Source organism: Dactylosporangium cerinum, from assembly GCF_042653625.1.
GTDB lineage: Bacteria > Actinomycetota > Actinomycetes > Mycobacteriales > Micromonosporaceae > Dactylosporangium > Dactylosporangium cerinum.
The window spans coordinates 230,687-288,357 of record NZ_JBHSIU010000130.1 but is presented as its reverse complement, the minus strand read 5'-3'; the positions used below and the strand labels follow the sequence as shown (position 1 = coordinate 288,357).

Genomic DNA, 57,671 nt, shown 5'->3' with positions numbered 1-57,671 from the left:
CGGCGTGCAGAACCTTTGACGCGGGCTCCCGGACAGCGGGAACCCGCCACTACCTGGTTGTTGAGTGTCCGTCGGCGACCAGTGATCAACCAGGAAACCGTGAGATCGCTGGTTGCGTGCTGGTGCTGCCCGGTCCAGTCCGACGTCTGGACCGCCGGCGGCCCGGAGCGGCCCCGGGTGTGGTCACGTCACCAGATCCAGCAGGTCACGGACCGTCTCGGAGAACATCACGGGGTCAACCACCCCGCTCCCGGCCCGGTCGCCCCCTGCTCGCGAGCCCCGGCGCACCCGGTGCAAACCGGGCGCCGCCGGCGAGCTGGGCGTGTCGGCGGCTTCCGGCTCGACGTGGACGGCGGTCACGGTCTGCTTGCCGCTGCCGTCGGGCCAACCGGCCATCACCCCGGGATCCAGTTCGAGCACGATCCGGCCGCCGCCGGGCAGTGGTCTGACGAACTCGCGGATCCGGCCGCCGTCGCCCGCGGCGGCGCGCACCCAGCCGCGCCGGTCGAGCAGGAACAGCCGCCGGCCGTCGGTCGTCCGCCCGATCACCCCGGCGCCGAGGTCGGGCACGACACCCCCGTCCGGCGCGTGGATGTGGGACGGCACATGACCGTGGGACGCCGCATGGCCGTGGGACGCCGCATGGCCGTCCGACGCCGCATGGCCGTCCGACCCCGCATCGACATGGGACGGCACATCGCCGTTCGACGGCACATCGCCGTTCGACGGCACATCGCCGTTCGACGGCACATCGACGTGGGACGGCACCTGGATGTGGACGTCGCGGGCGAGTTGTGGGAACGGTTGGAGGATCTCGTAGTCGGCGAACAGCCGGACCCACGCCGGCAGTGCGGCGCCCAGCTGGACCGGGTGCGCGACCCCGACCACGGCGTCGTCGGTGAGGGTCAGCGGCTCGTCGGCGGCGCCGGCGAGGGTGCGGTCCTCGGCGACGCGGAACCCGGCGACGACCGCCGCGCCCGGGCCCGGGCCGTCGAACGTGGCCCACACGAGCCGCCGCGCGAGCTGCCACAGCAGCGGATGCGCGACGACGCCGCGGCGGAACGCGGTGCCGGACCAGCGGCGCTGGTCCACCATCGCGGTCTCGAACCGTCGGGACTGCTCCGCGGCGATCGTGCGCACCTCCTTGCGCAGGCCGGCGAAGCGGGCGAACGCCGCCGGGGCGGCGACCGGGTCGTCGGAGGCGCCGGGTTTCGGCAGGTCGCGGCGGCGGCCGGTGGCGTCGAGGGCATAGGGGCGCAGGTGCTCGTCGAACCCGGCGGCGAACCGGCGGGTGCCGTAGTCCAGGGTGAGGGTGCCGTCGGCGGTGAGGCCGAGGTCTGGCACGAGGCGGTCGGCGTGCTCGTCGGCGCTGAGCCCGGCGGCGGCCGCGGCCTCGGCGGCGCGGCGCACCGCGTGCTCCTTCAGCCTGCCGCTGGACTGGACGGCGACGCGCTGCAGGTGGTGCAGCGCGGCGGGTGAGCCGATCGCGGCGAGCACGTCGACCGCCAGGCGGGCCTCGGCGGGCGCCGGCCAGTCGCGCACGAGCGGGGCGAGCCGCGCCGCGGTGGTGTCGTCGCCGAGGAGGCCGAGCGCGGTGAACGCCCAGCGTTGCGCGGTGGGCCGGCCGGCCGCCCGCCAGCTCTGGTGGAGTGCCCAGCCGAACTCGGCGAGGCTCGCCGGGTCGCACGCCTCCCGGACGGCGGCGAGGCCGGCGTAGGGCTCGTCGAGCGTCGACATGGCCAGGATCGTGACGAGGTGCCCGGCGGCCGCGACGGGCAGCGCCGCGCCGTCGCGGAGCCGCACGCGGGGCAGCAGTGCGGCGTCGGCCCAGCCGGGCACGGCCGGCATCCGGGCCGGCAGGAGGTGCAGCGGGTCGGTGTCGAGCAGGGCCCGGACGCCGTCGATGGCGGCCGCGCCGTAGGTCTCCGCGGCGGCGATGACGGCGCCGGTGTGTCCACATCGGACGATGAAGCGCAGGGCCCGTTCGGCGTCGCGGCGGGCCGCGCCGGGCCGGGCGAGCGCGGCCGGGACGAGGGCCCGTGCGGCGGCCGCCGGGTGCCGCCGCAGCCACTCCTGGGCGACCGGCCGCGCCTGCTCGGAGCGGGCGAGCCAGCCGGCCATCCAGCCGGCCACGTCGGGCCCGACCCGGTCGAGGAGCGCGTCGGCGCTCGCCGCCGCCCACGGGCCGCCGCCCCGGCCGGGGCGGGCGGGCGGGTCGGCGCAGACCAGTCCGGCGACGACGGGGGCGGCGGGCCGGCGGACCGTCCACGGCGGGGTCGCGAGGACCGCCGGGACCGCGCCGGGCGCCGCGACGGCGCCGTCGTCGGCGTGCAGCAGCGCCCGGACCCGGGCCGCCGCCGGCTCGCTGAGCTCCGGCAGGAGCCCCTCGGCCCTGGCCGGGTCGGTGCGGACGTGCGCGGCGAGGAGCACGTCGACCGTCTGGTGCGCGGGGCCTTCGGCAAGCCGGCGCAGCGCCCGCCGCGGGAACCGGCGGATCGCCGCGGCGAGGGCCGGCTGCACCTGCCGCCAGCCGGAGCGTTCGGTCAGCGCGTCGAACGCGGTGTCGGTCGGGAACGCGGCCAGGATCCGCGCCATCCACGTGACGGCGTCGGCGGACGGCGCGGCCGTGCGCAGCACCCGCACCAGGACCGGCTCGAGGTCCGGCCCGACGGCCGCGGCCAGGGTGAGGATCGTCGGCTCGTCCCAGAACAGCCACTGCGGATCCATCGCCCCCAGCAGGACCTCGAGCTGGTCGCGGGTGCCGGCCGCGGGCAGCAGCAGCCGGCAGAACGTCTCGTCGCCGGCGCCGGCGAACGCCGCGCAGTCCTCGTCGACCCAGGCGGTCACGGTCGGGGCGAGCAGCGACGCCGTGATCCGCCGCAGCGGGCGCGGGTCGGCCCGCAGGGCGGCCAGGTCAGCCACGACCGCGCGGTGCTCGTCGTCGCCGGCGGCCGCCAGGTGCGCCCGCAGCCGCCGGACGAGCCGGGCCCAGACGTCGCGCAGAAACGCCTGCCGGGGACGGTCCGGGCCGCTCCAGGTGACGAACGCGGTCGCGCCGGTGCGGTCGGCCCCGGCATACACCCCGGCGACCTCGGCGACGATCCGGGCCACGTGCCGCACCCCGGCGCCGGTCACCCACCCGTCGACGAGGGAGTCATACGCCGCCTGCGGGGTGCGGGCGGCGTGCCGGGGCAGCGCGGCCAGGACGGCGGCCGCGCCCAGCGGCGGCACCGCCCCGACGGCCGCAGGAAAGGCCACGAACGCCCGGCCGGCGGCGGCGATCTCGGCGGGGGTCTCGACGTGACCGAGGACCGCCGGCAGCCGCCGCGTGGCGCGGACAAGGTCCTCGGCGAGGTCGGCATCGACGGCCGCGGCCACGGACAGGTCCGGCCCGGGCGCACCGCGCCGCGGCACGACGTGCCGTGACCACACCGCCGGCACCTCGAACACGTCCTCCATCGCTGCCCCCTGTCACGAGCACGACGCCGCCCCGGGAACCGAGAAACCGAGAACGCCCCCGTCACGAGCACGACGCCGTCACGATAACCAGACCCCCCGACAAAATCCGGTCGGATGTAGCGTGGCGATCATGTTCACTGTTCCCCTTGCCGGTGGGGCGGAGCTGCGCCCCCTGGAGCCGTGGCAGGCGGCGGAGTTCCTCGAGCACATGGACCGGGCGCGGGCGACCGTCGACCCGTGGATCCCGTGGGCCGGTGTCAGCACCGACCTGGACACCGCCACGGCGACCCTGCAGCGATACGCGGACCTCGCCGCCCGCGACGCCGGCCGCCTGTTCGGCATCTGGCTCGACGGCACGCTCGTCGGCGGCACGATGTTCGTCGCGTTCAACGCGGAGGCCGGCACCTGCGAGATCGGCTGCTGGCTGGAGCCGGCCGGGCAGGGCAGGGGCCTGATCACCATGGCGGTGCGGCGGCTCATCGACTGGGCGGTGCACACCCGCGGCATCCACCGCGTCGAGTGGCGCTGCCGGCCGGACAACACGGCCAGCAGCGCCGTCGCACGCCGCCTCGGAATGCACCGGGACGGCGTGCTGCGGGAGGTCGCCCCGTACCGGGGCGTCCGTCACGACCTCGAGATCTGGTCGCTCCTGGCCGGCGAAACAGCAGACGAATCGGCAGGCGAGTCGGCAGACGAATCGGCGGGCGAGACAGCAGGGGAATCGGCAGGGGAATCGATCGCATCCTGATCGGGTGCAGGCTCCTCCTCGACCGGGCCCGCGCGCAGGCTCAGGATCACCGACGCGGCCAGGACGACCACGACGACCGACAGGCTGACCAGCGACGGGATCTCCGGCACCGCGGTGCTGATCGTCTTGTGCGCGGCCTGCAGGATCAGCTTCACGCCGATGAAGGCGAGGATGATCGCGAGGCCCTTCGACAGGTACCGGAACTTGTCCAGCATCCCCGCGAGCAGGAAGTACAGCGCCCGCAGGCCGAGGATCGCGAACGCGTTGGACGAGTACACGATGAACGTGTCGTCGCTGACCGCCAGGACGGCCGGCACGCTGTCGACGGCGAAGACCAGGTCGGCCGCCTCGATCGCGACCACCACGACGAGCATCGGCGTCGCGACCCACTTCGCGGCCTTGCGCACGAAGAACTTGGCGCCCACGTACTCGTCCTGCACCGGCACGATCTTGCGGACCAGCCGGACCGCGATGTTCGTGCCCGGGTCGTAGTCGTCCTCGTTGTCCTTGATCAGCTTGTACGCGCTCCACAGCAGGATCGCCGCGAAGACGAACAGCACGACGGTGAACTTGCTGATGATCGCGACACCGGCCGCGATGAAGATCGCCCGGAAGATCAGGGCGCCGATGACGCCGTAGAACAACGCCCGGTGCTGATACTGCTTGGGCACGGCGAAGTACCCGAAGATCAGCGCGAACACGAACAGGTTGTCGACCGACAGGCTCTTCTCCAGCAGCCACGCGGTCGTGAACTCGACGCCGGCATCAGCGCCGAGGGTCGCCCAGACCAGGCCCGCGAAGGCGAGTGACAGCGTCACCCAGACCGCGCTCCACTTGGCCGCCTCCCGGAAGCCGATGACGTGTTCCTTGCGGTGGGCGAACAGGTCGATGGCGAGCATGACGACGACACCGATGCCGAACGTCGCCCACAGCCAGATCGGTACGTCGAGCATGAAGCCTCCTCCAGATCGCAAGTCGTCTGGGTCTAGCCTCGCCGGTGACCCCGGTGGCCCGCAGCGTCCGCCACTGGACAATCCGCCGGGTGTACGTTGCCGACGACCGGCAACGAAGGACCTCAGTCGAGCGCGGTCGCGGGCCAGTCGAGCAGCCTCGCGGCCGTCACCGCCGCGTGCAGGGTGAGCCGCTCGGCGGGGTCCGCGGGATCTCTTCCGATCAACTCTGCCACGCGTGCCAGGCGGTACGTGACGGCCCGCACCGACAGGTTCAGCCGGGCCGCGGTCTCGGTCGCCACGCAGCCCGTCGCGTAGTACGCGTCGAGGGTCTCGATGAGGTGACCGGCGCCGCCGCGGGCCCGGGTGAGCGGGGTCAGGGTGCTGCGGACCAGGTCGTGGACGGCGGGCAGGTCCTGCAGCAGCACCCGGTAGATGGTGAGGTCCCGGGCGTCGACGACGGGCTGTTCCAGGGCGAGGCGGTCGGCGAGGTCGAGGGCGTACCGCGCCTCGTCGTGGCTGGTGCGCACCGCCGCCGCGCCGATCCTGGGGCTGCTGACGGCGCCGCGCCAGGAGCGGCCGTCGCGCGCCGAGCGGGTCTGCTCGTCCAGCTCACGGGTGACGACGTCGCGCACCGACTGCACCGCGGCGGCGTCAGGAGCGGCGAACACGCAGACGAGGTCACCCGACCGGATGAGGGTCAGCGGCTGGGCGTCGCCGTGGCGGCCCTGCAGTGCCCGTTCGAGCCGGCCCGGGGTCGCGGCCGTGTCGGGCCCGCCGAAGCCCGCGGGCCGGCGGACGACGAGGACGGCGACCGGCCCGGACAGCGTCAGCCCGATGTCGGCGGCGGGCCCGGTCGCCTCGATCGCCTGCTGCCCGCCGGCGAGGAGCGCCTCCATCACGTCGTGCTTGACCGACTCCTGGAGCCGGATCACGTCGGCGCGGGCCAGCTGGAACCCCTCCACCAGGGCCGCGACGCCGTCGTCGGCGGCCCGCAGCACCGCGAGGGCGGCGCCCCGGACCCGTTCGGCGTCCCCGGCGGCCACCTCGGGCACGTCCCGCCACAGCCGCCACGCCGCCGACAGGTACAGGTCGACCAGCGCGCGCAGCGCCACCCCCCGCACCGCCGCCAGCCGGCCGGACGCCGCGCACGCCTCGAGCTCCCGCCGGCGCAGCCGCCGGCCGCCGGCGGTCGCCGCGACGACCGCGGGCAGGAAGCCACCGAGCAGCGCCGGGTCGACTCCGCCGGCGTCACCGGACGCGGCGGCGGCGATGCGGTCGAGATCGAGCGGTCGCGCACCCGCCATCGCCACACCCCAAGGGTCGAAAAGGCCAGGTTACAAGGCCGTCAGCCGCGTGCGACGCCGAAGCCGAACAGGACGGCGAGGCCGAGGGCACTGCGCGGCGCGTACGGCTGCCGCCACAGCCCGCCGTGCGCCGCCCCGTGCGCCTCCTCCTGCCACGGATGGGTGTCCACCGGTCGCGGCACGTGCAGGTCGTGCACGAGCAGCGCGGCCATGAGGGTGTTGCTGGTCGCCGGCTCGAAGATCTCGATACCGAAGCGGTGCGCGCCCGCGTACGCGGCGGCCAGGAGCCGGTTCTTCAGCACGCTGCGGGTGCGGGTCGCCGGGGCGACGGTCAGCGACACCGTGGCACCGGCGGCCCGTTCGTGCGCCGCCCGCCACCGTTGCAGCCGCTTCGCAAGGGCGTAGTTGGGGCCCTGCTGCGGCACGAGGCTGTCGTTGATGCCCGGGTGCCGGCCGGCGGGGTAGTTCGGGGCGAGGAGCCGGCCGCCGCTGAGGACCCGCAGCGGGCCGCGGAGCCGGCCGACGCCCGTCGCGCCCGCGTAGCGCCGACCGGACTCCTCGACCGCGTCGTCGGGGACGGCGAACACGTCGGTCGGCGTGGCCAGGAAGGCGAGGGCCAGGTCCGGGCGGGCCTCGCGCAGCCGCACGGTGAGCGCGTCGACGGCCACCGCGACCCGCACGTTGAGGGGGCCGTCGGCGTACACGTAGTTGCCCAGCACCGGCGCGCCACCGACCTCGCCGAGCCAGTCGGCGACCCGGCGCAGGTCGTGCAGCAGGTCCGCACCCGCCTGCTTGGACAAGTCGGACTCGGACCCATCGCCGCCACCGAAGACCGGCACGTGCAACCGGCCACCGGAGCGGCGCGCGGTCTCCAGGAGCCGCTGCCAGATCGCGGGCCGCGGCAGGTCGACGGCCACGACGTCGGCGCCCCAGCGCAGCAGCGCCGTCAGCGGGCCCATCTCCGCGCCGGCGCCGAGCACCACGACCGGCCGGTCCGGCAACGCCAGCCACGACGGGTTCGCGGCGACGGTGCGCAGCGCCGCCGCGCACGAGGCCTCGATCACGCCGCCCTCCACCCACCGGTCCAGCTGGCGGTCCAGGCTCGCGCCGTGCAGCCGTTCGCCGCGGTACGGCACGACGAGCTCCCGCCGCACCTCACCCGCCCCGGCGACGGTGACCGTCCGTAGCGGCGCACCGGCGGGGGCGTCGAACGCGGCATCCAGGGGTTGCTCGCCCAGGTCGGGGCTCATCCGGTACCGCATCCGCGAACGCAACGCACCGAGCCCGTCGGCGGCGACGGTCAGCGCCGCCTCGCGGGACGGCAGTCCGGCCTCGACCAGCCGGTGGAAGTGGCGCAGGTAGTCGCGCCGCCAGTTCGTGGTGGTCCCGGCCTCGTCGGCCCACGACGGCGCCACGGACCGCAGCGCGTCGGCGACGACCGCCCGGCCCAGCGCCGACGTGCTCGGTGAACCGTCGACGGTGGGGATGACGATCCCGGTCGGGACCTGCGGCGCGTCGCTCATGCAGTCACCTCCGCTGTGCTCCGGCGCCTGCCTGAGCTAACCCTGCGCTCATGATGAGCGGCTTCTCCGCTGCGCTCCGAACCACTCATGGCCGACAGTGTGCACGGACGCCGCGAAGGCCGCCCAGGACGGGGGTCCTGGACGGCCTTCGGCACCGGGGAGTGGCTCGTTACTCGAGGGTCACGTCTTACTTGAGGGTCACGTTGAAGCGCGGGTCGGCGGCGACGCGCTGGAACGCGGTGAGCGCCTGCGGGGTGTCGTCGACGCGGATGTCGTGGCCGGACTGGTCGCGGGCGGTCTCGAAGTACACGAGGCCCTTGATGGCGGGCATGGCGGCGAGGTTCTTGAGGACCGTGTCGAACGTGTTGGCCTTGTTGACGCCGGCGACCTTGGCCGACGAGTCGTACACGCCCCACTCGGCGACCATGACGGGCTTGCCCGGGTGCTTCGTGGTGGCCCAGGTGTAGAAGCCGGGGTACTTCGAGGTCTGGTTGCCGGTCGTGCGGTTCATCAGCGAGGTGAAGTCACCGCTGTGGAAGCCGCCGGGCTGCGCGTTGAGGTACGAGTCCACGCCGATCCAGTCGATCACGTCGTCGCCCGGGTACAGGTCGGCCCACCACGGCGAGTTGTTCCACTTCTCGTAGTTCATGTACGCGATCGTCGACACGGCGTTGGTCACCCCGGCCGCGCGCAGCCGCAGGATGGTGTGCCGGTACATGGCGGCGAAGTCCTTGGCGGTCATGCCCGAACCGGCCTTGGGGTTGACGTCGTTCTCCGGCTCGTGGTGCAGGACCAGGAAGAACGGCTTGGTGAAGTTCGCCTTCAGGTAGGCGGCCTCCCGGTCGATCCGGGCGTCCTGGGCGCCGGCGGCGACCTTCGCCCAGGTGGTGCCGTAGGAGACCTTCCAGTTCAGCATCAGGGTGCGGGGCCTGGCCGGGTCCGCGGTCATCGCCACCTCGTCCTTGGTCGGGAACAGCTCGTTGCCCTTGTGGTAGGTGTGGTAGATCGCCGCGGTCCGGCCCGTCTTGCGCTCGAACGTCTTGAGCGCCTCGTCGCGGGGCACGTCGGAGAAGCCACCGGCGGCGGCGCCCCACAGGACCCCGCAGGTCGGGACGAGCTTGGCGTTCACCGTGCACTGCGAACCCGCGGCCGGGGCACCCTCGGCGGCGAACGCGGCCTGGCCGGTGCCGGCACCGGCGAGCACGCCGGCTGCGAGGACACCGAACGGCAGGAGCCTGCGGACGGCGCGACGGATACGGTCGGAGTTCAGCGCGGCGAACGTCAAGTCGAATCTCCCCGGAGTCGTGGTGCCAGGCCCCGGCGGCCTGACCTCCATAAGATTCCGGGGCTCCCGGAGCGCCCCCGGTTCGCCGCCGGTTGCCGTTGGGGTGTCCGCCCCGCGCTCCCGGCGTCCACAGTGGACAGCCATTCGGGGGGCATCCGCGGGGCCCGCCGTGCCGGTGGGTTGCCGGACGGTGGCTATCCTGGCCGCGTGCACATCCGATTCGACATTCCGGCGGACCCGGCGTACGCGGCCCGCGTCGCCACCGTGCTCAGCGACGTCTACCTGCGCAAGTACCGGTACATCGGCTTCGGGCTGATCGCCGTGGGGCTGGTGGGGCTGTGGGTGCCGATCGGCGGCAAGGACTTCGACGCCAGCCCGTTCTGGACCACGATCCTGGTGGTCGGCGTGGCGTCGATGCTGTTCCCCGTCTGGGCCCGCTACAACGCCCGCCGGCGCCTGAACGGCCTGGCCGTCGACGGTGGCTACGACATCAACGACGACACCGTGACGATGCGCAGCGGCACCGAGAGCGGCCACCTCGACTGGGACGAGGTCACCAAGGTCACCGAGTCCCGCGGCTTCTGGGTGCTGTTCACCGGCCGGGTCCCCTACACGGTGATCCCGCTGCAGTTCATGTCCGCCGACGAGCAGGAAACCCTGCGCGCGTTCCTGATCGAACGCGGCAACCTCCCGGCCACCCCTGCCTGACTGCCCGGTTCAGACCCTTCTGGTGCAGGTCAGCACGATCTGGGTGGTCGTGGACAGCCGTGTCCCGGCGGCGGCCGACTGCCGCGCCACCGTCCAGTTCTGCGGCAGGACCACGTCGGGCTCCCCGGCCTCCTGCGAGCCGAACCGGACGTCACGGAAGCCCAGCTGCTCCAGCTCGATGCGGGCCGCGGCCGCGTTCTTGCCCACCAGGGCCGGCACCACGACCGTCGCCGGTGCCGTCGAGGCCGGCGCTGTCGCGGGCGCGGTCGTGGGTGAGGTGCCGGGCGACGCCGGTGGCGTCACGCCCGACGTGGTGTCCGCCGCTGCCGCGCTGCTACGACCAGGGCCGGCCGCTGCGGACGTCGCCGCCGTCCCGGCGGTCCCGTCCCCGCCCCGCCCCGCGGTCAGCAGACCGGCCACGACGGCCACGACGGCACCGGCGAGCACACCCACGATGATCCGGCGCCCCACCCTGCGTGACGGCGGCGGCTCGGGGCTGGACGGCTGCTCTGGAGAGGTCACCGCCGGATTCTGCCCCCGCGCCGCCGCCACGGCAATCGGGGGGCCGGCCCGCCCCGGCCGGGGCGGGCCGGGTCCGCCTACTTCGGGGTGGTGGGCGAGTCGAGCCAGGTGTTGATGAGCGCGGTGAAGTCCTTGCCGGTCTGCTTGTTGACGAACGCGATGAACGACGCCCGGTCCTGCGTGGTGTTGCGGTGCTGCTGCGCCCACTCCCGGGCGAGGGCGAAGAACGCGTCGTCGCCGATCTGCTTGTGGATCTGGTGCAGCATCAGCGCCGGGCACATGTACACGTTGCTCTCCGCGAAGTTCTCCGCCTTCGGGTTGCCGGGCGGGCCGAGCTTGGCGCGCAGCCGGCTGTCGACGCCCCGGGCCCAGTCCTCCCACTGCTTCGCGGTGATCTTGTCCCGCTGGTTGGAGTAGAGGTGCTGCACGTACGTGGCCCAGCCCTCGTTGAGCCACAGGTCCTTCCAGCCGGTCGGGCCGACGGTGTTGCCGAACCAGTGGTGGGCGTACTCGTGCAGCAGGTCGTCCTCGAAGTACTTCGCGATCTCGGCCTGCTTCGTCGTGCCGTAGTCCGGCGTACCCATGGTGATCATCTGCGCGGTCTCCATCGCCGAGCGTGACGGCACCATGACCACGCCGCCGCTGGCGTACGGGTACGCCCCGAACCGCTGCTCCAGCCACCCCAGCAACTGCGGTGACTTCCTGATCACCGGGAGCAGCTTGTCGTCGGTGCCCTGCCGGAACCAGTAGGTGAGCGGGGTGCCGCGCGGCCCCTCCGCCGTCTCCTTCTGGTACTTGCCGACGGCGAGCGTGGTCAGGTAGGTCGCGACCGGGTCGGCGGCGGCGTACCGGAACGTGGTGCCCTCCTGCGGCTTCGCGACGCCGGTCGCGACCGCGGCCCACCCCTCCGGGACGGTGACCGCGATGTCGTAGAGCGCCTTGTCCGACGGCTGGTCGTTCGACGGATACCAGGTGGACGCGCCGTACGGCTCCTGCATCGTCCACAGCCCGCCGTCCTTGGTGACGGTGAGGCCGAGTGGCTCGCTGTCCGTGCGGTGCGACGGCATCGGCACCGTGGTCGGCGTCCCGTGATATTTCACGACAAGCGTCGCGAACGCGTCCTTGGCCACGGTTCCGGGCACCGACAGGTCGTTGTCGGCGATCGTCGCGGTGACGGCGGCGCCGTTGAGCGTGACCCCGTCGAGGGTGAACGCCTGCGAGAAGTCGAGCTTCACCGCGGTCAGATCGCTCGCGGCGCGCAGCCGCAGCGTCGCCTGCCCGGTCAGCACCTTCGTCTCCGGCACCCACGACAGGTCCAGGCCGTAGTGCAGGACGTCCACGTCGGCGTGACCGTAGGCCGGGTACAGCGGATCGGCGACCGGCGTCGACCGGCCCGCGGCCCAGGCGGTGTAGTCGGGACCGGCGGGGCTGGGGCTGGCGGTGACACTGGGGCTCGGGTCGGTGGTCGGGGAGGGATCGGGCGAGCAGCCGGCGATGAGGGCAACCAGCGGCACCACGAACAGGAGGGGTCGGCGCACCCGCAAGATCGTAAAGGGACCGTCCGGCCGGTCGCTGACCCGAACGGTGACGGTCCTATGGAGGTTCGGTGACGGTTCACCCCGGCGGCGCTACGGCGCGACCAGCACCCGCGCGATCCGGGGACGGGGCCTGTCAGGTGCGGGCGAGGGCGAGCGCCGCCGCGCCGTACAGGCCGGCGTCGCGGCCGAGCGCGGTCGGCAGGACGGTGAGGTCGTGCAGGAACGCGATCCCGGCCCGCCGCGCCACCGCCGCGCGGAGCGGGTCGAACAGGACCGCCCCGGCGGCGGCCACCCCGCCGCCGACGACGACGGTGTGCAGGTCGAAGAGGGTCGCGGTGTTCACGATCGCGGCGGCGAGGGCGTCGGCGCCGCGGGCGAACGCCTGCCGGGCGACGGGGACGCCATGGGCGGCGTCGGCGGCGAGCGCCCGGGCGTCGGCGCCGCCGGTCCAGCCGAGCCCGGCGGCCCACCGGACCATGCCGGGGCCGCTGGCGATGCTCTCCACGCAGCCGGAGGCGCCGCACGGGCAGGGTTCGGCGGCCTGCAGCGGGCCGACGGCGATGTGCCCGATGTGGCCCGCGTTGCCGGTGCGGCCGAGGTACGGTGCACCGTCAAGGACCAGGCCGCCGCCGACCCCGGTGGAGACGACGACCCCCAGCAGCGACGGCACGTGGCCGTGCCAGTGCTCGCCGAGCGCCATGCACTGCGCGTCGCCGGCGAGCGCAACCGGGCGGCCGCCGGTCAGGTCGGCGAGGGCGGTCGCGATCGGGAACCGCCGCCAGGCCGGGATGTTGACCGGGCTGACCGCACCAAGGTCGAGGTGGACCGGGCCGGCCGAGCCGACCCCGACGCCGGTGACGCCGGTCAGGTCGAACCGGCCGACGAGGGCCGCGAGGGTCGCCGTCGGGTCCGCGCCCACCGGCACCTCGGCCCGCTCGGCGATGGTCCGGTCGGCGTGCACGACGGCGGCGGCGAACTTCGTGCCGCCGATGTCCACGGCGAGGACGGCGCTCACGGCCGGGCCTCGTTGACGCACCGCAGCACCGGGTGGCTGGTCAGGCGCACCGGATCCAGCACCTGGTCGGTGGTGACCGTGAACGTCACGGTCTCGCCCGGCAGCAGCGTGACGAGCTGGTCGTCGACGGTGGCGGCCGGGTCGAGCCGGTCGGGATGGATCGCCAGCTCCCGCACCAGCGTCCGGGCCGTGACGTGCACCAGGTAGCCGCCGGCGACCGGTTCCACGGTGGCGTCGTGGTCCGCCGGCGGGTAGTGCATCTCGGGGTCCTCGGCGGACATCCGGATCGCCCGTTCCCCGTCGAGCTCGGCGACGAGCAGGTCGCCGCCCGCCAGCCCGGCCGGCAGCACCACCCGGCCCGCGTCCCGGGGTGCCACGCTGACCGGCACGCTCTCCTTCGCGAGGAGTTCCCCGGTGACCGCGCGGCGGGTGACGGTCAGGTCACCGGTCCACGGCTCGTCCGTGTCGTTGACGGCCGTCACGACCCCGTCGCGGATGGTCAGCAGCCGGGGGGCGTAGGCGCGGCGGATCGCGTACCAGAGCGGCTTGCGGCGGCCGGCGCCGTCGACCGCGGCCCACGACGTGACGGGCCAGCAGTCGTTGAGCTGCCACACGATCGCGCCCATGCAGTACGGCATCAGCGACCGGAACCGCTCCAGGCCGTAGGCGACCGCGCGGGCCTGGTTGAGCGACGTGTAGTAGTGCCAGTCGTCGACGTCCGCCGGCGGCGGCAGGTGCCGGCCGAGCCCGAGCAGCAGCTTCTCGTTGCCGCCGACCGCCTTCTGGTGGTGGCGCACCCCGGGCGAGTCGGCGGTGAGCGGCTCGTCGGAGACCGCGGCCCGCAGCGTCGCGTACACCGGCGGCCCCTGGAAACCGAACTCGGCGACGAACCGCGGGGTGTAGGCGTCGTAGCGGCTGTAGTCCTCGGTGTTCCACACGTCCCAGATGTGGATGGTGCCGGTGCTGTCGTCCATCACGTCGCGGTCCGGGGCGCCGGAGTACGGGGTGCCGGGCCAGTACGGGCGGGTCGGGTCGAGCTCCCCGACGACCCGCGGCAGCAGCTCGAAGTAGAAGCCGGCGCCCCAGCTGCGCCCTTCCAGGGCCTCGGGCCAGCCCCACTCCTGGTGGCCCCAGAGGTTCTCGTTGTTGCCGCACCACAGGACCAGGCTGGGGTGCGGGGCCAGGCGGGTCACCTGTTCCCTGGCCTCCGCCTCGACCTCGGAGCGGAACGGCTCCTCCTCCGGGTAGGCGGCGCAGGCGAACGGGAAGTCCTGCCAGACCAGGACCCCCAGCTCGTCGGCGAGGTCGTAGAAGTCCTCCGACTCGTACCGGCCGCCGCCCCACACCCGCAGCAGGTTCGCGCCGGTGTCCACGGCCTGGCCGAACCGTTCCCGGAGCCGGTCGGCGGTGACCCGGGCCGGGAAGCAGTCGTCGGGAATCCAGTTGAAGCCCTTGACGAACACGGGTCGGCCGTTGACGGCGAGCCGGAACGCGTCGGGGTCCAGCTCGACGGTGCGGAAGCCGATCCGCCGGGTCCACGTGTCGGCGCCGGCCCGCACCGTCAGCGGGTACCGGGGCTGGCCGCCGTAGCCGACCGGCCACCACAGCTCGACGTCCGGCACCTCCAGGACCAGGACGCCCTCGCACTCCCCCGGTGCGATCCGGACGTCGGCGGTGACGCCGGCGAGCTCGGCGGTGACCGTCACCGGGGCATCGCCGGTGCGCTCGACACGGACCGGGATCTCGACCCGGCCTGTGGTCCCGTCCACCGTGACCAGCGGCCGGACCTCCGCGAGCCGGGCACCCGACCAGGCGTGCAGGCCGATGTCCTGCCAGATCCCGGCGGTGACGAGCGTCGGGCCCCAGTCCCAGCCGAAGTTGCACGCCATCTTCCGGATGAACTGGAACGGTTCGGTGTACGGGCCGGGCCGCGCACCGAGCGCGTCGCGTTGCGCCTCGGCGTAGCGGTACGGCGCGTCGAAGCGGACCTCGAGGGTGTTGTCGCCGTCGTGCAGCAGCCCGGTGACGTCGACGCGGTAGCCGCGGTGCATGTTCGCCGAGCGCAGCACCTCGACCCCGTTGACGGTGACCGTGGCGACCGTGTCCAGCCCGGCACACACCAGGTCGACCCGGTCGGACCCACCGTCGGGCCGGCCGAACGTGGTCCGGTACACCCAGTCCGTGCGGCCGATCCAGCGCTGCCGCAGCTCGTTGTCGTCGAGGTACGGGTCGTCGATGAGCCCCGCGGCGAGCAGGTCGGTGTGCACGCAGCCGGGGACGGTGGCCGGCACGTCTTCCTGCTCCCCGCCGGTCAGGGTCCAACCGTCGTGCAGCGGGTGGTACGTGCTCACGTATCGCTCCTTCATGTGACCGACCTTCATGTGACCGACCGTCGTTTGACCGACCGTCGTTTGACTGACCGTCATTTGACCGCACCGGAGGTGAAGCCGTTGTAGATGAACCGTTGCAGCAGCAGGAACAGCACCAGCGTCGGGACGATGACGAGCACCGCGCCGGCCGACATCACCTCCCAGTGGGCCCCGAACGGGCCCTTGAACCGGAAGAGGGACGTCGAGATGACCCCGAGGTCCTGGGACGGCATGTACAGGAACGGGATGTAGAAGTCGTTGTAGATGGTGATGCCCTTGATGATCACCACGGTGGCGGTGGCCGGCTTGAGCAGCGGGAAGATGATCCGCCAGAAGATGCGGGTCGGTCCGGCCCCGTCGATGCGGGCGTTCTCGTCGAGGGACACCGGGATGCTGCGGATGAACTGCAGGAAGATGTAGATGGACACGATGTCCGTGCCGAGGTAGAGCACCACCGGCGCCCACCGGGTGTCGTACAGGCCGAGCCCGTTGACGACCTGGTAGGTGGCGACCTGGGTGGTGACGCCGGGCACGAGCGTGGCGAACAGGAACAGCCCGAGGACGAGCCGCTTGAACCGGAACTGGAACCGGTCGATCGCGTAGGCGGTCATCGCCCCGATGACCACGGTCCCGGTGAGCGAGAAGACGAGGATGACCGCGGTGTTGACGAACGCCGTCAGCATCCGCCCGTTGGTGAACGCGGTGCCGTAGTTGGCGAGGTTCAGCCAGTGCTCCGGCAGGGCCAGGGCCCCGCCGGTGCTCAGCTCCTCCGGGGTCTTGAGCGAGGTGAGCACGATCGCGGTCACCGGCAGCAGCACGACGAGGCAGGCGAGGACCAGCGACGCGTACTTCAACGTCTTGGCGACGGTGTTCAAACGAGATCGTTCCTCTCGTCCGGGACCAGGCGGCGCTGGATCCAGGTCACCAGCAGCACGACAGCGAGCAGCACGACGGCCGCCGCGGAGGCGAGGCCGGTCTTGTTGAACTGGAACGCCAGCTTGATCGTCTGGATCACGAAGGTCTTGCTCTCGCCGGCGCCGCCGGTGATGACGAACGGGATCTCGAACACCGACAGCGAGCCGGCGACCGCGAGGATCACGCTGAGGCTGATGATCGGTTTGATGCCGGGGACGATGAGGTGGCGGAACACGTGCCACCGGTTGGCGCCGTCGAGCTCGGCGGCCTCGTACAGCTGCGGCTGGATCGACTGGATCGCGCCGAGGAACAGCACGAAGTTCAGTCCCATGAACCGCCACACCGACACCCCGGCGAGGGACACGTTGACCAGGTCGGGGTCGCCGAGCCAGAGGAACTGCGTGTCCACGCCGGCGAAGCGCAACACCGTGTCGAGGGTGCCACCCTGCTGGAAGAAGTAGAGGAAGACGAACGCGATCGCGACGCCGTTGATGAGGTACGGGAAGAACAGGATGCCCTTGAACAGGTTGCGGAAGCGCACGTTGAAGCTCAGGACGGTGGCGAAGTACAGCGCCAGGCCGATCTGCAGGACCGACGCGGCGAGGTAGTACAGGCTGACGAAGAACACCCCGAACAGTTCCGGGCGGGTGAACAGCTGCGCGTAGTTGTCCAGCCCGACGAACGTCGAGTCGGGGCTGACCCCGTCCCAGTCGGTGAGGCTGTAGGACAGCATGCTCGCCACCGGGATGTAGGTGAACGCGACGAGCAGGGCGAGGGGCGCGGCCAGGTAGACCCACGGCGTCCACCGGTGCGCTTTGGGCTTGGCGGCCTTCCGCAAGGCCGGCGCGGCCCGGCTGGTTGTGGCGGTCTGGGTCATGCTGGCCTCTCCGTCGGCGGTTTCTGTGCAGTGCTGTGATGCGCCGGACCGCCGTGGCGGTCCGGCGCCCGGTCAGCCGACGGTCTTCGCCGCGGCCGTCCACTTCTTGTTCAGGTCCGTGAGGTAGCCGGGGAGGTCGCCCTTGGCGGCGCCCCGGGCGATGTCGATCAGCTTCTGCCGGTAGTCGGCCTTGGTGAGGCCGATCTCGGAGGCGTTGTCGATCGCCGTCACCTTGACCGCGTCGGCCTGGGACAGCTCGATGTACGTCACGCCGGCCTCGGTGTAGCCGGACAGCGCGGCCGGCGCGGGGGCGCCCTTGATGGTGGAGACGGCCTGCGCGGTCTCGGCGTAGCCGGACTTGTGCAGGACCCAGTCGAGCCAGGCACGGGCGGCCGGCTTGTTCTTGGAGTGGATGTTGATCCCGTAGAGCTTGTCCGGCGAGACCACCGAGCAGTACTTGCCGCCGGACTGGGCCGGGAACGGCATGTAGCCGATCACCGACGGGTCCTTGCCGGCCTTCTTCGCCGCGTCCTGCATCTGCGACACGGCCCAGGAGCCGAGCCACATCGTGCCGATCTTGCCGGTGGCGATCTGGCCCTTCGAGTCCTCCCAGTTGGTGGTGGTCGGGTCGGCCTCGGCCAGCTTCTCCTTGACGATGTTGTAGAGCAGGCTGTCGCCGACGGTCAGGTCGGTGCCGGCGGCCCACGGTTCGGTGGTCGCCAGCTTGTCGTTGGCGCGTGCGTCGCAGCCGACCGAGCCGACCACGTTGGACCAGGAGCTCAGCGGCCACCCGTCCTTGTAGTTCGTGTAGTACGGGGTGACCCCGGCGGCCTTGATCTTGCGCAGGCTGTCGAGGAACTGCTCCGGGGTGGTCGGCCAGGTGGTGACCCCGGCCTGCTTCCAGACATCCTTGTTGTAGACGAACCCGTTGGCGGCGCCGAAGCTGGCGATGCCGTAGACCTTGCCGGACACCGAGCCGTAGTCGGTGAACGAGTACGTCTTGGACAGCTCCGCCTGCTCGCCCAGCGGCGCGAAGAACTTCGGGTAGTCGGCCTTCGCCACGACCTGCGGGATGAGCAGGACGTCGCCGTACTCGTCGCTGTTCATGCGGATCTTGACTTCGCCCTCGTAGTCGGTGATCCCCTGGAACTTGACGTTGACCTTGGGATACACCTTGCGGAACTCGGTGGCGTACCTGTCCAGGGATCCGTCGGTGACCAGGTCGGTGCGGTTGGTCAGCACCGTGATGTCGCCGGTCAGGTTCGCCGGGTCGGTCGGCGCGGTGGCGTCCGCGCCCGACCCGCCGCCGCCGTTGCAGCCCGCCGTGAGCAGCGCGCCGGCGAGCACCACCGCGGCGAAAGCTCGTCGCTTCACATCGATCATCTCCGTCTCGAAATGGGTGCGCGGATCCGCCGCGGCACCCGTGGTGGTGTGCCGCGTCCGCGCTGTGCTGCCCTGGGTTCCAGTTCGGCTTCCGGTTCGGCTTTCGCTCACTGAACCGTGAAAGTGCCCAGACTTTACGACCAGGTTTCGGGGCTGTCAACGGCCCGCTCTGGACAAGCCCGCCAGCCGCGCTACGCTCACTGAATCGCGAAAGCGCTCCCCGACTCGAAGGTGATCCGATCCGTGAAGAGACCGACCATCGCTGACATCGCCCGGGAGGCCGGGGTCTCCAAGGGCGCCGTGTCCTACGCCCTGAACGGCCAGCCCGGCGTCGGCGAGACCACCCGCGCACGGATCGTCGCGATCGCCAACGCCATGGGGTACCGGCCGAACACCGCCGCGCGCGCCCTGGCCGGCGGCGCCGCCAAGGTGGTCGGGCTGACCCTGCACCGGCCGCCCAAGACGCTCGGGGTCGAGCCGTTCTTCATGGAGCTGATCAGCGGCCTCGAGGCCGAGCTGTCCACCCACTCCTACGGCCTGCTGCTGCAGATGGTGCCCAACCACGCCGACGAGATCGCCGTCTACCGGCGCTGGTGGAGCGACCGCAGCGTGGACGGGGTGCTGCTGTGCGACGTGCGCACCGACGACGCGCGCATCGACGCGCTGCGCGAGCTGCAGCTGCCCGCCGTCGTGGTCGGCCCGCCGACCGCCAGCGGCGACCTGGCCTGCATCTGGTCCGACGACGGCGTGTCGCTGGTGGAGGCGGTGGAGTACCTCGCCGCGCTCGGCCACCGCCGCATCGCCCGGGTCAGCGGACTGTCCGACCTCGCCCACACCGCGGTCCGCACCGAGGCGTTCGCCGCGGTCAGCGCCCGGCTCGGGCTCACCGACGCGGTCACGATCGCCACCGACTACACCGGCGAGGGCGGCGCGCGGGCCACCCGGCGGCTGCTCAGCTCCCCCACCCGACCCACGGCGCTGCTCTACGACAACGACATCATGGCGATCGCGGGGCTGTCGGTGGCGCAGCAGATGGGCCTGTCGGTGCCGGCCGACCTGTCGATCATCGCGTGGGACGACTCACCGATCTGCCGCCTGGTCCACCCGCCGCTGACCGCGCTCAGCCGCGACATCGCCGCCTATGGCACGCACGCCGCCCGGCTCCTGCTCGCGGCGATCGCCGGCGAACCGGTCACCAGCGTCCAGGACGAGCTGGCCCACCTCAACCCGCGCGGCAGCACCGGCCCCGCCCGCCGCTGACAGGGCACCACGTATCGATCAGCGGCACGGACGCGGCACGCCTCGATCACCAGGAAACCGCGGCTCCCCGGTCACGGCGTTCCGTCTTCTTGGACCGTAGCACCACCCCAAAAATCGCGGCGTTTCGCGTAACCGCCTCGCCACGCACCATCATCTTGCCAGGTCAATGACGTGGCGCGGGAGCGGTGCTCGAGCGCACGACGAGCTCGGCGGCGTGGTCGAGGACCGCTCCGGGTGCGCCGCCGTCGACCACGTCCAGCAGCAGGCCGGCCGCGTGCGCGCCGTAGCCCGCGATGTCGCGCTTGAGGACGGTCAGCGGCGGGCGGACCACCTGGCAGAGCGCCGAGTCGTCACCGGCCACGATCGACAGGTCCTCCGGCACGCGGACGCCCATCTCCATGGCCACACCGAGCCCGGCGACCGCCATGACGTCGTTGTCGTAGATGACGGCGGTCGGTGGTGGTGCGCCGCTCAGCAGCCGCCGGGTCACCTGGGCGCCCATCTCGCCGGTGTAGTCGGCCGGCACGACCACGGGTTCGATCCCCGCGGCGGCGCAGGCCGTCCCGTACGCGGCGGAGCGCACGGCGCTGTGCAGCAGCTGCGGCGGCCCGCCGACGTGCACGGTCCTGCGGTGCCCGAGCGCGGCGAGGTAGGCGACCGCCTCGGCGATCGCCCGGCCGTCGTCGGACCAGATGCTCGCCAGCCGGGTCGTCCCCGGCAGCGGGCCGCCGATGATCACCGCGGGCAGGTCGAGCTCCTCCAGGGCCGCGGGGCGCGGGTCGCCGGTCTCCAGGTCGCACACGAGGACGCCGGCGACCCGCCGTTCGCTGCTCCAGCGCCGGTACACCGCCAGCTCGTCCTCGGCGTCGGCGACGGACTGCAGCGCGAGGCCGAAGCGGTGCTGCATCAGCTCGGACTGGATGCCGCTGATCAGCTCCCGGCGGAACACCTCGACGTTGAACGCGGTCGAGGACGGCCAGCGCATGGTCAGCCCGATCGCCTGGACCACGGCGCCGCGCAGCTCGCGGGCCGGGGCGCTGGCGCTGAAGCCGAGCTCGTGGGCGATGCGCACGATCCGCTCGCGCAGCTCCTCGGAGACCCCGGCGCGGCCGTTGAGCGCGTAGGACACCGCCATGCGGGACACGCCTGCGCGGTTGGCGATGTCCGCCATGGTGGGTCGGCGGTCCACTGCCTCCAGCCCTCCGGCCAGTCAGATCCCGGTGCCGCACGGCGGTGCGACCGCCCACATCGTATCTCCAGTCAAGGCCCGCCCGGCCCGCCCGGCGCGGCGAGGGTGTCACGGTTCAGCGAATTACCCCACAGAACCCCGATTCACAGGTTTCTGCCGCTGCTGGGCGTTGACTTTACTGGTTAAGTCCACGATGGTCTATCTCACCTCGGGCCGCCCAGAGCGCCCGGGTGTCCGATCACCCGTGAACCCCTTGAAAGGAGTGCGGCATGCCTGTCCGCCACTGGCGCCGCCTGCTGCTGTGGCTCGTGTCCACGGCCGCCGTCATCGCCACCGTCGCCGTCGCGGCGGTGCTCCCGACCGCCCAGGCCGCGCAGCCCGGCAGCCCCCTGCTGGCGTACCTGAACCGGATCTCCGGCCAGTACACGCTGTCCGGACAGCACAACCGCGAGCCGAACAGCGACCCGACGAAGTACACCCGGGTCGCCCAGCAGATCACCGGCCAGACCCCGGGCCTGTGGGGCGGCGACTTCCTCTTCGCCTCCGCCGACGTCAACGCCCGCCAGACGATGATCAACGAGGCGATCAACCAGTGGCGCTCCGGCTCCGTGGTCGCCCTCACCTGGCACATGTGCCCGCCCACGGTGGGTCGCACCTGCGGGTGGGACGAGGCCGGCATCCTCGGCTCGCTGACCGACGCCCAGTGGAGCCAGCTCATCACCAACGGCAGCGCGCTGAACAACGCCTGGAAGGCCCGCCTCGACGAGGTCGTGCCGTTCCTGCAGCAGCTCAAGAACGCCGGCGTCGAGCCGCTGTGGCGGCCGATCCACGAGATGAACGACGGGTGGTCCTGGTGGGGCGGCCGGCCCGGCGCGAACGGCAGCCGCCGCCTGTACGAGATCACCTACGACTACCTGGTCAACACCAAGGGCCTGAACAACATGGTGTGGGTCTGGAACGTCAAGGATGTCGACATGGGCTCGGCCGGCCAGTACCTGCCCGCGGCCAACACGTTCGACGTGGCCAGCCTCGACGTGTGGGTGAAGATGGAGCCGAGCGCCTCGGACTACACCACGATGCTCAACCTGTCCGGCGGCAAACCGATCTCCCTGGCCGAGGTGGGCCGCACCCCGAGCCCGTCGATCCTCACCTCGCAGCCGCGCTGGACGTGGTTCATGGTCTGGGCCGAGTGGCTCACCGACCCCGCCTACAACACCAACGCCGGCGTACAGGCGACCTACTTCCATCCCCGGGTGCTCAACCGTGGCGAGTTCAGCATCGGCACCCCACCGACCAACCCACCGACCAGCAACCCGCCGGGCGGAAACCTGGCCTTGAACCGCCCGGTCTACGCCTCCAGCCAGGAGAACAGCACGAACACCGCGGCCCGGGCGGTGGACGGCAACACCGGCACCCGCTGGAGCAGCGCCTATGCCGACCAGCAGTGGATCTACGTCGACCTGGGCAGCAACCGCTCCGTCACCGGCGTCACCCTGCGCTGGGAGGCGGCGTACGCGGCGCAGTACCAGATCCAGACGTCCACGAACAACAGCACCTGGACCACCGTCCACAGTGACTACAACGGCAACGGCGGCACCGACACGGTGAACTTCACCGCGACGACCGCCCGCTACGTGAAGATGTACGCCCCGCTGCGCGCCACCCAGTACGGCGTGTCCCTGTGGGAGTTCGAGGTCCGCGGCAGCTGACCGCCGATGCGTGGGCGTCCCGCGTCGGCGGGGCGCCCATGCATCGCCCGAAGTACGGAGTGGACAGTCACCCCCGGCGACCCCGCCACCCGGCCGCAACCCTGCCGAATCGAACCAGGTCACCGCATTCACCCACCCAATCGGACGTATCAATGGGTAACCTGCTCTTGCCGGCGAGTTGGCGGGGGCCGCGGCGGTCAGGGCGCGGACCAGACGGAGCTCGGCGAGGGGCATCATGCAGCAGGGCAGGCAGCGGCCGTTCCCCACCTGGGCGCAGGAGACGTTCCTCGGGGGGCTGCCCCCGGCGGTCGCCCGGGAGCTGCTGCAACTGAGCGTCCAGCGGGCACTCCGGCCGGGACAGGTTCTGATCCGTGAGGGCGGCGACGACACCCACGTCGAGCTGATCGTCAGCGGGTTCGCGAAGGTGACGACGTCGGTCGACGGGATCGAGACCCTGCTGAACATCCGGCTGCCGGGCGACCTCGTCGGGGAGATCGGCGCGCTGACGCCGGCGCCGCGCACCGCGACCGTGACCACCTGCGGGCGGGTGATCGCCGGCGTCATCCCGCGGGTCACGTTCGAGGACTTCCTGCGCCGGCACCCGGCCGCCGCGCTGCGGGTCACCGCGACCGTGGCCGGGCAGCTGCGGTGGGCGAACCGCCGCCGCATCGACTTCGCCGTGTACCCCGCCGACGTCCGGCTCGCCCGGCTGCTGGTCGAGATCGCGGAGGTCTGCGGGCGCCCGGCCGCGCAGGGCGGGGTGGAGATCGGCGTGCCGCTCAGCCAGCCGGAGCTGGCCACGATGATCGCCGTCTCCCAGGCCACCGTCCACAAGGCGATCCATGAGCTGCGCGGCCGGGGGCTGCTGAGCACGGGCTACCGGCGGATGACGATCCGGAACGTCGCCGAACTGCGCAGGATCGCGCAGCTCGGCGGCGCGTAGAAGCAGCAGCCCAGCGGGCGCGTGGAAGCAGCAGCCCACGGGGCGTCGAAGCAGCAGCCCAGTGGGGCGTCGAAGCGGCACCCCGGCGGGGTCTGGAAGATATCGCCAACCTCCTACTTTCAGCCGGTCCCCGCGCGCCGCAAGCCGCACCATCAGCGACATGGACACTGCTGAGTTGCGCGGGCTGAGCCCTTCGACCCTGCGGTTGCTGCAGTCCGCGGCGACCCTGGAACCCGACTTCCACCTGCTGGACCTGGTCCGGCTGATGCGCCGCCCGGCGACGGCCCTCATCCCGGCGATCCAGGAGGCCCTGGTTCGCGGCCTGCTGGTCAGGGCGGGCGACGAGCTGCGGTTCGGGTCGCCGGAGGTCCGCGCGGCACTGCGGGCGGCGGCGCCGGCGACCCCGCACGAGGACCGCGCCGGCGGCTGGGACCTGCTCAGCGAGCAGGAGCGGCGGATCGCCGGGCTGGTCGGGCGGGCGCTGACCAACCGGCAGGTCGCCAACCGGATCGGCCGGTCGCCGTACACCGTCAACTACCACCTGCGGCGGATCTTCCGGAAGCTCGGCATCGTCTCGAGGGTCGAGCTGGCATCCCTGGCGCACCGGCACGAACAGCCGGACGGGCCCGTCACCGCTGGCCCGAGATGATCCGGCCGGCACCGACGTACGCGGCGAGCTCGTGCGTGGTCAGCGTGACCGCGCACCGCCGCGCGGCGTAGTCCAGCGCCATCAGGTGGTCCCGCAGGCTGAAGTCCGCGACCGCGTCGGCGACGAGGAACACCTCGATGTCGCGCGAGTACGCGTCGCAGGCGGTCAGGAGGCAACCGATGTGCGCGAACACGCCGCACACGATGATCTGGTCCCGGCCGAGCCGGGTGAGGTGCTCCGCCAGGTCCGTGCGATGGAAGGCGCTGTAGCGGTGCTTGGTGACGACGGGCTCGCCGGGGCCGGGTGTCAGGTCGGCGATGATCGCGTGCTCGGCCGGGTCGTCCGACATCCCCGGCCCCCACAGGTCGTGCAGCAGGCCCCGGTCGGCGCGCGACATCCGGCCCGGCTGCGCCGTGTAGAGGACGGGGAGACCGTGCCGCCGGGCGAGCTGCCGGGCCCGGACGGTGTTCGCGACGAGGTCGACGGTGGGCGCCGTGCCGGCCGGGAAGCGGTCCACGAAGTACCGCTGCATGTCGTGCACGAGCAGGACGGCCCGGCGCGGGTCGGGTCGCCAGCGCAGGGTCTGCTCGCCCAGCTGGGCCCGGGTCGGCATGGGGTATCCGGCGATCGGCGGTATCGGCATTGCCGTGCTCCGTTCCTCGAAATGGGCCAGAGAGATGGGCCAGAGAACAAGGTCAGACGTGCAGCGCAGCGCCGCCGTCGACGTAGAGGTCCTGCATGGTGATGTGCCGGGCGTGGTCCGACGCGAGGAACAGCACGGCGGCCGCGATGTCGTCCGGTGCCGCGATACGGCCGAGCGGGATCCCGGTCTTGAACAGTTCGGGCCGGCCGCGCACGGTCGCCTCCGCGGCGCCCGGCGACCCGTCCAGCATCCGCAGCATCGTGGTGTCGGTGGAGCCGGGCGAGACCACGTTGCACCGCACGCCCCGGCCGGCCAGCTCCAGGCCCAGGCACCGGGTGAAGTGCGCGGCGGCGGCCTTGCTCGCGGCGTAGGCCGCCATCTGCATCCGGGGCACGCCGGCTGCGTTGGACGCGACGGTGACGATCGCGCCCCGCCCCCGCGCCGCCATCGGTCCGGCGACGGCCCGGCTGCACCGCACCACCCCGCCGAGATTGACGTCGAGCAGTTCCTGCCACGCGCCGTCGACAAGATCAACTACAGCTCCGGTACGGAGTGTGCCCGCCACGTTCACGAGCACGTCGATCGGGCCCAGGGTGTCCTCGACGCAGCCGACGAGGTCCTCCACGGCGGCGGTGTCCCGCACGTCGAGGGCCCGGCCGTGCACGTCGTGCCCGCCGCGCCGCAGGTCCCCGGCCAGCCGGTCCACCCCCGGCCGGTCGAGGTCGGCCCCGACGACCCGCGCGCCCCGCGCGGCCAGGGCCCGGGTCACGGCCGCCCCGATGCCCCCCGCCGCGCCGGTGACCAGCGCCGTCCGCCCGGCCAGGCCGTCCACCGGGTTGCTGCTCACCGGGTCGCCGCTCATCGGGTCGCCGCTCATCGGGTCGCCCCTACCGGGATCCGGTGGTCGAAGAGCCAGTCCCGCGCGTCGGCGGGCTCGGCGGCGAGGCGCAGGTCCCGTTCCCGCTGCCGGGCGCCGTCGGCGAGGTGGTGCGTCGTGCGCGCCGCGTCGACCGCCCCCACCACGCGGAAGACCCGGTGGCGGCGCATCGCCTCGTAGGAGGCGAGGTCACCGCCGCGGCCCAGCACCCCGGCGATCGTCACGGCGTCCTCGACCGCGAGGGCGGCGCCCTGGGCCAGGAACGGCAGCATCGGGTGCGCCGCGTCGCCGATCACCGCGACCCGCGCCGAGTGCCAACGCGGCAGCGGCGGCCGGTCGTAGAGTCCCCAGGTCTGCGGCCCGGTCTCGGCCGCCGCCTCGAGCAGCCGCAGGACGTCGCGGTGCCAGCCGCGGAACGTCCCCGGCAGGTCGTCCGGCCCGGTGGCGTGCGGCGCCCGCACCACCGCCACGACGTTCATGCTGTGGTCCCGGTCGACGGGGTAGCTGACGCAGTGCCGGTCGGGGCCGAGCCAGACGACCACCCGCGCCGGTCCGGGCCGGAACCTGCCCGAGCCGTCGGAGCCGCCCGGCAGCACCGTGCGGTGCACCTGGCAGCCCGAGTAGCGCAGCGCGTCGTCGGCGAACCGGCGCCGCACGACCGAGTGCAGGCCGTCGGCGCCGATGACGGTGCCGGCGGTGAGGTACGTGCCGTCCGACAGCTGCAGCGTCACGCCGGAGGCGGACTCCGCCAGCCGCTCGCAGCCACGGCCGTACCGGACCGTGCCCGCCCCGCACGCCTCGGTCACGGCGGCGCGCAGCAGCCGGTGCAGGGTCGCCCGGGTGAGCGTGTAGTAGGCGGCGTCGTAGCGGAACGACGCGGTCGCGCCGAGCCGCGTCCAGCTCAGCAGGCGGCCGTCGGACCAGCGGCGGACCTCGACGCCGACCGGCCGCACGGCGTGCTCGGCGAGGGCGCGGCCCAGGCCGAGCTGCTGCAGGACCCGCACGGCGTTGGGCGGCAACTGGATGCCGCCGCCCGCGTCGCGGGGCGCGCCGGCCCGTTCGAGGACGGTGGCCGGCCGGCCTTCGTGGGCCAGTGCCAGAGCGGTCGTCAGCCCGGCGATGCCGGCCCCCACGACGACCGTCGCGTGGTGCGTCATGTCGTCCCCCTTCTCAGTGGTACAGCAGCGCCTTGTCCCAGTCCTCGCCGGCGGCGAAGAGCCCGCGGGGTTTCATCACGTCGGCCGGTGCGGTGAGCAGCGGGAGCGGCACCAGGCCGCCCGGCGGGGTGGTGACCACCGCCGCGTCCATGCCGAGCACCCGCCGCACCGACGCGGCCAGTTCCGCGGCGGCCGGCCGCCGGTGCCGTTCCGCGACCTCGATCTCGATCTCGATCCGGTCGCCGCCCGCCCTGGCCCGCCAGAACATGACGCCGAACTCGGCGGGCAGGCTGAAGACCAGTTCCTCGACGTCGAGCTGGGTCAGCCGGGTGCCGCCGGTGAGCGCGCTGCGCCCGAGCACGCGGACGGTCGGCAGGTGCCAGCCGCACGGGCACGGCTCGTGCGACACCTCGACCTCGTCCTCGATGTTGTACCGCAGCAGCGGCATCGCCTGCCGGAACAGCGGTGTCACGACGAGCTGCCCGCGTCCGTGCGCCCCCGTGACGCCGGTCCGCGGGTCGTGCACCTCGAAGATCGCGCGGTCGGCCCACAGGTGCAGCCGCCCGAGCGGGCACTCGCCGGCGAGGCTGCCGGTCTCGGTCGCCCCGTACTCCTCGACGACGTCCGCCGCCCAGAGCTCGCCGATCCGGGCCCGCCGCGCCCGGCTGAGCGGTTCGCCGGCGACGAAGAGCGCCCGCAGCGCGGGGAAGTCCCGGTCGGGCTGGTAGCCGGCGGCCCGGGCGGCCGCAGCCCACAGCAGGGTGTCGGCCGGCAGGGACCAGGTCAGCGTCACGTCGAGGTCCCGCAGGAGCCGCACGACCCGGGCGAACGGCGTCGCCAGGGAGCGGTTGTCGGCGGGGACGACCGTGGCGCCGCGGCTGCGGGCGGCGGCGTGCGCGAGATGACCGGTGATCATGAGTGCGTACGGTGTGCGCACCAGGAACGTGTCGTCGGGCCCGATGCCGACGTGCTTGCGCGCGTACCGTTCGGTCAGGTCGAGCCAGTCCTCGTCGGTGTAGTAGGAGGCGGTCGCCTCGCCGCTGGTGCCGCTGGACTCGTGGTACGTCGCGAGCCGCGAGCGCGGCACCGCGAGGAGCCCGAACGGGTAGGCGTCGCGGAGGTCCTGCTTGGTGGTCAGCGCCGTGCGGCGCAGGGCCTCCCGGTCACGGGGCGGGGCACCGCCGTGCCGGGCGCGGTAGAACGGCGACCGCGCGGCTGCCTCGAGCGCCGCCTCCAGGTGGGTGTCCTGCAGGTGTTCGAGCTCGGCGGGGCTGCCCCAGTCCCCGAGCTCCGGCCGCGCGCTCATGTCGCCGCCTCGCTTCGCTCCCCGGCGCCACGAGGCTCCGAAACGCACTGCAACATGACTCGCTCGCAAAGCTCGCTCATGCCGCCACCTCGCCGAGGAGCCGTGCCGCGTTCCCGCCCGCCACCATGGCGAGGTGGTCGGGCCCGAGCCCGAGCGCGGCCAGCTTCGCCAGTTCGACCCGGGGATCCTGGAGCGGGAACTCGGTGCCGAAGACAACCCGCCCGGGCCCCAGCCGCGCCACCGCCAGCCGGGCGATCGCGGTGAAACACCCGGAGGTCTCCACGACGATGTTGGGTTGTGCGGCGACAAGGGCCAGGCCGTCGGCGTCCAGGCCGGTGAACCCGCAGTGGCCGTGGACGAAGATGACCGCCGGGAAGCGCCGGGCCAGGGCGACGAGGTCGGCGGTCCGGGTCCCGGCCCGGCCGAGGCAGACCACGTAGACCGGGTGACCGGCCGCCGCGGCGACCGCGGTGAGGGCCGCGACCGCGGGGTCGTCGAACCGGAAGCCGTGCACGGCGGGTGAGAGCTCCAGCCCCCTGAAGCGGGTCGCCGCCGCCGCGTACGCGCGCACGTCCCTGGCCGGGTCGGCGAAGAAGAACGGCAGCAGGCGGCCGCCGGAGCCCGCGCAGGCACGGTGGACGCCCTCGTTGTCCGCCCCGGCCTCGGCCCGCCCGCCGTCGACGATCAGCTTCGACAGCTGGTCCAGCCCGACCAGGCCGCCGGCGCAGACCGCCGCGCGGCCGATGCCCGCGCCGTCCATCGCCGCCAGCAGTGTGGCGGCCGCGCCGGGCGCCGGCCCGAGCCGGGCGTGGAAGTCCAGGACCGCGACGGCGCTCATTGCTCGTAGCACAGTTCGTCGATCGGATAGCCCACGTGGCGCTCCGCTGACGGCAGGTGCCCGAGGATCTGATCGCCGGCGCGCAGGTGCGTCGAGTTGAGCACCGCCCCGCCGGGCCCGAGGATCCGCACGTGCCAGTCGTCCTGGACGATGAGGTTGACCTGCTCCCCCGCCGGCGTGCGGGCGTCGATGGACAGCAGCGGCCGGGTCTCGATCTTGACGCGGCCGACGGTGACCCGGCGGGTCCGGCCGTCCGCGCTCACCGCGAGCACGGTGGAGCCCGCGCCCAGCTCGCTCAGGTACCGGGTGCGCCGGTGATCGGTCAGGGTGTAGGACATGATCGCCCCGGCGTTGACCCGGAACGGCCTGGTCGGCATGTACGGCAGCGGATGGGTCTCGCTGACGCACAGGACCATGCCCTTCGCCCTGGAGCCGACCAGGATGCCCTCGTCCTGGCGCAGGTACGTGCAGGTGTCGACGCAGGCCCGTTCGCCCATGCCGGCGTGGCTGACCCCGCTGACGGTCAGGACGACCAGCGGCAGGTCCGGGGACTGCTCCCCCACGGCGTCCCGGAGCCGGCCGGCCTCCCCCGGCGCCGATGGCGCGACCATGACGCCGCCCGGGCCGTGCTCCAGCACGCCGGTGTGGACCTTCGCCTCGTCGACGTCGGCGACGACGGTGACGATCAGGCCGTCGGCGTCCGCCGCCGCGGCAAGCACGATCTCCAGCGGGATGTTGGTCGGGTCGCGGAACCACAGCACCGTGCACTCCTCGCGGCGCACCGCGTCGCAGGCCTCCTGCAGCGTCGCCGGGTCGCTGACCTCGACGTAGGTGCCGAACCGGCAGTCGGGGAACCGTTCGCGCAGCGCCCCGGCACCGGCCCGGAGGCGGTGGTCCACGACCACGAGATCCGCCGCGCCGATGTCGTCGGGCAGCGGCCCGTCGGTGCACAGCAGCACACGGCGGATCGTCGGGGGCAGGGGGGCGAGGTGCGCCGGGTCCGATGCGACCACGGCGTGGAGACCGAGGTGGACGGATTCCTCACACAGCGCGGCACGCAGGGCGCCGGCGGCGCGGACGTCGATCCAGCACTGTTTCATCGCGGGTCTCCGGCTCGCTGCAGGGGCGCCTGCGCCCGGTCGTGGACCAGGCGGGTGAGGCGGCGCACCATGGCCGCGGGATCGGCGGCGGTGAAGACCAGCCGCCCGGCCGCCACCCCGCGCGCGCCGCACTGCATGGCGTCGTCGAGCCGCTGCAGGGTCTCGTCCGGCCCGTCGGTCAGGGCACCCCCGGCGGCCAGCACCGGGATCGGGCAGGCGGCGGTGACCGCCGCGATCGCCTGGGGCGCCTCGGGCAGCACGGTCTTGACCAGGTCGGCGCCCAGCTCCGCGGCGAGGGCGGCGACGTGCGCCACGACCGCGGGCGCCCGGCCGTCGACACCGGGTCCACGTGCGTAGACCATGGCCAGCAACGGCATGCCCCACCGGTCGCAGGCCTCCGCTACGGCGGCCAGATCCGCGAGCTGCCGCCCCTCGTCGCGCGACCCGGCGTTGACGTGGACGCTGACGCCGTGCGCGCCGAGGCGCAGCGCCTCCTCGACCGTGCACACGAGGTGCCTGGCGTCGGGGTCGGGCGCCAGCGCCGTGCCGGCGCTGAGGTGCACGATCAGCGACAGGTCCCGGAACCAGCGGGGCTGCACGGTGCGCAACGCGCCCTTGTGCAACACGACCGCGTCCGCGCCGCCGGAGTGGATCTGCCCGACCAGCCGGTCGAGCCGCCCGTCGCGGACGATCGGTCCGGTGCTGACCGGGTGGTCCAACGGCACCACCAGCAGCCGGCCGTCGTCGTGACGATGCAGCCGTTGCAGCCGCATCCGGCGGGCCAGCCCGTCGTTCACCGCCATGGCCGCCCACCCCGCATTCGCATCCCGTGCACAGCGTGCCCCCCTCTGAAGTTCCGGCTGAACCGTTCCGACGCCAGCGTCTGTTTCATAAGGGATGGCCGGGCTGCGGCGGGCCCAGACGCCTCGCCCAGGCTGGCCCGGCGCGCTGCGCCGGACCGGCCCAGCCCAGGCGCTGGAACCACGCCGGTCACGCCCGGATACAACCCCGGTATCCGAACGCGCCCGGCGCGGCCCCAGCCGCCGCCTCGACCTCGCCTCGCACCGACCCCCCTTATGAAACAGACGCTAGGTGCGCCGCCGGGCCCGGTCAGCCCGACAACATGGGTAGTGCCGGCATCGCCGCAGGTCACGCCGCCTGCCGGTGGGCGCCTACCCGTGCGGGTAGTGGCCGGGACCGATCCGGCGCCGACACCATCGGCGCCATGACGAGTCCAGGCGACGCACTGCTCACCGCGGTGATCGGGGCGCAGGCAGCGGCGTACGCCCTGATCCACCGGCCCGGCATCGGCCCCGGCACGCTCGAGGTCCTCGTGGGCGAGCCGGTGACCGCCGGGTCCCTGGCCGAGGTGCCGCTGCCGCCGCTGGCCGCCGCCGCCCGGCCCGACGTGCTCGCGGTCGTGCCGTACCGGCAGATCGGCGCGCGCGGGCTGACCTGCGTCGACGACGGCGCGCCGCTGGTCGCGATCCAGGTGCGGCGGCACGCCACGGTGCGGCTCGACCGGGCCGTGCGGCTGCTGCCACGGGACCCCGCGCGGCTCGGACCCGGCGGGTTCGACCTGGACGACGACGCGTACGAGGCGGCGGTGCGCGCGGTGCTCGCCCGGGAGATCGGGTGTGGCACCGGCTCCAACTTCGTGCTCAGCCGGACCTTCCACAGCCGGCTCGGCGGCCCCGCCGACCGGCAGGCGCTCGCCGCGTTCCGCCGGCTGCTGCGGTCGGAGCAGGGCACCTACTGGACGTTCCTGGTGCACTGGGAGGGCCGGACCCTGCTCGGCGCGTCACCGGAGTGCCAGGTCGGCCTCGCCGGCGGCGTCGCGATCATGAACCCCATCAGCGGCACGTACCGGCACCCGGCCGGCGGCCCGACGCCCCGCGGCCTGCGCCGGTTCCTCGCCGACGGCAAGGAGACCGACGAGCTGTTCATGGTCGTCGACGAGGAGCTCAAGATGATGGCGGACATCTGCGAGGGCGGCGCCCGGCTGCGCGGGCCGCGGCTGCGGCCGATGTCCCGCCTCACGCACACCGAGTATCTGATCGAGGGCGCCACCCGGCTCGATCCCCGGCAGCTGCTGGCCCGGACCATGCCGGCGCCGACCGTGACCGGCAGCCCGGTGACCGCCGCGGCCCGCGTCGTCGCCGAGCACGAACGCACCGGCCGCGGCTACTACGGCGGGGCGGTCGCGCTGTTCGGGCAGCGGGCCGGCCGGCGCACGCTGGACGCCGCCCTGCTGATCCGCACCGCGGACGTCCGCGCCGACCGCCGGCTGTCGGTCCGGGTCGGCGCGACGCTGGTCAGGCACTCGGACCCGGCGGCCGAGGCGGCGGAGACGTGGACGAAGGCGGCGTCGCTGCTGCGGGCGTTCGGCCATGAGGTCGACGCCCGTGGGCCCGCCGTGCGCTCCCCGGCGTTCCGCTGGTCGCTGCGCAGCGGCCGGACGGCCCGGCTGCTCAGCGCCCGCAACGAGGGGCTGTCGCGCTTCTGGCGCGGGTCGCCGGACCCGCCGGCGCGGCCGCGGCACGACGGGCTGCGGGGGCGGCGCCTGCTGATCCTCGACGCCGAGGACGACTTCACCGCGATGCTCGCCACGATGGCCCGGACCCTCGGCGTCGCCGTCGAGCTGCGGCCGGTCCCGGCGGCGGGGCTCGCCTGGACTGGCGGCCCGCCGCCGGACGTCGTGCTGCTCGGACCGGGTCCGGGCGATCCCCGGGACCGCACCGACCCGAGGATCGCCGCGCTGCGGGACACGGCCGGCGACCTGCTGGCCGGTGCCGTGCCGTTCCTCGCCGTCTGCCTGGGTCACCAGGTGGTGTGCGACGCGCTCGGCCTGCCGATCCGCCGGCTGCCGGTGCCGGCGCAGGGTGTCCAGCGCGAGGTGCCGGTGTTCGGGCGGGCCGAGCGGGTAGGTTTCTACAACACGTTCACCGCCACGAGCGCGTCGGACCGGCTACACTGCCCGGTCACCTCGCGGCCCGTGCGGGTGTCCCGCGACCCGCGCACGGGCGCGGTCCACGCGCTGGAAGGACACGGCATGCGATCGGTGCAGTTCCATGTCGAGTCGGTGCTGACCGAGAACGGGTTGGACATCCTCGGCCGCATGTTGGTGGCGGTGCTGTCCGAGTCGAACGACGCGCGGCCACCATCAGCCGGTGACCGCCGGGTGACCGGCCGGCAGCCGTGAACGGTCCGGGATCACGCACCGACCGATGTCGCGACCGTGGTAGGCCGAAAGGCTGTTCACCCCGGCCGTCCCCGTCCACAACAATCGTCGCTGAGCCGACCGCATAAGATCGAGGTGAGTGCGCTGCAAACCGCTTTCCGGCGCGGAGCGACAACGACGCGGCCAGCCGCCGAAACAAGCTTGAGTGCGCAGCGCAGCGGAGCATGGGGGGTGTGGGGAGGCGCAGCCCCCCACGGAACCGACGGGCGAAGCCCGGCGGAGCTGGCAACAGGCTTGAGTGCGCAGCGCAGCGGAGCATGGGGGGTGTGGGGAGGCGCAGCCCCCCACGAAACCGACGGGCGAAGCCCGGCGGAGCTGGCAACAGGAACCGCCCAGTGATCAAGGCGACGTTCGGACGCGACCGGGAGCTGGCCGTGCTGCACCGGATGGTCACCGACACCGCGGCCGGCACCGGTGGTGTCCTGGTGATCGACGGCTCGGCGGGGATCGGCAAGACGCATCTGGTCGAGGTGGTGACGGCGCTCGCGCTCGGCCAGGGGCTGGAGGTCGCCTCGCGGACCGCGTTCAGTCTCGACCGGGCCGCGCCGCTGGTCACGCTCGCCTCGGCACTGCGAAACTGCCGGCCGGCCACCGACGCATTTACCTGGCTCGCTGAGACACAGGAAAGTCAGTACCGCACGCTGGACCGGCTCCGCGAGGCCCTGGAGGACCTCGCCGCGCACCGGCCCATGGTCATTGTCATTGACGACGCCCAATGGATGGATGAGCTCAGCGCGCTCGCCGTCCGGGAACTGGTCCCGGCCCTCGCGTCCAGCGCGGTCCGGTGGGTCTTCGCGCACCGGCCGGACCCGGCCAGCACCCCGGGGCGGCAGGTGCTGTCGTGGCTGCTGCGCAACGGGGCCGAGCGGCTGTCCCTCCGGGCGATCGACGAGCCCGCCGTGGCCCGGCTCTGCGAGCAGGCGGTCGCCGCCAGGGTCGACAACACGGTGCTCGCCCTGGCCGGCGGGTGCGGCGGGGTGCCGCTGCAGGTGGAGCAGCTCATGACCGCGCTGCGCATGAACGGCCAGATGGTGTTCAGCCAGGGCGTCGCCACCGTGACCGGCGACGAGCTGCCGTCGAGCTTCATCACCATCGTCGAGCAGATCCTCAACGGGCTGTCCGACGACGCCCAGCGGCTGGTGCGCACCGGGTCGGTGTTCGGCCGGCCGTTCCGGATCAGCGCCGTCGCCGGGCTGCTCGACCGGCCCCCGGCCCAACTGGTGCCCCTGGTGGAGGAGGCCACGGCGGCCCGGCTGCTCACCCACGACGACGACGCGCTCTGCTTCGCCCACGACCTGGTCAGGCTGGCGGTCTACGGGACGCTCAACGAGTCGGTCCGCGCGCTCCTGCACCGGGAGGCGGCCATGATCAGCCGGGCGGAGCGGCGCCCGCCGGTCGAGGTGGCCGAGCACCTGCTCAAGAGCGGCGGTGAGGGTGCCCGCGAGGCGGTGACGATCCTGCACGCGGCGGCGAGGGACGTGTCCGCCCTGGCGCCGGGGACCGCGGCGGACCTGATCGTCCACGCTCTGGACCTGATCGGCGTGGAGGACCCGGAGCGCGGGCCGCTGATCGCCGACGCCGTCCGGCTGCTCGCCTCGGCGGGGCGGCTCGAGCAGGCGCACCACCTGGGCCTGACCGCGATGCGCGCCGGCCTCGACCCAGCCACGGAGGGCACGCTGCTGCTCGGGCTGGCCGAGGCGTTCAAGCACGCCGGGCAGAACGCGACCGCGGTCGACTACGCCGACCAGGCACTGGAGATCGCCGGCATCGACCAGGGGCTCACCGCGAAACTGTTCGCGATCCGCGCGCACGCCCTCTTCTACGTCGGCGAACTCCGCGAGGCGGACCGGTCGGGGGCCAGCGCGGCAACCGCCGGCGAGATCTCCGGCGCGTCCGGCGCGACGGTCTTCGGGCTCACCGCCCGCAGCCTCGTGGCGCAGGCCGAGGGGCGCCTCGAGGAGTCCCTCGCGTTCGCGCACCAGGCGACCCGCACGGCCGACCGGGTCGGCGGCTCCGCGCTCCACCGGCACCCGCGGATCTGGCTGGGCAACGCCCTGGCCGCGGTCGACCGGTTCGACGACGCCGAGCGGACCTACCTGCGCGGCCGGGAGGAATCCGAACGGCTCGGGACGGCCTGGTCCGAGCCGCTGTGGCACTACTACCAGACCGCGCTGCTCGCCGCGCGCGGGCAGATCGACGACGCGATCACCGAGGCCGACGCGGGCGTCGCGGCCGCCGAGCGGCTGACCACCTTCCAGCTGGCCGTCCCGCTGCTGGGGGCGCTGATCAGGCTCAGTGTCGTGCGGGGCGATCCGGCCCAGGCGACGGACTACCGCACGCACATGCGCCGCCTCACCGCGACCGGGATCACCGCCGCGCCCGAGGACGTCGCGTGGGCCGAGGCGGTGCTGCTGGACGTGACCGTGGGCCCCGAGGCCGCGATGGACGCCCTGGCCGGCATCCACGACGCGCTGCCCGCACGGCCGGCGCTCATCACGCAGGACCCGGCCGCCGCGGCCGAACTCGTCCGCATCGCGCTGCGGGCGCAGGACCGGGCCCGCGCCGCGGTCGTCGTGGCCAGCGCGCGGTGGCTCGCCGAACGCAACCCGGCGGTCGCCTCGCTCGCCGCTGCCGCGGCGCACGCCGACGGTCTGTTCCGCGCGGACCTGGGGCGCCTGCGGCAGGCCGTCGACGTGTTCCGCCGCACGCCCCGCGTCCTGGGGCTGGCGGCGGCGCTGGAGGACGCCGCGAACGTCGCGGTCGCCGCCGGCGACGTCACGGCCGGCCGGGCGCACGCCGGCGAGGCCCTCGGGATCGTCACGGCGGCCGGCGCGCGCCGGGCCGTGCCCCGGCTCGAGGCGCTCCTCGGTCAGCGCCCGGCCCCGTCCGCGGTGGTGGACACCGGCCCGGCCTGCCTGCGGCAGCTGACCGAGGCCGAGCGCAAGGTCGCCCTGCTCGTGGCGAAGGGCAAACGCAACCGGGAGGTCGCGGACGCCCTGTTCGTGTCGATCCACACCGTCGACAGTCATCTGCGCAAGATCTTCAGCAAGCTCGGCATCGCGAGCCGGGTCGATCTCGCCCGCCTGGTCGCCGAGCATCAGACGACGCCCTGAGCCCGCGGTGCCGGCGGCCGGTACCGCGTGACTACGTGATGCCGAAACCCGCTCCCCCGTCGCAGCATTGCCGATAGCGATGCACGCGTCACGGTGCTGACGACAGGGGGAACCGGATGACCACCTCAACGCTGCGGACACCGGTGCTGGTGGTGGGCGCGGGCACGGTCGGCGCTGTCCTCGCGCTCGAACTGGCGCATCACGGCGTGGCGAGCATCGTCGTGGAACGCGGCACCGGCCTGCCCCGCCGCCCCGACGTAGGGTTGCTCGACGGCCGCAGCATGGAGCTGTTACGCCGGCTCGGCCTCGCCACGAAGATCCGCAGGAACGGGGTCGACCCCGACTCGGCCACCAACGTCGTGTGGAGCCAGGGACTCGACCAGCCGCCGGTGCTCGTGGCGCAGTACCCGTCCATCAACCAGCTCCGCGGCCGCTACGCGACCGTCAACGACGGCAGCGCACCGGTCGAGCAGCACCAGCAGATCTCCGAGACCCACCTGGCCCGCCACCTGCGCGACGCCCTGCACGACGAGAAGCTCGTCGACCTCCGCGAGGGCTGGACCTTCACGGACCTGCGCCTCGACAGCGAGGGCGGGTCGGCCACCGTCATGGACGCGCGCACCGGCACGGGCGGCGTCATCAAGGCCGACTACATCGCGGGGTGCGACGGCGCGCAGAGCACCGTGCGGCGCTGCATCGAGGTCTCCATGGACGAGCTGCAGCCGCCCACGCAGTACTGCTCGGTGTCCTTCCGCAACCGGGACCTGAGTCTCTGGTCGCACGGTCCCGGCCTGTCGACCGTCATCGTCGGCGGTGTCATGCTGGTGTCGCGGGAGGAGCGCGACACCTGGGTCGGGCATTTCCGGATGGCACCCGACGAACCGGTGACCGCCGACCCGGCCGCGCTGCTGCACCGCAGGATCGGCGGGTGCCTGGGCACCTCCGAGGTGCTCGGGGTGACCCAGTGGGACGACTCCCTCGCGGTGGCCGAGACCTACCGCCGCGGCGCCGTGTTCCTGCTCGGCGAGGCCGCCCACCGGTTCCATCCGATCGGCAACACCGTCGCCACCGGCATCGGCGACGCGGTCGACCTGGGCTGGAAACTCGCCGCCACCCTGAACGGCTGGGCCGGCAGCCGGCTGCTGGACAGCTACGAGCTGGAGCGCCGGCCGCGCGCCCTCATGGACCGCGAACTGCTGGCCAGGCAGCTGGAGACGCTGCGCCGGTTCAGCCGGCTCGTGGACGCCGGCGCGCCGCGGGAGTTCCTCGCCGGGATCCTGCAGCAGGAGACGCAGCTCCTGGACGGCCCCGGCTTCCGGTTCGGCGGGCGCTACACGTCCTCGTCGGTCATCTGGCACGAGCGGAGCAGCCCGTCGAACCTGCACGGTCCGAAGATCATCCCGAGCACCTGGCCGGGCGGGCGGGCGCCGGCGGTGCGGCTCACCGACGGCAGCCAGCTCTTCGACTGCTTCGGCAGGCAGTTCACCCTGGTCGACCTCACCGATGACGCCGCCGGCCGGGACCTCGTGACGGCCGCCCGCAGCCGCGGCATCCCGATGCTGCACCTGCCGCTCACCGACGCGTCCGTCCGCGCCTGCTGGGACCGCCGGCTGGTCCTGCTGCGCCCCGACCAGTGCATCGCCTGGCGTGACGACGTCGCGCCCGAGCGGTGGCACGACGTGCTGGATCTGGTCAGCGGTCACAAGACCACGTGAACACGTGATGCCCCGCACGGCCCCTGGCGGGAACGCTCGCCTTGACGAAGGGCAGGAGTCGAGCGATGTCACGAGCATTCACCGCAGAACTGGGCAACACTGTCGTCGGCCGCTGGTTTCACGGCCTTGCCGACAACCCCTCGATCAAGCGCAACCACTGGCACACCAAGAGCGTCTACTTCCGCTCGGTGGCCCGGCTCGTGGAGCACCGTCCCGGTGAACCCCTGAGCTGGCGCAGCATCGTCGACGCCGCCGAGCCCCGCGGCTGCCGCAGCACCTTCTACGAGGTGACCGGCGCACACGCGCGGCACCGCATGATCGGCGCGCTCATCAAGGACGGCCGCAACCACTCCATCCAGCTCGCGCTGCGCTACCAGCGCAGGGACGCCGTGTCCCAGCTGCTCGACGAGGCGAAGGTGTGGTCGTTCTGGCAGCACCGGGAGCGGGTGCTGCGCAGGTTCGCCGAGACCGCGCCCGTCTCGGCCCAGGCCGCCGAGGACGCGATCGTGCGGGAGCTGCTGACCTGGGTGGCACGCAACCCCAAGCTGGCCGCGACGCTCGACCACACCCCGCCCGCGTGCGTCGTGGAGGACCTGATGGTGGTGCACGAGGGCAACGTGGTCGCGTCCCGGGTCGCCAGCCACCTCACCGACCTCATCCGCGACGCCGTGACGGCACGGTAGGGCGGCGGGCGGAATCACGCGTTCACGCCATGATGGAGGGGGTACGGGTGGCGGCGCATTGCTGCGCCGCCACCGCCCCCCTTACTGGTGGAACGCTCTGAGCGCCGGCCGCGCCCGAGATGCCGTCCCGGCGGACAAGCCGCAGCTGACCGGCGGCGACGCGGCCCTCCGCGGCTTGACCTGCATCGAGCGTCGCAACTGCCTAGCCGGACTGCATCGGCCGGACGTGCCGAGTCCGCCCCGGGCACCGCGGGACGGCCTCCGGCGCGCCGGATTCACAGCGAGTCGAGGTACGCCTGCAGCTCCAGGCGGTCGAGGTCGTCGAACTCCTGCGGCGGCACGACGATGCTGAGCCGGGTGGTGATCAGCCGCTGCCGCGACGCCGCCACGAAGGACAGCAGGATCAGCTGGATCAGTCCCTGCCGGTCCAGTGCGTCGAACCGCGCGAGTCCCGCGCCGATGACCGGCATGGCCAGCCGGCCCTGCTGCCCGTGCCGGTGGGCCGCGGCCCAGACACGGCTCAGGCTGAGCCACAGCTCGTCGCCCGAGGACTGGGCGACCAGGGCCGGGGTCATGGTGCTGTACGCGACGCAGAAGTAGGACCGGCGCGGGTTGCCGAGCACCGCCACCGTGCCGATCGGGTAGCGGGACAGCTTCCCGAGCGGCTTGTCCTCCCGGCGCACGGTGACCGCGCCCGGCACGCCGTCGAGCGCCGCGCTGAGCTGCGTGTCCAGCGCCGCGACGTCGCCGCCGTGGACGCGGTGCAGGAACTGGCCCTGCACGCTGCGCGCGTTGATGATCCGGTCGTCGGTGACGTCGGTGTCGAAGACGTCGGTGAACCCGACGACCAGGTGCGCGTCCTGCTCGTCGAACAGATCGCCGGGCACGATCTCCACCCGGCACCGCGGATACCGCAGGTCCCGGGTCACCGCGCGGCCGGGGCGGGCGCGGACCAGGCCGTACAGCAGCGACCCGGCCGCTGTCGCGGCCGCGACGGCGAGGCTGTGCGAAGGGAACAGCGACCGGTTCCAGATCGCCTGGTAGGACTGCAGGAGCAGGGCCAGCGCGCCGAATGCGGCGAACCCGTGGGTGGCCCAGGCGCGCAGCCCGCGGCGTGTGACGGCCCATCGCATGGCGTTGATGGTCGCCTGTCCCGTGCGGCCGTGACAATGGGCCGGACAGGGCGGAAGACCACCGATGCGGGTAGGCGGCGGCGAGCCGGAGCCCGACGCTCCTCGACCCGCGGGCAGCCCGGCACCGCGCCGGTCGAGCTACCGCTCGCCGCCGGATGGGGGCCGCAGGAGCCCGCGGAACCGCTCGGCGTCGGACCAGTCGGCGCCGCCGGTGTCGACCGGATAGCCGACGGCCCGGAGCCGCTGGGCGACCTCGTGCTGGAAGATGACGCTGGCGTCGGCCGTGTCGTGGGTGAGCCGGACGGGCTGCCGCCGGTCCAGTTCGGTGGCGACGACCGCGCCGATCTGGACGGCGATCGTGTGGTCCGGGTTGAGCGCCAGCGCACGGCCGGCCCGGATCAGCACGTCCGGTTCGTCGCCGGGGGCCAGGACGACGAGCACGCCCGGCCCGGCCGCGAAGGCCGTCGCGAGGATCTCCTCGTGCCGGGGCGCCGGCCGGCCCGTCCGGGTCACCATGTCCTCCCAGCCGAGCGGGCGCAGGTCGAGCGCGCGCAGGAGCTCGAACATGTCCTTGCGCGGCTGCGGTCCCGGGCCGTGGATGACGAACACGTCGCGGCTCACGGCCACCGGATGCGGGGACGGCCGGGGCTTTGGTGACGGCGTCCCGCCGGTCCACAACCAGGCCTGGCCGCGGTACGTCTTGATCGTGATCTCGGCCGGCTCGAACGCCTCGGGCTGCAGTCCCGGGTACCCCTCGACGACCACGTCCCGGTAGATGCGGTCGGCGACGATCGCGACCAGGTCCGCGTCCGGGTGGTCGAGCACCGCCTGCCGCAACGGCTGGCAGTCGAGGAGCCGGCCGACCTCGATGATCGCCTGGCCGCTGAACCCGATCGCGGACCGGGTGAACGGGCCGGAGCCGACGGACAGCCGCAGCCGGATCCGGTCGTGCGGGTGCTCGGCGTTGTCCGCCACCACCTGCGCCCGCCAGCCGTGCAGGAGTGCCGGGAGCGCCACGTCGGCCGGCACGCGCGCGGGCAGCACGACCATCATGCCGTCGCCGGCCGGCTGCCGGTCGGTCTCGTGCACGGGCACGCCGATGCGGGCGAGGATCCGTTCGACCATGCCGGCGACCCGGTGCTGCACCTCGACCTGGCGCGGCGTCGAGCGGCCGCTGTAGTTGACGACGTCGACGTCGAAACCGACGCGGTATTCGACCTCCGTCGGCGACGGACCCCGCGCCGCCCCCGCCGCCCCCGCTGCCTCCGCCGCCCCCGGCGAGGGCGGAGATAGCGGCGATGGCGGCGCGTCCGGCGGGTCGAGCATGGCCGCGACCCGCTCCGCGCGCTCCCAGGTCGCCTCGAGCAGATCGGTGTCGTCCACGAGCTGCTGGGCCAGCCAGTCGCCGAGCGGGGCGTCGGCCGGCAGCGGCCCGTCGAGGGTCCCGGCCATGTTGCCCCGCGCGATGTCCACGGTGCGCCGCATCACCCGCAGGGACTGCAACGTCGCGGCCAGGTCGGCCCGGTCACCGGCGAGGTCGGCGGCCACGGCCCGCCCGGCCCCGCCGGGTGCGCGCAGCAGGCCGGTCAGTTCGTCGAGGCGGCCGTTGACCCGCCGCCGGAGCCGGGTCAGCTGACCGCCGTCGCCGAGCACCCGGGCCTGGTAGCGCAGCTTCGCCGCGTGCATGAGGTAGCGGCCCAGCGGCGGCAGGGCGGTGCCGCCGTCGCTCCAGGCGAACCGGCTGAGCTCGGCGTCCTCGTCCAGCCCGGCCAGCAGCACCAGCCGCCGGGTGCCGTGCGTGCCCGCGGGCGTCGTCTCCCAGGCGGCGAAGCCGTGCAGCGCGAAACCCGTCTCCCACCAGCCGTCCCCGTCGTCGTCCTGGGCGGGCACCGCGGTGCGCAGGTCGGCCCCCGCCGGGTCCCCGCTCTTGGCGAGCAGCACGACGGCGCCGCCGAGCAGCGCCGTGCCCGCGCCGAGCGTGCGCCACCAGCGGTGGAACTCGTGCCAGCCGGGCGGCAACGCCGAGCCGAGCCGGGTCCGGGAACGCGGCACGGCGCCGGGCGCCGCGATGGCGAAGGACACGTTCAGGACGTCGTGCTCGCGCCGGGCGATCGCCTGGAACTGCACCGCCGGGTCCTGCAGGCCGGCGAGCGCGCCGTCGGGCCCGTCCGCCAGGTCGGCGGGCAGGTCGGCGGGCAGCCGGACCTCCACGATCGGCTGGGTCATGCCGAGCTGGTCGCGGCAGTTCTCCCACAGCGCGCGCACGCCCGCCAGCGCCGCGCCGGCGTCCGGCCCGTCGGTAGGGGCGAACAGGTGGACGACGAACTCGGGTTCAACGAGGCCGGCTGCTGTCACGACCGTCCTCCGGCGGGTCTCGGTCCTCGGAGGTCAACGCGTGCACCAGCGTATTGCGCCGTTCGAAGACCGGCGGCGGGATCTTGGTCCCGACCTTGCTGCCGATCCGCCCGAGCCGGATCACGCCGCCGCTGGCCTCCAGATCGAAGACCGCCGCGCGGAACGCGCCGACGTCACGGGCGGCGAACGCCGCGCCGATCAGCCCCATGAGGTCGTGCACGTGCTCCCATCGCTGCGGGGACATCTCCCAGAGCACCATGTCCTGCAGGGCGTCGACGGCGTCCTGGACCCGCTCGTCGTCCCACCCGTCGACAAGGTCCATGTGGGCACTGTAACGAGCGCCCGGCGGACCCGCCCTCCGCCGAATCCATGACCCGTTCCGGCTGACGGTCCTGGATACCATCGACGGCATGCCCGGCACCGCAGACCCCCGCGAGGTGTTCGTCGTCCACGGCCGCGACGAGCCCGCCCGCGTCGCCCTGTGGCGGTTCCTGCAGGCGCTCGACCTGCACCCGCTGGACTGGGAGGAGATCGTGCGGCGCACCGGGCGCAGCGTCCCCTACCTGGGTCAGGTGCTGGCCGAGGCCTTCGCGGCGAACCAGGCGGCGGTCGTGCTGTGCACGCCCGACGACGGCGCCCTGCTGCACCCGGACCTGCGCGGCGACCGCGAGCCCCGGCACGAGACCGAGCTCACCGGCCAGGTGCGCCCCAACGTCCTGATCGAGATGGGCATGGCACTCGCGCTGCAACCGGACCGCACGGTGATCATCGAAATCGGTGACCTGCGCCCCGCGTCGGACCTCGCCGGGCTGAACGTGGTCCGGTTCGACGGCACGCCGAAGAGCCTGCTCAAGATCGCCCAGCGGCTCGAGGTCGCCGGGTGCGCGGTCAACCGCAGCGGCACCGACTGGCTGGACACGACCCCGTTCGAGAAGCTCGACGCCTACCGGCGGACCTTCCGGCCGGTCTGACGGCTACGGTGACGCGACGGCTACGGCGACCGGGCCAGGGCCGCCGCCAGCAGCTCGTAGGTCTCCCGCACCGCCCCCGCCACGCTCGGCACCACCACCGTCGCCGGGCGCAGGCGGACGACCTCCAGCAGCTTGTCGTGCATGGCGGCGAGCACGACCGGCCCGCCGCCGAGCTCGACGAGCCGGTGGTGGTGCCGGATCCACGGGTCGTCGCTGTCGCGGGCCCGGCGGTCGAACCGCTCGATCGCCGCCGCCCGGCCGTCGAGCAGGACGATCTCGTGGAAGCCCGCGCCGTGCTCCCGCGTGAGCCGCTCGAACCCGGCGATCTCCTCGACGTCGGCGAAGTACTGCGGCAGGACCACATCCCGGCCGCCGTCCAGGTGGGTCGCCGCCATCGCCCGGATCAGGGGCCACACGACCGGCCACGTGTCGGTCCGTTCGTCCTGCCACCCGCCGATCAGGTGGTGCAGCGTGTCGACGTCGAGGTTCAGCGTGCCCGGGTTCCGCTCGGCGTGCAGCGCCGACAGCGTCGACTTGCCGATGCCCGGCGGGCCGTTCAGGTGGACGAGTCGCGCCATCGCGTCACCGTAGCGCCGATGCCGCCCGCACACCGGCGGGTGAAGGGATTCGACGGGAAGGGTCCGGCATACGCGAAAGTCGGGTTTCGGCCGTCGCCAACAGTGACGCCGGGAGATACGCTGAGAACGCTTTCACACCAGGACATCGGCGTGGTCTGACCGCCTCGTTGCTGAACGGAGCACACCCTGGCAGGGCATGGTGAACGGTTCGCCATCACGACACGCGGCGAGCGATTGACGGTGGCCATCTCGGGCCGGCCCGACGGTGTGCCGGTGTTCCTGTTGCACGGCACGCCGGGCAGCCGCAGCGGGCCGAAGCCGAGGCCAGGTGTGCTCCACCGGCTCGGCATCCGGCTCATCAGCTACGACCGGCCCGGCTACGGCGGCTCGACCCCGCGCCCCGGCCGCAACGTCGCCGACGCGGCAAACGACGTCGCGATGATCGCCGACGATCTCGGCCTCGACCGGTTCTCGGTCGTCGGGCGCTCCGGCGGCGGCCCGCACGCCCTCGCCTGCGCCGCATTGCGACCCGAGCGGGTGGTCCGCACCGCGGTGCTGGTGTGCTTCGCCCAGCCCGACGCCGCCGGCCTGGAGTACTTCCGCGGCATGAACGGCGGCAACGCCCGTGACTTCGCGGCGGCGGCCGTGGACCCGCTGCGGCTGGTGGAGAGCCTGCGCCTGCAGGCGGAGCAGACCAGGCGCGACCCCGACAGCCTCCTGCAGCGCCTCGAGGCCGAGATGACCTGGCCGGACCGGCAGGTGGTGCAGGACCTGGGCATCCGGCGGCTGCTGCACCAGGCCTACCGGGAGGCGCTGCGCAGCGGCCCCGACGGGTGGATCGACGATGTGCTCGCGCTGAGCCGCGACTGGGGGTTCCGCCTGTCCGACATCGACGGGCCGGTCCGGTTGTGGCACGGCGAGCAGGACAACTTCGCGCCGGCCAGTCACACCCGCTGGCTGGCCCGGCAGATCCGCAACGCGGAGGTGCTGGTCGAGCCGGGCGCCGCCCACTTCGGTTCGGTGGCGAGCCTGCCGGCCATGCTGGACTGGCTCGCCGGCTGGACCTGAGCCCCCGGGACGGCGGGTCCTAGAACGGGTGCGGGTCGATGATGCGGCGCAGGAGGCGGCCGCGGCGCAGCGCCTGCACCGCCGGATGCCCCTGGCCGACCCGGTCGGCGAACTTGTCGATCGCGATGTTCACCCGCTCCTGATAGGCGTGACCGTGCACGCGCAGGTCGATGATGGCCCGGTTCGCCTCGCACCGCAGGGTGTGCGGGTGCTCGGGGCCGAGCACCTCGACGAGGTCCAGGGCCGCGTCCGCCATCAGGGTCCGGGCCACCTCGAAGTTGTTGTCGTCGGCCTCGACGACGGCCAGGTTCATCTGCGCGGCGAGCGCATAGGGGTGCTTCGGGCCCAGCACCTCCCGCATCCCCTCCATCGCCTCCCGGGCCAGCTCACGGGCCGTGCCCAGGTGGCCCTGGGCGCGGGTCGCCGCGGCCAGGTTGGTGACACAGACCAGCGTGTGCGGGTGGCGGGCGCCGAGCCGCTTCTCGTACGCCTCGCGGACCGCCCTGATCTCGGCCTCCGCGTCCTCCTCCTCCAGCTCGAACCGGTTCACCGAACGGCTCAGCCGGCAGGCGAGGGTCTCCGGATGGTCCGGGCCGAGTTCGGCCTTCAGGTGCTCCCACGCCTGGTCCAGCAGGCGGCCGGCCTCGTCCGGGCGGCCCGACGCGCGCAGCGAGACGGCCAGGTTGGCGCGGGCGTTGACCACGAACCGAGAGTCGGCACCCAGGACCACGGCGTAGGCGTCGCGGATCTCGGTGAGCAGGTTGATGGATTCCTCGAAGTCGCCGGCCTCCCGCAGGTCCCGCCCGAGCGAGGTGCCGGACAGCAGGGTGCTGGGGTGGTTCTTCGGCAGCCGTTCCTTGCGGGTCGCGTACACCTGCCGGTCCAGGTTCAGCGCCTCGCGCAGGTTGCCCATCAGCCGGTACGAGACTGCGAGGTTGCTGCGCGCGCGCAGGGTCAGCGCGTTCTCGTCGTTGAACTTGGCGCGGCGCCACGCCTCGTAGGTCTTCTGGTCCTGTTCGAGGGCGTCGGCGTAGCGGCCGAGGCTGCGCAGGTCGGCGGCGAAGCTGCCGGCGGTCATCAGGGTGTTGGGATGGTCCGGGCCGAGCAACGCCCGCTGGTCGTCCAGCACCTGCTGGTCCAGCTCCAGCGCCTCCTTGAACGCGCCCTTGTCGCGCAGGATGTTCGCCTTGTTGAACCGCAGCAGCAGCAGTTGCAGCCGGAGCGCCCGGGCCGCCTGGCCGGCGGCCTCGGCCTCGGTGTATCCGTCGAGCATGCCGGTCCACACGCGTTCGGTCCGCTCGGCGATCTCCAGGCCGCGGGCCGGGCTGCCGGTCAGGAAGAAGTACCGGACCCGGTCGATCAGCAGCTGGCGGACCTGCGCGCTGACGCAGCCCTCCGCGCCGGAGACCTCGATGTGCGGCCACAGCATCCGGTAGCGCGGCCAGTCCGCCGGGTCGTCGACCTCCATCGAGACCTGGACGGCGGCGATCAGCAGCAGGTGCACCTCGTGCCTGGTGCCCGACATCGTCTCCTCGGACATCCGGGACCGCACCACGTACTGCAGCAGCCGGTGGATCTCGATGTGGCCGCCGCGGACCCGGTCGGCGCCCGGCGCGCCGAACTCGCCCTGGTTGTCCACCCGGACCAGCGCCAGCCGGGTGATCTTCTCGACCAGTTGGCTCAGCATGAGGAGCATCTCGTTGGCCGTGACCATCGGGTCCTCGACGAACAGGTTCAGCGCCATCTTGCTGCTGTAGATCAGGTCGAGGGAGATCTCCGGTGCCATCACCGAGCACAGTTCCAGCATCCGGTACGCGGCCGGCTCCTGCTCCTGCAGCTGGTCCAGCGACAGCTTCCAGGCCGCGGCGACCCGATCGAGGTCGCGCTCGGAGCCGAGCAGCCCGAGGTTGCCCTTCTCGATCGCCTGCAGGTACTCCGTGACCGGCGAACCGGTCTCGTCGAGCCACGCGGCGGCGGCGGCGATGGCGATCGGCAGGTCGCCCAGCAGCTCGGCGATGCGGGCGGCGTCCGCGTCGTCGAGGCTCGGGAGGCGGGAGCGCAGATGCACGACGCTCTCCTGCCTCGTGAACTTCTCGACGGGGATGAGCTTGGCCTGCTCGCCCCAGACCGTCGTCTGGGCGATGACGATGACGTGCCCGCGGCCGGACGGCAGCAGCCCTTCGATCTTGGACGGGTCCTCGGCGTTGTCGAACAGCAGCAGCCACCGGGCGTAGGGCTCGCCCCGCGTCAGTGCCTGCTTCACCGCCTGCGCGGCCTCGGTCGTGCCGCCGGGCAGGGGGATGCCCATCCGCAGGCCGAACTGCTGGAGCTGCTCGTCGACCTCGGCGGTGGTGGCGTCCGCGTCGATCCACCAGACGGCGTCGTAGGAGTTGCGGTACCGGTTCGCGTACTCGATCGCCAGCTGGGACTTGCCGATCCCGCCAAGGCCGTGCAGCCCGACCAGGACCGTCGACTCGCCGCCCTCGCTCAGCCGCTCGCGCAGCGTGTCCAGCTCGGCCTCCCGGCCCGTGAACCGCAGGTTGCGCACCGGTGCCTGCACCACCTCCGGCGGCTGGGCCGGAAACCGGGGCGCGCCGACGAGGAGATCGGGCGCCGGCGGTGCGACGCCGACGAGCCGCAGGATCCGGTCGGCGGCCACGAGCGGGTCGAAGCCGCTGATCCGGGTGGTGTTGACGGCGTCGCTCGATCCGACGGGCGGCTGGTTACCCGCGACGTGCACGACGAGCGGCGGCCGGTCGGGTGGGCCGGCCGCGATCGGCCGGCCGGCGTCGCTGTCGCCGGCGTTGATGACCAGGTGCCGGGCCACGTCAGCGGCGGCCCCGGCGGCCCCGGCGGCGTCGTGCACGCGGATGCCCGACTCGCGGAGGATCCAGCCGATCCATTCCGCCCAGACGGCGCCGTTGCGGTCGTACCGCAGCGTCAGCTCGCTGTCGACGAGCGCCGCCATCCTGACGAACTGGGCCCGGACGCGCGCCCGGTCCGCCTGGTTCATCGGTGGCAGCCGCGTCACCGCGCCCTTGGTGATGTACCCCGTCATCGTCTCGAAGGCGGCCAGCAGCGTGCCGGGCTGCCCGCGCTCGTCCTCGAACGTCGCGAGGGTCTCCTCGTAGGCGTAGAAGGCCCGGTACGGCACCTCGACCGTCGTCCAGTACTGGTCGCGGTCGGTCTCGCTGAGACCTTCCGGCAGCCCGGCGAACCGCTGCTTCGCCACGAGCTTGCCGGTCTCCGCCTTCTTCAGCTCGGCCGGGTCGATCCGCATCGGCACCGGCAGCACCCGGATGCGGCGGGAACTGCGCGTGGACGGCGGGCCCGAGCGGATGGTCTTGCGGCTGATCGCCTGCGCGACCTCGGCCGCGCCATCGATGCCCTGCTCGCTCAGGGTGAAGCAGGTGACCAGCGTGTCCGGCAGGTGCACGGTGCAGATGTCCGCGACGTCGCTGAGCCCGGTCCGGCTGTCGATGAGCGTGTAGTCGTAGTTGGCCTTCATGTCCTCCCGCAGCGCGGTGAAGAACGTGTCGCCGTCGAGCTCCTCGTAGAAGTCGTCCCAGTTGAGCCCCGAGATCGACCGGCTGTAGTGGTGGTTGTGCCGCCCCGCGGACAGGAAGTCCAGCACGCCGCCGTTGCCGAACTCCCACTTGATGCTGAACGCCTCCTGGCTGACCCGCGCGTAGCGGGCGTGGTCGAGCCGGCCCGGCGCGCCGGGATCCACGAGCGAGGCCTTCCGCGCGGCCCCCTCGTATCGGCGGATCAGGTCGATGACCCCGCCCGTGCCGGCCAGCATGCTGTCGGTGATGAACGGGCGGAAGAACCGGTGCAGGCCCGGCGACTCCAGGTCCCAGTCGACCACGAGCACCCGCTGGCCGTGCGCGGCGAGGATCCAGGCGACGTTGGCCACGGCCATCGTGCGGCCGGTGCCGCCCTTGAACGAGTAGAAGGTGACCACCTGACCGTTGCGGCGCTCCGCCATCTCAGCCAATCCTCACTCGTCGTGGATCCGGATGCGTGGTGCGAACGGGCGCACCCGCTGGTGCTGCCGTCGTGCCGTCTCGTGCCGCTGCACCGCCAGCACGATCAGCTCACGCGCGGCGAGGACGGCCGGGTCGGGCGGCTCGGTGATCCGGGGCCTGGCCGGCCCCGCGGTGTCGCCGAAGACCTGGAACCGGCGCCACAGCTCGTCGGCGGCCTCCGGCGGGGGCATGCCGACACGCACCCGCACCACCCAGTCCGGCAGGAGCCGCAGGACGGCCCGCAGGTGCGCCGCGGCGGCGCCGGTCAGGTCCGCGTCCACCAGGAACAGCCCCGGCCGGTCGGCGTACTGCTGCCCGTCCACGTATTCGGTCACATGGACGTCGTGGACGTCGGGGTCGACGAGACCGGCGAGCTGGTCGGCCGCGGCGGCCAGCCGCTCGGAGTCCGCCGCGGCGAACCGCGTGATCAGGAAGCCGCCGGCCGGGCGGGGCCGCGGCGGGGGCACCGGCCGGATCAGCTCCCCCGGCGGCGGGCGCCCGTCGGCCACCGCGATGATCCACTCGCCGAGGAACGCGAGCACCCGGCGGTAGACGTCCTCGGTCTGCTTGCGGCGGCTCAGCGCGAGGAGCCCGTGCTCGGCGTACTCGGCGACCGGGGGCGCCATCGACGCGGCGTGGGTCAGTTCGGCGGCGCCGCCGTCGCGGGCCGGCTCCCACACCACCGGCAGGATCCGCAGGTCGGCCGATTCCTTCGCGACGGCGGTGAACGCGGTCCGCTCGGCCAGTGCCTGCTCGTCGCTGAGATATCCCTTGGAGTACAGCGCCACGAAGACGCGGGCCCGCTCCAGCGCGCGCCGCAGGACGTCCTCGCGCTGCGCGGCGTTGCAGGAGCGGAGCTCGCCGATCCGCCAGCCGATCTGCGCCCGGGGCCGCCGGTCGATCTCCCGGACGAGGTCCTGGAACACGGCCGACACCCAGTAGTCCCGGTCCTGTGCGGAGTCTTCGGACCCGTGCCCATGGCTCAGGTAGAAATACACACCGTCGGGCTGCGACCGCGCCTGGGAATCGACCGCCGTCACTTCAGATCCTGGCCATCCACATCACGCCCCTGCTGTTACCTGTGCGTTGCGTGGATCTCACCATACGGTGCGTGGTCGGCGGAAACCAGCACCGGAAAGGATCAACGGTGCCGGGCCATCCAGTCGACGGCGAAGTCGACCGATCGACGTATCGACAACACCCGAGCCTCCGTGTGACCGACCGGGCCGCGGGTGACGGCCGAGCCGGCGTCGCGCTCGAGGGCGGCGCCGAGCTCCTGGAAGTCACTGTCGTCGAGATCGACACCGGTGAACCCGCACTCCTGCCGGTGCCCGTCGGCGCGGACGAAGCAGCGGTACTGCTTGACCCGCAGCTGCGGCATCCGGTACTCGGCGAGGTGGAAGGCCGTGCAGGCGGCGTAGTCCACGCCCAGCAGCAGGGCCACGCCGTCGGCCCGGTACAGCGCGCCGAGCGGCGACCGGTCGCCGAGGTGACTGTCCAGCTCGTGCACGCGCATCAGCTCGGCCGCATCCGGCCCGACCGCCGCGAACGAGGTCTGCGGGTGGACGCTGCGCACCGCCGCCGGGTCCAGCCGGACCCGTTCGGCGAGGGCGCCCATCCCGAACGACGGGGTCGTGCGCGGGTCGAACCCCTCGATCCCGGCGATGTAGCGCCGCACCTCCTCGGGCCGCAGGCCGCTGGTCGCCGCCCGGAACACCGGGCTCGTCGTGGAGTTGTCCGGGGTCTGCGCGGGGACCACGATCGACGTGCCGGCGCCGAGCACCCGGCGCAGCGCGGCGAGCACCGTGTCGGCGCCGCCGTCGACGGGCCCGACGCGGCGCAGCGAGGTGTGCACCAGGACCGGCCGGCCCGGGGTGAGCCCGAGCACGGCGAACTGCGCGGCGAGGGAGTCGACGGTGGCGGGGGCGGTGGCGGTCGCCGGGCCGGCCGGGCTCACCGCGGCCAGCCCTGCACGGTCTCCGCCAGGTGCGCCACGAACCGCTCCCCCGACGGGGTCAGCGCGCCGGACCCGGCGAGGGCCGCGGCGGCATCGGCGGTCCACGCCCGGTACTGCTCGTAGTGCCGGCGGGTGGCGGCGTCGGCGCCCGGCCGTTCGGCCCGCCGCAGCCACATCTGGGTGACCGCGAGGTGGGCGTAGGTGCCCTGCAGGGCGCCCTCGACCGGCCGCGGGTCGGCCCGCCAGCCGACGGTGAGCCGCGCCCCGTGCCGCGGGTCGAACAGGTCGCACACGTCGAGCAGGGCGCCCAGGATGTTGTGCTGGAACTCGTGCACGACCATGACGGCCATGGCGTCCACGTCGGCCCGTGCCACGGCGACGGCGCCGAACGCCTGCCGGGCGGTTGAGCTGCGCAGCAGGCCGGTCGGGTCCTCCACGAGCGGGACGACCGCGCGCAGGCCGGCGGCGACGGCGTCGGCGTGGCCGGGCGCGTCCCGCCGCAGCACCTGCCAGGTCTCGCGCAGCGCCGCGGCCCACTCCCGGGCCGGCCCGGGGGCGAGCCGCTCGGCCGCCTTCCAGTCGTGGCAGTCCCGGTGCGGGTCCAGGTCCTCCAGGAGGACCTCGCCGGGGTCCGTGCCGACCCGCCGGTTCGGCAGCCATCGGGCGCCGGCCGGAGCGGCGCCCGGCTCTTCGGCGGGGTCGCCGAACGGCACCCGGGTCGTGGCGCCGCGGTGGATGAGCGTGCAGCCGTCGGGGTCGAGGTCGAGGCGCGCGATGCCGGCCGCCGGCCCGTCCAGCACCAGGGTGCCGAGCGTCGGCAGGTGCACCGTGCCGTCGCGGATCGGCACGTCGAGGTGGGTGCGCACGCCGGCGCGGACCGCGGCGGCGGCCGCGACGCAGGCCAGGTAGCCGCTGGAGGCGGTGTCCAACGAACGGCGGTGCAGCGCGTCGACCGCCCACACCCGCAGATACGGGTGGGTGAGCGTGGCGTCGACGGCGCCGGGCGCCTCCTGGTCGACGCGGGTGAGCAGGTCCCAGCCCCCGGCGGCGGTGGCGGACCCACCGCCGGCGACCGCGACGATCAGGGCCCGGGTCAGCGCCAGCTGGGTGTCGGCGAGGAACGCCACCGCGTCCGCGTCGGTGCGGCCCGAGCCGATCCGCTCGATCAGACCGGCCGGCAGGTGCTCGTCGGTGCGACCGTCCCGCGCGTGCCGCTCCGACGCGGCGGCGGCTCCGGCCGGGGACACGGCTTCGCGGTCGTTGAGCGACACGATCAGTTCCTTGAGGTCGGCGCAGTACGCGGAGGGGTTGTCGAAACCGTTCGCGGCACGGTACCGGTGGGCGAACAGCCCGCCGCCGCACTGCCGCACGACCGGGCAGGCGCGGCACTGCGCGGCGAGCGCGTCGAGGCCGACCTGCCGGCGGACGACGTCGGGCAGCCCGGCGACGGCGTCGACGGCGTCGGTGAAGACGTCGCGCCCGGTGCCGGCCGCACCGTCGAACGCGGTCTTGAGCGAGTCGACCTGCTCCCACGTGCCGTCGGTCTCCACCACGAGGAGGTCGGCCCGGTCCAGGCCGAGCCACTCGCTGCCGCTGGGCCCGCCCTCGCCCGTGGACCGGATCGACTCGAACATCCGGATCGACATCGGGCGGCCGTCGGCGGTCCACCGGTCGTGCACCGCGAGGAGCCAGTCCGCATACGGCGTGACGCCCGGACCGGACCCCGGCGGCGGCTGCTCCCAGGTCGCGTGCGGCAGCAACAGGTCCAGCCGCGGCGGCGCCTCGGCCCGCAACGCGGCGTAGACCGCCGCCGGATCGTTGGCCACGTCCACGGTGCACAGGAGGCCGGCATACTGGTCGCGGTACTCCGGCCGGCGCAGCAACGCCAGCCCGGCGAGCACCTTGGCGTGGCTGCTGGACCCGTTGGCATACCTGCGGTGCCGGTCGTTGGCGACCGCGTCGCCGTCCAGGGACACCCCCAGCCGGATGTCGTGCTTGACGAGCAGGTCGCAGAACGCCTCGGACAGCCGCACGCCGTTGGACTGCATCCGCAGGTCCAGCCGGGTCACCGGATCGATCCGGTTGCGCAGGATCGTGACGAGCTCGTCCAGCCGCTGCGGCCCGAGCAGCAACGGCTCACCACCGTGCAGGACGACTGTCACGGTGGTGAGCCGGTGAGCCGCCGCGTGCTCCGCGATCCGGTCCGCGGCGGCGTGCATGGTCCGTGGTGCCATCGTCGTGGGCTGCCGGCGCCAGCCCTGGTCGGCGTGCTCGTAGACGTAGCAGTGATCACACGCGAGGTCACACCGGCTGTGGACCTTCAGCACGTATTGACTGATCGGCCAGCGCTCGTCGGGCGGCCCCGCGTCGGTCACGACGACGCGGTCAGATGGACGATCCGAACCGGGCCACCCCGATGGCGCCGTGACCGGCGCCCTGCTGGCTCATGATCTGCTTGACCACGTCCTCGACGGCCTCGGCCTGAGTGACCGGGATACGGTCCAGCGGCGTGCGCCGCAGATTGTTGAGCGATGCCACCATGCTGGGGCGGCTCGATGCAACGGTCTCCACGATCTCGCTCTTCTCTGTGTGGGATCTGTCGATCGTTCCGGCGACCGACTCAGGCCCCCGTGCTCAGGGACCGTTTGTTGCATTACTCATCCGGGGCAGGCAGTTTGAGCAGGATCGATACCGGATACCGCGGCATCCAAGATCAAAACCCGGCGCAGACTGCCGATCGACATTATCTTCCCAGACCCCTACCTTGAAAACCGGCTGGATGGCCGAAGTTGCAAGTCGCGCCTATTGTTGTGGTGCAAAGAATTTCCATGATCATTCGGCGCCGTGCTGCCGGTGGGCCTGTTGCAGCAGTTCTTTGCCCTTGGCCGTGAGCTTTCCCTCCTGATCGTACGACTGCAGCAGCTCGACGGCCTCGCCCACCATCCGCCCGGCCGTCGGACCGTCGATGGTGTCAGCCAACTGCAACAGCGCGTAGGCGAGCTCCTCGGCGAGGTCGCCGCGCTCCCGGTTGCCCTCGTGCAGCCGCCGGCGGAACTGCACCCCGGCGCTGAGCAGCGTCTCCGCGCGGGCGGGCGGGTCCGGGCGGCCGCGCATCAACCTGCCCATCCGTTCGTAGAGGCTGGCGGTGTCCCGGGCGAACGTGGTGTTCTCCGGCTCGACCGCCAGCAGGCGCTGCGCACCGTCGAGGCCCCGCTTGTACAACGGTTCGGCGTCGGCCGGGCGCCCGTCATAAAAGGCGACATCACCCAGATTGGTGAGAAAGACCGTGGCGTCGCGGGCGAGGGTGGTGTTGCGGGAATCGGCCCTGATGAGCCGTTCGACGATCTCCAGGCCCTGTTCATACAGTTGCCGCGCCTCGGGCAGCCGGCCGTCGTCCAGGGCGACGTTGCCGAGGCTGTTGTACGAGCGGGAAAGATCACGCGCAAAGGTGGTGTTGTCCGGCTGCGAGTCGGCCAGCCGCCGGCGGATCCGCAACGCCTCCTCGTAGCGGGCCTTTCCCTCGGCGGACGCTTTCGCGTCCACGGCGAGATCACCCAACCGGTCATATGAGTTGGACAGGTCCCGGGCGACGTTCGCGTCCTCCGGGGCGGCCTCCATGAGCTTCTTGCGGATCGCCAGGCCCGTGTCGTACAGGCGTCTGGCTTCCTCCGCCCGGCGGTTCTCGGTGGCCAGGTCGCCGAGCTTGTCGTAGGACACCGACAGTTCCCGGGCGATCGTCGAGTCGTCCCGCAGCTGCTGTGCCAGCCGCTCGCGGATCTGCAGGCCCCGCCGGTACAGCGTCTCGGCCTGCTCCCGGGGCCCCTGCTCGGCCGCGACGTCGGCCAGCCGGTCGCAGGTCGTGGCCAGGGCGCGGGCGTGGTCCGGGTCGTCCGGTTCGAGCCGCCCCAGCCGTTCGCAGATGCGCAGGCTGCGCTGGTACAGCCGGCGGGCCTTCGCGGTCTGGCTGGAGCGGTGCGCCAGGTCCCCGAGCCGGTTGTAGGAGATGGTGAGCTCGCGGGCCAGGCGCAGGTTGTCCCGGTCGGCCGCCGACATGCGCAGGCGGATCACGAACCCGCGCACGTACAGCGCCTCGGCGCGGTCGCTGCGGCCGGACTTGCGGGCCAGGTCGCCGATCCGGTTGCACGACATGGCCAGGTCGAACAGCGCGTCCGCGCTGCGCGGCGACTGCCGCGCGAGGTCTTCGAGCCGCCCGGCGAGGTCGCCGGCCAGCAGCCGCTGCAGGCCGATCGCGATGTCCAGCCGCCCGGGCCGCCCGGCGACGCCGTGCGCCTCATGCTCGGCCCGGTCGACCAGGTCGGTGTGGCAGCCTGCGAGGGCCTCGGCGATCCGCCCGGCGCTCGTCGCGTCCGTGGCGGCGAGCCGGGCCAGCAGGTCCAGGCTCCGCGACACCTGCGCGTCGTCGGGCAGCGCGAGGACCGCCCGCAGCAGCGCCACGCCGCCGTCCTCCTGCTGCCCCAGGGTGGTGGCGACCAGCACCTCACCGAGCCGGTCCGGGCGCAGCGGGTTGATCCGCGCCGAGCCCGCGTACAGTCCGCGCAGCCACCGCACGGTCCGCCGGCGCAGCCCCGTGCCGTCCTCGGCGAACACCGGCAGGACCTCCAGCAGCGCCTCGCCCCGGCTGTCCCGGTCGGCCCCGGCGAGGGTGGCCAGGGCGACGGCGGTGCGGCGTTCCTGGTCCGTCAGCTCCGGCGGGGCGGCCAGGCTCCAGTAGCGCTCCTCGTGGTCCAGGGCCCGCTCGACCGGCATCCGGTCGGTGTCCGGCGCCCCGCCGGACCCACCGCCGGACCCGTTGCCCGACAGCGCATGGTCGAACGCCTCGAGCAGCACCTCCAGGGGCACCGCGTACCGCTCGGCGGTCAGGTCCAGGTCCGGGATCGCCAGCTGCGGCGGGTCGGTGAACCAGGCGGCGCGGAACGCCACCACGGCCTCCTCGTAGAGCCGCCGCCGCTGCCCGACCGGGATGCCGCGCACCTCGACCGGGTCCGGGGCGTCGTTGAGCACGTTGCGCAGCTGCACCCCGGCGGCCTTGCCGATCTCGCGCAGCACGTCGGTGTCGCCGGCCGCGGTGCGGGTCAGCAGCAGCACCCGCACCGGGGCGAGCTCCGACGCCCGGGTCTGCAGCCGGCCGAGCAGCACCCGCAGGGCGCCCGCGGCGAACGCCTCCACGTAGTCCACGACGATCAGCCGGGGCAGCGGCACGTCGGCCACGTCGAAGCCGGTGTCGGCGGCGGCCGCCGGCCCGTCCCAGAACCCGGCCAGCCAGCCGCGACCCTTCATGATCTTGCACAGCTCGATCGCGTACCGGGTCTTGCCCGCCCCGCCCGGGCCGGTGAACCGCCACACCTCCATGGCGCTGGCCTGCTCGCACCAGCGCTGCACGTCCTCCAGCTCGCGGTCGCGGAAGAGGTACGGCACCACGCCCGCGTCGGCCAGCAGCATCTCCGCAGGCAGCGACCTGGCCTTGCGCTGGAACCGGGTCAGGGGCGGCGCGAGCGACGTCTCGGCCGCCGGCATCTTCAGCACCCGGTGCCACGACGCCCGGTCGGCCAGCACGGCCGCGACCCCCAGCTCGCGGACCTCCCGGAACTTCTCGGCGAGGTCCGGCGGCACGCCGAGCAGCTCCGGCAGGTCGCCGAGCAGCGCGGCGATCGGCGTCGCGAGGCCACCCAGGTCGCTGTACACGTCCCGGGAGCTCACCACCATCCCCACGACCCCCCGCTGCACCGGGCACACCAGCGGCGCACCGGACAGCCCGGCAGCGGCCTGACCCGCCTTCAGCTGCAGGTAGCGGTCGCTGGTCTCGCCCTCGAAGTCGAACGTCGCCGGCCCACCCGACGGCGTCACCCTGGGCTCGCGGACCGGGAACCCGTAGGCGTGGCAGGTCTTCACCGGGTGCCGGGTGTCCAGCCACACGCAGGGGTGCTGCCCGACCCACTCCCGCGTCGGCCGCAGCCGCACCAGCGCCACGTCTGGGAACGGCCACACGCCGGTGCCGTGGCCCGGCGCCGACCGCACGACGACCTCGCCGTCCACGTCGGTGGTGCCGACGTCCTGGTCGCTCGGGGTCACCGACACGATCGGCAGCTCCACCCGCTCGTCGAGGTCGTAGACGACGTGCGCGGCCGTCATCACCCATCCGGGTGCCACGAAGAACCCGCTGCCCAGCGGCCGCCCGTCCGGGTGGTTGATCCGGACCGTGTGCCGGCGCAGCTGCCAGGAGTCGACCGTCGTCTCGTTGGCCAGCCAGCTAAGGCCCGTCATGCCGCTCGGCGTTGAACTCGACGTCGCCGATCCCTACCAACTGCGCGGGCCCGCGCCGGGGCTCACCGGGTTGCATCGCGCACCCTTTCGACTCGCATCGTCTCGGCACCGCCGGGGCGCGGCGCTGCCGATCAAGCGTGGCCGAGCGCCCGGAGCCGACGCAAGTCCCCGGACGGCGGCAACCGCCGGGCGCATCATCGACTCCGGTTGTTCGATCGGCTTCCATGGTGCGCCCCTCCGTCCACACCGGACGCGCCGCCGTTCAGCGCCGGTCTCC

At 73.3% G+C, this 57,671-nt stretch carries 41 protein-coding genes and 1 pseudogene; 12 read left to right on the top strand and 30 right to left on the bottom strand.

What is annotated here, in order from left to right; genetic code table 11:
- Window positions 1-183: 183 nt before the first annotated feature.
- A complete protein-coding gene (locus tag ACFPIJ_RS59325; RefSeq protein ID WP_380128388.1) occupies window positions 184-3,459 on the bottom strand; it encodes a DUF4132 domain-containing protein in 3,276 nt (1,091 codons plus the stop codon).
- A gap of 130 nt (window positions 3,460-3,589) precedes the next feature.
- On the opposite strand from ACFPIJ_RS59325, the gene ACFPIJ_RS59320 reads away from it, so the two are divergent.
- Complete coding sequence (locus ACFPIJ_RS59320) at window positions 3,590-4,207, top strand: GNAT family N-acetyltransferase (protein WP_380128387.1); 618 nt, start codon at window positions 3,590-3,592, stop codon at window positions 4,205-4,207.
- 44 nt (window positions 4,208-4,251) lie between these two features.
- On the opposite strand, the pseudogene ACFPIJ_RS59315 reads toward ACFPIJ_RS59320, so the two are convergent.
- The 4 genes and pseudogenes from ACFPIJ_RS59315 to ACFPIJ_RS59300 all read right to left on the bottom strand — a co-directional run.
- A pseudogene (locus tag ACFPIJ_RS59315) lies at window positions 4,252-5,160 on the bottom strand (TerC family protein); the annotation flags it as partial.
- Between the two features lie 122 nt (window positions 5,161-5,282).
- Window positions 5,283-6,464, bottom strand: a complete 1,182-nt coding sequence (locus ACFPIJ_RS59310) for a PucR family transcriptional regulator (RefSeq protein ID WP_380128386.1) — start codon at window positions 6,462-6,464, stop codon at window positions 5,283-5,285.
- A 41-nt stretch (window positions 6,465-6,505) separates the two neighbouring features.
- Window positions 6,506-7,987 carry a hypothetical protein gene (locus tag ACFPIJ_RS59305; RefSeq protein WP_380128385.1) on the bottom strand — a complete coding sequence of 494 codons (1,482 nt, stop codon included), beginning with the start codon at window positions 7,985-7,987 and terminating at the stop codon, window positions 6,506-6,508.
- A 187-nt stretch (window positions 7,988-8,174) separates the two neighbouring features.
- On the bottom strand, window positions 8,175-9,272 hold the full coding sequence (locus tag ACFPIJ_RS59300; protein WP_380128384.1) for a glycoside hydrolase family 26 protein: 1,098 nt from the start codon (window positions 9,270-9,272) through the stop codon (window positions 8,175-8,177).
- A gap of 207 nt (window positions 9,273-9,479) precedes the next feature.
- On the opposite strand from ACFPIJ_RS59300, the gene ACFPIJ_RS59295 reads away from it, so the two are divergent.
- The gene (locus tag ACFPIJ_RS59295; protein ID WP_380128383.1) at window positions 9,480-9,980 is read left to right on the top strand and encodes a YcxB family protein; all 501 of its coding nucleotides are present in this window, start codon (window positions 9,480-9,482) and stop codon (window positions 9,978-9,980) included.
- Between the two features lie 9 nt (window positions 9,981-9,989).
- On the opposite strand, the gene ACFPIJ_RS59290 is transcribed toward ACFPIJ_RS59295, so the two are convergent.
- From ACFPIJ_RS59290 to ACFPIJ_RS59260, 7 genes are all read right to left on the bottom strand, one after another.
- A complete protein-coding gene (locus tag ACFPIJ_RS59290) occupies window positions 9,990-10,502 on the bottom strand; it encodes a PASTA domain-containing protein (protein ID WP_380128382.1) in 513 nt (170 codons plus the stop codon).
- Between the two features lie 77 nt (window positions 10,503-10,579).
- Window positions 10,580-12,040: a M1 family metallopeptidase gene (locus tag ACFPIJ_RS59285; RefSeq protein ID WP_380128380.1), complete on the bottom strand. Its 1,461-nt coding sequence runs from the start codon at window positions 12,038-12,040 to the stop codon at window positions 10,580-10,582.
- Between the two features lie 133 nt (window positions 12,041-12,173).
- Window positions 12,174-13,055 (bottom strand): ROK family protein, encoded by an 882-nt coding sequence (locus ACFPIJ_RS59280; RefSeq protein ID WP_380128379.1) that lies wholly within the window; start codon window positions 13,053-13,055, stop codon window positions 12,174-12,176.
- Complete coding sequence (locus ACFPIJ_RS59275; RefSeq protein WP_380128378.1) at window positions 13,052-15,421, bottom strand: glycoside hydrolase family 2 protein; 2,370 nt, start codon at window positions 15,419-15,421, stop codon at window positions 13,052-13,054. Before ACFPIJ_RS59275 ends, ACFPIJ_RS59280 begins: the two co-directional genes overlap by 4 nt.
- 56 nt (window positions 15,422-15,477) lie before the next feature.
- Window positions 15,478-16,299, bottom strand: coding sequence for a carbohydrate ABC transporter permease (locus ACFPIJ_RS59270; RefSeq protein WP_380128377.1), 822 nt, complete (start codon window positions 16,297-16,299; stop codon window positions 15,478-15,480).
- Window positions 16,296-17,216: a carbohydrate ABC transporter permease gene (locus tag ACFPIJ_RS59265; protein ID WP_380128376.1), complete on the bottom strand. Its 921-nt coding sequence runs from the start codon at window positions 17,214-17,216 to the stop codon at window positions 16,296-16,298. Before ACFPIJ_RS59265 ends, ACFPIJ_RS59270 begins: the two co-directional genes overlap by 4 nt.
- Before the next feature lie 72 nt (window positions 17,217-17,288).
- A complete protein-coding gene (locus tag ACFPIJ_RS59260) occupies window positions 17,289-18,590 on the bottom strand; it encodes an ABC transporter substrate-binding protein (RefSeq protein ID WP_380128375.1) in 1,302 nt (433 codons plus the stop codon).
- 252 nt (window positions 18,591-18,842) lie between these two features.
- On the opposite strand from ACFPIJ_RS59260, the gene ACFPIJ_RS59255 reads away from it, so the two are divergent.
- A complete protein-coding gene (locus tag ACFPIJ_RS59255) occupies window positions 18,843-19,859 on the top strand; it encodes a LacI family DNA-binding transcriptional regulator (protein ID WP_380128374.1) in 1,017 nt (338 codons plus the stop codon).
- 163 nt (window positions 19,860-20,022) lie between these two features.
- On the opposite strand, the gene ACFPIJ_RS59250 is transcribed toward ACFPIJ_RS59255, so the two are convergent.
- Complete coding sequence (locus ACFPIJ_RS59250; protein ID WP_380128975.1) at window positions 20,023-21,030, bottom strand: LacI family DNA-binding transcriptional regulator; 1,008 nt, start codon at window positions 21,028-21,030, stop codon at window positions 20,023-20,025.
- A gap of 287 nt (window positions 21,031-21,317) precedes the next feature.
- Here ACFPIJ_RS59250 and ACFPIJ_RS59245 point away from each other — a divergent pair, with 287 nt between their 5' ends.
- The 3 genes from ACFPIJ_RS59245 (at window position 21,318) to ACFPIJ_RS59235 (ending at window position 24,349) form a co-directional block, all read left to right on the top strand.
- Window positions 21,318-22,757 (top strand): glycosyl hydrolase, encoded by a 1,440-nt coding sequence (locus tag ACFPIJ_RS59245; RefSeq protein WP_380128373.1) that lies wholly within the window; start codon window positions 21,318-21,320, stop codon window positions 22,755-22,757.
- Window positions 22,758-22,992: 235 nt separating this feature from the next.
- Window positions 22,993-23,700, top strand: a complete 708-nt coding sequence (locus ACFPIJ_RS59240; protein WP_380128372.1) for a Crp/Fnr family transcriptional regulator — start codon at window positions 22,993-22,995, stop codon at window positions 23,698-23,700.
- 160 nt (window positions 23,701-23,860) lie between these two features.
- Window positions 23,861-24,349 carry a helix-turn-helix transcriptional regulator gene (locus tag ACFPIJ_RS59235; protein ID WP_380128371.1) on the top strand — a complete coding sequence of 163 codons (489 nt, stop codon included), beginning with the start codon at window positions 23,861-23,863 and terminating at the stop codon, window positions 24,347-24,349.
- Here ACFPIJ_RS59235 and ACFPIJ_RS59230 read toward each other — a convergent pair.
- From ACFPIJ_RS59230 to ACFPIJ_RS59200, 7 genes are all read right to left on the bottom strand, one after another.
- A complete protein-coding gene (locus ACFPIJ_RS59230; protein ID WP_380128370.1) occupies window positions 24,330-24,992 on the bottom strand; it encodes an isochorismatase family protein in 663 nt (220 codons plus the stop codon). The two genes, ACFPIJ_RS59235 and ACFPIJ_RS59230, sit on opposite strands and share 20 nt — an antisense overlap.
- Window positions 24,993-25,044: 52 nt before the next feature.
- Window positions 25,045-25,869: a 2,3-dihydro-2,3-dihydroxybenzoate dehydrogenase gene (locus tag ACFPIJ_RS59225; RefSeq protein WP_380128369.1), complete on the bottom strand. Its 825-nt coding sequence runs from the start codon at window positions 25,867-25,869 to the stop codon at window positions 25,045-25,047.
- Window positions 25,866-27,026 (bottom strand): FAD-dependent monooxygenase, encoded by a 1,161-nt coding sequence (locus tag ACFPIJ_RS59220; protein ID WP_380128368.1) that lies wholly within the window; start codon window positions 27,024-27,026, stop codon window positions 25,866-25,868. The genes ACFPIJ_RS59225 and ACFPIJ_RS59220 overlap by 4 nt, the downstream gene beginning before the upstream one ends.
- A 13-nt stretch (window positions 27,027-27,039) precedes the next feature.
- Entirely contained in the window at window positions 27,040-28,332 is a 1,293-nt protein-coding gene (locus ACFPIJ_RS59215) for a phenylacetate--CoA ligase family protein (protein ID WP_380128367.1), read from the bottom strand.
- Between the two features lie 76 nt (window positions 28,333-28,408).
- Window positions 28,409-29,170 carry an amidohydrolase family protein gene (locus ACFPIJ_RS59210; protein WP_380128366.1) on the bottom strand — a complete coding sequence of 254 codons (762 nt, stop codon included), beginning with the start codon at window positions 29,168-29,170 and terminating at the stop codon, window positions 28,409-28,411.
- Entirely contained in the window at window positions 29,167-30,270 is a 1,104-nt protein-coding gene (locus ACFPIJ_RS59205) for a 3-dehydroquinate synthase II family protein (protein ID WP_380128365.1), read from the bottom strand. Before ACFPIJ_RS59205 ends, ACFPIJ_RS59210 begins: the two co-directional genes overlap by 4 nt.
- Window positions 30,267-31,073, bottom strand: coding sequence for a 2-amino-3,7-dideoxy-D-threo-hept-6-ulosonate synthase (locus tag ACFPIJ_RS59200; RefSeq protein WP_380128364.1), 807 nt, complete (start codon window positions 31,071-31,073; stop codon window positions 30,267-30,269). Before ACFPIJ_RS59200 ends, ACFPIJ_RS59205 begins: the two co-directional genes overlap by 4 nt.
- Before the next feature lie 422 nt (window positions 31,074-31,495).
- Between ACFPIJ_RS59200 and ACFPIJ_RS59195 the strand changes: the two genes are divergently transcribed.
- From ACFPIJ_RS59195 to ACFPIJ_RS59180, 4 genes are all read left to right on the top strand, one after another.
- Entirely contained in the window at window positions 31,496-33,472 is a 1,977-nt protein-coding gene (locus tag ACFPIJ_RS59195; RefSeq protein WP_380128363.1) for an anthranilate synthase family protein, read from the top strand.
- 374 nt (window positions 33,473-33,846) lie between these two features.
- A complete protein-coding gene (locus ACFPIJ_RS59190; protein WP_380128362.1) occupies window positions 33,847-36,624 on the top strand; it encodes a helix-turn-helix transcriptional regulator in 2,778 nt (925 codons plus the stop codon).
- A 116-nt stretch (window positions 36,625-36,740) separates the two neighbouring features.
- Window positions 36,741-38,339: an FAD-dependent monooxygenase gene (locus tag ACFPIJ_RS59185; RefSeq protein ID WP_380128361.1), complete on the top strand. Its 1,599-nt coding sequence runs from the start codon at window positions 36,741-36,743 to the stop codon at window positions 38,337-38,339.
- Between the two features lie 65 nt (window positions 38,340-38,404).
- Entirely contained in the window at window positions 38,405-39,022 is a 618-nt protein-coding gene (locus ACFPIJ_RS59180) for a hypothetical protein (protein WP_380128360.1), read from the top strand.
- A 275-nt stretch (window positions 39,023-39,297) separates the two neighbouring features.
- On the opposite strand, the gene ACFPIJ_RS59175 is transcribed toward ACFPIJ_RS59180, so the two are convergent.
- The 3 genes from ACFPIJ_RS59175 to ACFPIJ_RS59165 form a co-directional block, all read right to left on the bottom strand.
- Window positions 39,298-40,155, bottom strand: a complete 858-nt coding sequence (locus tag ACFPIJ_RS59175) for a macro domain-containing protein (RefSeq protein ID WP_380128359.1) — start codon at window positions 40,153-40,155, stop codon at window positions 39,298-39,300.
- Window positions 40,156-40,293: 138 nt separating this feature from the next.
- Entirely contained in the window at window positions 40,294-42,510 is a 2,217-nt protein-coding gene (locus ACFPIJ_RS59170; protein ID WP_380128358.1) for a CATRA conflict system CASPASE/TPR repeat-associated protein, read from the bottom strand.
- Complete coding sequence (locus tag ACFPIJ_RS59165; protein ID WP_380128357.1) at window positions 42,488-42,832, bottom strand: CATRA system-associated protein; 345 nt, start codon at window positions 42,830-42,832, stop codon at window positions 42,488-42,490. The genes ACFPIJ_RS59170 and ACFPIJ_RS59165 overlap by 23 nt, the downstream gene beginning before the upstream one ends.
- Window positions 42,833-42,920: 88 nt before the next feature.
- Here ACFPIJ_RS59165 and ACFPIJ_RS59160 point away from each other — a divergent pair, with 88 nt between their 5' ends.
- Window positions 42,921-43,481, top strand: coding sequence for a TIR domain-containing protein (locus ACFPIJ_RS59160; protein WP_380128355.1), 561 nt, complete (start codon window positions 42,921-42,923; stop codon window positions 43,479-43,481).
- Between the two features lie 20 nt (window positions 43,482-43,501).
- Here ACFPIJ_RS59160 and ACFPIJ_RS59155 read toward each other — a convergent pair whose 3' ends face one another.
- Window positions 43,502-44,059, bottom strand: a complete 558-nt coding sequence (locus tag ACFPIJ_RS59155) for an AAA family ATPase (protein WP_380128354.1) — start codon at window positions 44,057-44,059, stop codon at window positions 43,502-43,504.
- A 273-nt stretch (window positions 44,060-44,332) separates the two neighbouring features.
- Here ACFPIJ_RS59155 and ACFPIJ_RS59150 point away from each other — a divergent pair, with 273 nt between their 5' ends.
- Window positions 44,333-45,127, top strand: coding sequence for an alpha/beta fold hydrolase (locus tag ACFPIJ_RS59150; RefSeq protein ID WP_380128353.1), 795 nt, complete (start codon window positions 44,333-44,335; stop codon window positions 45,125-45,127).
- 19 nt (window positions 45,128-45,146) lie between these two features.
- Here ACFPIJ_RS59150 and fxsT read toward each other — a convergent pair whose 3' ends face one another.
- From fxsT to ACFPIJ_RS59120, 6 genes are all read right to left on the bottom strand, one after another.
- Window positions 45,147-49,115: an FxSxx-COOH system tetratricopeptide repeat protein gene (fxsT, locus tag ACFPIJ_RS59145; RefSeq protein WP_380128352.1), complete on the bottom strand. Its 3,969-nt coding sequence runs from the start codon at window positions 49,113-49,115 to the stop codon at window positions 45,147-45,149.
- 12 nt (window positions 49,116-49,127) lie between these two features.
- Complete coding sequence (locus tag ACFPIJ_RS59140) at window positions 49,128-50,195, bottom strand: hypothetical protein (protein WP_380128351.1); 1,068 nt, start codon at window positions 50,193-50,195, stop codon at window positions 49,128-49,130.
- Window positions 50,196-50,296: 101 nt separating this feature from the next.
- Window positions 50,297-51,112 carry an AAC(3) family N-acetyltransferase gene (locus ACFPIJ_RS59135; RefSeq protein WP_380128350.1) on the bottom strand — a complete coding sequence of 272 codons (816 nt, stop codon included), beginning with the start codon at window positions 51,110-51,112 and terminating at the stop codon, window positions 50,297-50,299.
- Window positions 51,109-53,487, bottom strand: a complete 2,379-nt coding sequence (locus ACFPIJ_RS59130; protein WP_380128349.1) for an FxsB family cyclophane-forming radical SAM/SPASM peptide maturase — start codon at window positions 53,485-53,487, stop codon at window positions 51,109-51,111. The genes ACFPIJ_RS59135 and ACFPIJ_RS59130 overlap by 4 nt, the downstream gene beginning before the upstream one ends.
- A gap of 10 nt (window positions 53,488-53,497) precedes the next feature.
- Window positions 53,498-53,683: a hypothetical protein gene (locus ACFPIJ_RS59125; protein ID WP_380128348.1), complete on the bottom strand. Its 186-nt coding sequence runs from the start codon at window positions 53,681-53,683 to the stop codon at window positions 53,498-53,500.
- Between the two features lie 261 nt (window positions 53,684-53,944).
- Window positions 53,945-57,394: a tetratricopeptide repeat protein gene (locus ACFPIJ_RS59120; RefSeq protein ID WP_380128347.1), complete on the bottom strand. Its 3,450-nt coding sequence runs from the start codon at window positions 57,392-57,394 to the stop codon at window positions 53,945-53,947.
- Window positions 57,395-57,671 lie beyond the last annotated feature (277 nt).

What these genes read in the sequence shown, in the direction of transcription:
- ACFPIJ_RS59325 (WP_380128388.1), bottom strand. Translation starts at nt 3,459, where the DNA reads ATGGAGGACGTGTTCGAGGTGCCGGCGGTGTGGTCACGGCACGTCGTG.
- ACFPIJ_RS59320 (WP_380128387.1), top strand. Translation starts at nt 3,590, where the DNA reads ATGTTCACTGTTCCCCTTGCCGGTGGGGCGGAGCTGCGCCCCCTGGAG.
- ACFPIJ_RS59310 (WP_380128386.1), bottom strand. Translation starts at nt 6,464, where the DNA reads ATGGCGGGTGCGCGACCGCTCGATCTCGACCGCATCGCCGCCGCCGCG.
- ACFPIJ_RS59305 (WP_380128385.1), bottom strand. Translation starts at nt 7,987, where the DNA reads ATGAGCGACGCGCCGCAGGTCCCGACCGGGATCGTCATCCCCACCGTC.
- ACFPIJ_RS59275 (WP_380128378.1), bottom strand. Translation starts at nt 15,421, where the DNA reads ATGAAGGAGCGATACGTGAGCACGTACCACCCGCTGCACGACGGTTGG.
- ACFPIJ_RS59265 (WP_380128376.1), bottom strand. Translation starts at nt 17,216, where the DNA reads ATGACCCAGACCGCCACAACCAGCCGGGCCGCGCCGGCCTTGCGGAAG.
- ACFPIJ_RS59250 (WP_380128975.1), bottom strand. Translation starts at nt 21,030, where the DNA reads ATGGCGGACATCGCCAACCGCGCAGGCGTGTCCCGCATGGCGGTGTCC.
- ACFPIJ_RS59245 (WP_380128373.1), top strand. Translation starts at nt 21,318, where the DNA reads ATGCCTGTCCGCCACTGGCGCCGCCTGCTGCTGTGGCTCGTGTCCACG.
- ACFPIJ_RS59240 (WP_380128372.1), top strand. Translation starts at nt 22,993, where the DNA reads ATGCAGCAGGGCAGGCAGCGGCCGTTCCCCACCTGGGCGCAGGAGACG.
- ACFPIJ_RS59235 (WP_380128371.1), top strand. Translation starts at nt 23,861, where the DNA reads ATGGACACTGCTGAGTTGCGCGGGCTGAGCCCTTCGACCCTGCGGTTG.
- ACFPIJ_RS59230 (WP_380128370.1), bottom strand. Translation starts at nt 24,992, where the DNA reads ATGCCGATACCGCCGATCGCCGGATACCCCATGCCGACCCGGGCCCAG.
- ACFPIJ_RS59225 (WP_380128369.1), bottom strand. Translation starts at nt 25,869, where the DNA reads ATGAGCGGCGACCCGATGAGCGGCGACCCGGTGAGCAGCAACCCGGTG.
- ACFPIJ_RS59220 (WP_380128368.1), bottom strand. Translation starts at nt 27,026, where the DNA reads ATGACGCACCACGCGACGGTCGTCGTGGGGGCCGGCATCGCCGGGCTG.
- ACFPIJ_RS59215 (WP_380128367.1), bottom strand. Translation starts at nt 28,332, where the DNA reads ATGAGCGCGCGGCCGGAGCTCGGGGACTGGGGCAGCCCCGCCGAGCTC.
- ACFPIJ_RS59210 (WP_380128366.1), bottom strand. Translation starts at nt 29,170, where the DNA reads ATGAGCGCCGTCGCGGTCCTGGACTTCCACGCCCGGCTCGGGCCGGCG.
- ACFPIJ_RS59205 (WP_380128365.1), bottom strand. Translation starts at nt 30,270, where the DNA reads ATGAAACAGTGCTGGATCGACGTCCGCGCCGCCGGCGCCCTGCGTGCC.
- ACFPIJ_RS59200 (WP_380128364.1), bottom strand. Translation starts at nt 31,073, where the DNA reads ATGGCGGTGAACGACGGGCTGGCCCGCCGGATGCGGCTGCAACGGCTG.
- ACFPIJ_RS59195 (WP_380128363.1), top strand. Translation starts at nt 31,496, where the DNA reads ATGACGAGTCCAGGCGACGCACTGCTCACCGCGGTGATCGGGGCGCAG.
- ACFPIJ_RS59185 (WP_380128361.1), top strand. Translation starts at nt 36,741, where the DNA reads ATGACCACCTCAACGCTGCGGACACCGGTGCTGGTGGTGGGCGCGGGC.
- ACFPIJ_RS59180 (WP_380128360.1), top strand. Translation starts at nt 38,405, where the DNA reads ATGTCACGAGCATTCACCGCAGAACTGGGCAACACTGTCGTCGGCCGC.
- ACFPIJ_RS59175 (WP_380128359.1), bottom strand. Translation starts at nt 40,155, where the DNA reads ATGCGATGGGCCGTCACACGCCGCGGGCTGCGCGCCTGGGCCACCCAC.
- ACFPIJ_RS59165 (WP_380128357.1), bottom strand. Translation starts at nt 42,832, where the DNA reads ATGGACCTTGTCGACGGGTGGGACGACGAGCGGGTCCAGGACGCCGTC.
- ACFPIJ_RS59160 (WP_380128355.1), top strand. Translation starts at nt 42,921, where the DNA reads ATGCCCGGCACCGCAGACCCCCGCGAGGTGTTCGTCGTCCACGGCCGC.
- ACFPIJ_RS59155 (WP_380128354.1), bottom strand. Translation starts at nt 44,059, where the DNA reads ATGGCGCGACTCGTCCACCTGAACGGCCCGCCGGGCATCGGCAAGTCG.
- fxsT (WP_380128352.1), bottom strand. Translation starts at nt 49,115, where the DNA reads ATGGCGGAGCGCCGCAACGGTCAGGTGGTCACCTTCTACTCGTTCAAG.
- ACFPIJ_RS59120 (WP_380128347.1), bottom strand. Translation starts at nt 57,394, where the DNA reads ATGACGGGCCTTAGCTGGCTGGCCAACGAGACGACGGTCGACTCCTGG.